The organism is Terasakiella sp., assembly GCF_048267425.1.
Lineage (GTDB): Bacteria > Pseudomonadota > Alphaproteobacteria > Rhodospirillales > Terasakiellaceae > Terasakiella.
This window is the reverse complement of sequence record NZ_JBLWXN010000013.1, coordinates 1-57,671: the sequence shown is the minus strand read 5'-3', so window position 1 is coordinate 57,671 and position 57,671 is coordinate 1. Positions and strand designations below refer to the sequence as shown.

The 57,671-nt window shown below is 48.9% G+C and carries 52 protein-coding genes (1 of these 52 running past the window's edge); 15 read left to right on the top strand and 37 right to left on the bottom strand.

The genetic code is table 11. The annotated features are described in order from the left end of the window. Positions 1-1,391 carry the final stretch of an FAD-binding and (Fe-S)-binding domain-containing protein gene (locus ACN0VA_RS16165; protein ID WP_417822161.1) on the top strand. Its footprint begins 1,612 nt before the window's first position, so 1,391 of the gene's 3,003 nt are visible here — the last part of the coding sequence; the start codon falls outside the window, past its left edge; its stop codon occupies positions 1,389-1,391. Here the strand turns inward: ACN0VA_RS16165 and ACN0VA_RS16160 are convergent. Further along, on the bottom strand, positions 1,388-2,413 hold the full coding sequence (locus ACN0VA_RS16160) for a hypothetical protein (RefSeq protein WP_417822160.1): 1,026 nt from the start codon (positions 2,411-2,413) through the stop codon (positions 1,388-1,390). The genes ACN0VA_RS16165 and ACN0VA_RS16160 overlap by 4 nt on opposite strands. A gap of 160 nt (positions 2,414-2,573) precedes the next feature. Here ACN0VA_RS16160 and ACN0VA_RS16155 point away from each other — a divergent pair, with 160 nt between their 5' ends. Then, positions 2,574-3,716, top strand: a complete 1,143-nt coding sequence (locus ACN0VA_RS16155) for a substrate-binding domain-containing protein (protein WP_417822159.1) — start codon at positions 2,574-2,576, stop codon at positions 3,714-3,716. A 3-nt stretch (positions 3,717-3,719) separates the two neighbouring features. Beyond that, the gene (locus tag ACN0VA_RS16150; protein ID WP_417822158.1) at positions 3,720-6,836 is read left to right on the top strand and encodes a PAS domain S-box protein; all 3,117 of its coding nucleotides are present in this window, start codon (positions 3,720-3,722) and stop codon (positions 6,834-6,836) included. Here the strand turns inward: ACN0VA_RS16150 and ACN0VA_RS16145 are convergent. The 11 genes from ACN0VA_RS16145 to ACN0VA_RS16095 all read right to left on the bottom strand — a co-directional run bounded on the left by ACN0VA_RS16145 (position 6,808) and on the right by ACN0VA_RS16095 (position 19,424). Next, the gene (locus ACN0VA_RS16145; protein WP_417822157.1) at positions 6,808-8,142 is read right to left on the bottom strand and encodes an ATP-binding protein; all 1,335 of its coding nucleotides are present in this window, start codon (positions 8,140-8,142) and stop codon (positions 6,808-6,810) included. The genes ACN0VA_RS16150 and ACN0VA_RS16145 overlap by 29 nt on opposite strands. Positions 8,143-8,166: 24 nt before the next feature. Next, positions 8,167-9,807 carry a hydrogenase maturation protein gene (locus ACN0VA_RS16140; RefSeq protein WP_417822156.1) on the bottom strand — a complete coding sequence of 547 codons (1,641 nt, stop codon included), beginning with the start codon at positions 9,805-9,807 and terminating at the stop codon, positions 8,167-8,169. After that, a complete protein-coding gene (gene hypE / locus ACN0VA_RS16135) occupies positions 9,808-10,854 on the bottom strand; it encodes a hydrogenase expression/formation protein HypE (protein WP_417822155.1) in 1,047 nt (348 codons plus the stop codon). Between the two features lie 27 nt (positions 10,855-10,881). After that, complete coding sequence (gene hypD, locus ACN0VA_RS16130; RefSeq protein ID WP_417822154.1) at positions 10,882-12,009, bottom strand: hydrogenase formation protein HypD; 1,128 nt, start codon at positions 12,007-12,009, stop codon at positions 10,882-10,884. Further along, positions 12,006-12,239 (bottom strand): HypC/HybG/HupF family hydrogenase formation chaperone, encoded by a 234-nt coding sequence (locus ACN0VA_RS16125; RefSeq protein WP_417822153.1) that lies wholly within the window; start codon positions 12,237-12,239, stop codon positions 12,006-12,008. Before ACN0VA_RS16125 ends, hypD begins: the two co-directional genes overlap by 4 nt. A 4-nt stretch (positions 12,240-12,243) precedes the next feature. Next, positions 12,244-14,472 carry a carbamoyltransferase HypF gene (hypF, locus tag ACN0VA_RS16120; protein ID WP_417822152.1) on the bottom strand — a complete coding sequence of 743 codons (2,229 nt, stop codon included), beginning with the start codon at positions 14,470-14,472 and terminating at the stop codon, positions 12,244-12,246. After that, positions 14,432-15,289: a hydrogenase nickel incorporation protein HypB gene (hypB, locus tag ACN0VA_RS16115; protein WP_417822151.1), complete on the bottom strand. Its 858-nt coding sequence runs from the start codon at positions 15,287-15,289 to the stop codon at positions 14,432-14,434. Before hypB ends, hypF begins: the two co-directional genes overlap by 41 nt. Continuing rightward, positions 15,290-15,631, bottom strand: a complete 342-nt coding sequence (hypA, locus tag ACN0VA_RS16110; RefSeq protein WP_417822150.1) for a hydrogenase maturation nickel metallochaperone HypA — start codon at positions 15,629-15,631, stop codon at positions 15,290-15,292. It lies immediately after the preceding gene. A gap of 1 nt (position 15,632) precedes the next feature. Next, positions 15,633-16,811: a nickel-dependent hydrogenase large subunit gene (locus ACN0VA_RS16105; RefSeq protein WP_417822149.1), complete on the bottom strand. Its 1,179-nt coding sequence runs from the start codon at positions 16,809-16,811 to the stop codon at positions 15,633-15,635. Positions 16,812-16,968: 157 nt separating this feature from the next. Beyond that, positions 16,969-18,405: a nickel-dependent hydrogenase large subunit gene (locus ACN0VA_RS16100; RefSeq protein WP_417822148.1), complete on the bottom strand. Its 1,437-nt coding sequence runs from the start codon at positions 18,403-18,405 to the stop codon at positions 16,969-16,971. Between the two features lie 17 nt (positions 18,406-18,422). Then, complete coding sequence (locus ACN0VA_RS16095; protein WP_417822147.1) at positions 18,423-19,424, bottom strand: HupU protein; 1,002 nt, start codon at positions 19,422-19,424, stop codon at positions 18,423-18,425. Positions 19,425-19,519: 95 nt separating this feature from the next. On the opposite strand from ACN0VA_RS16095, the gene ACN0VA_RS16090 reads away from it, so the two are divergent. Then, complete coding sequence (locus ACN0VA_RS16090) at positions 19,520-19,930, top strand: DUF3775 domain-containing protein (RefSeq protein ID WP_417822146.1); 411 nt, start codon at positions 19,520-19,522, stop codon at positions 19,928-19,930. 33 nt (positions 19,931-19,963) lie between these two features. Here ACN0VA_RS16090 and ACN0VA_RS16085 read toward each other — a convergent pair whose 3' ends face one another. The 4 genes from ACN0VA_RS16085 to ACN0VA_RS16070 all read right to left on the bottom strand — a co-directional run bounded on the left by ACN0VA_RS16085 (position 19,964) and on the right by ACN0VA_RS16070 (position 26,706). Beyond that, complete coding sequence (locus tag ACN0VA_RS16085) at positions 19,964-21,649, bottom strand: methyl-accepting chemotaxis protein (RefSeq protein WP_417822145.1); 1,686 nt, start codon at positions 21,647-21,649, stop codon at positions 19,964-19,966. Positions 21,650-21,827: 178 nt separating this feature from the next. Then, a complete protein-coding gene (locus ACN0VA_RS16080) occupies positions 21,828-23,636 on the bottom strand; it encodes a TolC family protein (protein WP_417822144.1) in 1,809 nt (602 codons plus the stop codon). A 74-nt stretch (positions 23,637-23,710) separates the two neighbouring features. Then, positions 23,711-25,006: an HlyD family type I secretion periplasmic adaptor subunit gene (locus tag ACN0VA_RS16075; protein ID WP_417822143.1), complete on the bottom strand. Its 1,296-nt coding sequence runs from the start codon at positions 25,004-25,006 to the stop codon at positions 23,711-23,713. Next, positions 25,003-26,706 (bottom strand): peptidase domain-containing ABC transporter, encoded by a 1,704-nt coding sequence (locus ACN0VA_RS16070; protein ID WP_417822142.1) that lies wholly within the window; start codon positions 26,704-26,706, stop codon positions 25,003-25,005. Before ACN0VA_RS16070 ends, ACN0VA_RS16075 begins: the two co-directional genes overlap by 4 nt. A gap of 212 nt (positions 26,707-26,918) precedes the next feature. Here ACN0VA_RS16070 and ACN0VA_RS16065 point away from each other — a divergent pair, with 212 nt between their 5' ends. Then, positions 26,919-29,810: a hypothetical protein gene (locus tag ACN0VA_RS16065; RefSeq protein WP_417822141.1), complete on the top strand. Its 2,892-nt coding sequence runs from the start codon at positions 26,919-26,921 to the stop codon at positions 29,808-29,810. Between the two features lies 1 nt (position 29,811). Here ACN0VA_RS16065 and ACN0VA_RS16060 read toward each other — a convergent pair whose 3' ends face one another. Both ACN0VA_RS16060 and ACN0VA_RS16055 read right to left on the bottom strand, forming a co-directional pair. Next, on the bottom strand, positions 29,812-31,083 hold the full coding sequence (locus tag ACN0VA_RS16060) for an adenosylmethionine--8-amino-7-oxononanoate transaminase (protein ID WP_417822140.1): 1,272 nt from the start codon (positions 31,081-31,083) through the stop codon (positions 29,812-29,814). A gap of 153 nt (positions 31,084-31,236) precedes the next feature. Further along, on the bottom strand, positions 31,237-31,602 hold the full coding sequence (locus ACN0VA_RS16055) for a DUF1476 domain-containing protein (protein ID WP_417822139.1): 366 nt from the start codon (positions 31,600-31,602) through the stop codon (positions 31,237-31,239). Between the two features lie 117 nt (positions 31,603-31,719). Between ACN0VA_RS16055 and ACN0VA_RS16050 the strand changes: the two genes are divergently transcribed. Next, positions 31,720-32,469, top strand: coding sequence for an NRDE family protein (locus ACN0VA_RS16050; protein ID WP_417822138.1), 750 nt, complete (start codon positions 31,720-31,722; stop codon positions 32,467-32,469). 4 nt (positions 32,470-32,473) lie between these two features. On the opposite strand, the gene ACN0VA_RS16045 is transcribed toward ACN0VA_RS16050, so the two are convergent. Beyond that, positions 32,474-32,764 (bottom strand): YciI family protein, encoded by a 291-nt coding sequence (locus ACN0VA_RS16045; protein ID WP_417822137.1) that lies wholly within the window; start codon positions 32,762-32,764, stop codon positions 32,474-32,476. 60 nt (positions 32,765-32,824) lie between these two features. Here ACN0VA_RS16045 and ACN0VA_RS16040 point away from each other — a divergent pair, with 60 nt between their 5' ends. Then, positions 32,825-33,718: a DMT family transporter gene (locus ACN0VA_RS16040; RefSeq protein ID WP_417822136.1), complete on the top strand. Its 894-nt coding sequence runs from the start codon at positions 32,825-32,827 to the stop codon at positions 33,716-33,718. Here the strand turns inward: ACN0VA_RS16040 and ACN0VA_RS16035 are convergent. Further along, complete coding sequence (locus tag ACN0VA_RS16035) at positions 33,715-35,682, bottom strand: sodium:solute symporter family protein (RefSeq protein WP_417822135.1); 1,968 nt, start codon at positions 35,680-35,682, stop codon at positions 33,715-33,717. The two genes, ACN0VA_RS16040 and ACN0VA_RS16035, sit on opposite strands and share 4 nt — an antisense overlap. A gap of 243 nt (positions 35,683-35,925) precedes the next feature. On the opposite strand from ACN0VA_RS16035, the gene ACN0VA_RS16030 reads away from it, so the two are divergent. Beyond that, positions 35,926-37,341: a DUF294 nucleotidyltransferase-like domain-containing protein gene (locus tag ACN0VA_RS16030; RefSeq protein ID WP_417822134.1), complete on the top strand. Its 1,416-nt coding sequence runs from the start codon at positions 35,926-35,928 to the stop codon at positions 37,339-37,341. Here the strand turns inward: ACN0VA_RS16030 and ACN0VA_RS16025 are convergent. The 6 genes from ACN0VA_RS16025 to ACN0VA_RS16000 all read right to left on the bottom strand — a co-directional run bounded on the left by ACN0VA_RS16025 (position 37,338) and on the right by ACN0VA_RS16000 (position 43,722). Beyond that, positions 37,338-37,910 (bottom strand): hypothetical protein, encoded by a 573-nt coding sequence (locus ACN0VA_RS16025; protein WP_417822133.1) that lies wholly within the window; start codon positions 37,908-37,910, stop codon positions 37,338-37,340. The genes ACN0VA_RS16030 and ACN0VA_RS16025 overlap by 4 nt on opposite strands. 127 nt (positions 37,911-38,037) lie before the next feature. Next, on the bottom strand, positions 38,038-39,393 hold the full coding sequence (locus ACN0VA_RS16020; protein ID WP_417822132.1) for a class II 3-deoxy-7-phosphoheptulonate synthase: 1,356 nt from the start codon (positions 39,391-39,393) through the stop codon (positions 38,038-38,040). A 471-nt stretch (positions 39,394-39,864) separates the two neighbouring features. Next, entirely contained in the window at positions 39,865-41,229 is a 1,365-nt protein-coding gene (gor, locus tag ACN0VA_RS16015; RefSeq protein WP_417822131.1) for a glutathione-disulfide reductase, read from the bottom strand. A gap of 98 nt (positions 41,230-41,327) precedes the next feature. Then, complete coding sequence (locus ACN0VA_RS16010; RefSeq protein ID WP_417822130.1) at positions 41,328-41,588, bottom strand: glutaredoxin family protein; 261 nt, start codon at positions 41,586-41,588, stop codon at positions 41,328-41,330. A gap of 28 nt (positions 41,589-41,616) precedes the next feature. Beyond that, entirely contained in the window at positions 41,617-43,053 is a 1,437-nt protein-coding gene (locus ACN0VA_RS16005) for a dihydrolipoyl dehydrogenase (protein ID WP_417822129.1), read from the bottom strand. Between the two features lie 144 nt (positions 43,054-43,197). Beyond that, positions 43,198-43,722: a peroxiredoxin gene (locus ACN0VA_RS16000; RefSeq protein ID WP_417822128.1), complete on the bottom strand. Its 525-nt coding sequence runs from the start codon at positions 43,720-43,722 to the stop codon at positions 43,198-43,200. 214 nt (positions 43,723-43,936) lie between these two features. Here ACN0VA_RS16000 and ACN0VA_RS15995 point away from each other — a divergent pair, with 214 nt between their 5' ends. Next, positions 43,937-45,310 carry a deoxyguanosinetriphosphate triphosphohydrolase gene (locus ACN0VA_RS15995; RefSeq protein WP_417822127.1) on the top strand — a complete coding sequence of 458 codons (1,374 nt, stop codon included), beginning with the start codon at positions 43,937-43,939 and terminating at the stop codon, positions 45,308-45,310. Positions 45,311-45,334: 24 nt separating this feature from the next. Then, positions 45,335-45,796 carry a c-type cytochrome gene (locus tag ACN0VA_RS15990; RefSeq protein WP_417822125.1) on the top strand — a complete coding sequence of 154 codons (462 nt, stop codon included), beginning with the start codon at positions 45,335-45,337 and terminating at the stop codon, positions 45,794-45,796. 4 nt (positions 45,797-45,800) lie between these two features. On the opposite strand, the gene ACN0VA_RS15985 is transcribed toward ACN0VA_RS15990, so the two are convergent. Continuing rightward, on the bottom strand, positions 45,801-46,076 hold the full coding sequence (locus ACN0VA_RS15985) for a hypothetical protein (RefSeq protein WP_417822124.1): 276 nt from the start codon (positions 46,074-46,076) through the stop codon (positions 45,801-45,803). 102 nt (positions 46,077-46,178) lie between these two features. Then, positions 46,179-46,502: a hypothetical protein gene (locus ACN0VA_RS15980; RefSeq protein ID WP_417822123.1), complete on the bottom strand. Its 324-nt coding sequence runs from the start codon at positions 46,500-46,502 to the stop codon at positions 46,179-46,181. A gap of 123 nt (positions 46,503-46,625) precedes the next feature. Between ACN0VA_RS15980 and ACN0VA_RS15975 the strand changes: the two genes are divergently transcribed. Further along, the gene (locus ACN0VA_RS15975; protein ID WP_417822122.1) at positions 46,626-46,916 is read left to right on the top strand and encodes a cupin; all 291 of its coding nucleotides are present in this window, start codon (positions 46,626-46,628) and stop codon (positions 46,914-46,916) included. Between the two features lie 55 nt (positions 46,917-46,971). Here ACN0VA_RS15975 and ACN0VA_RS15970 read toward each other — a convergent pair whose 3' ends face one another. Beyond that, positions 46,972-47,865 (bottom strand): DMT family transporter, encoded by an 894-nt coding sequence (locus ACN0VA_RS15970; RefSeq protein ID WP_417822121.1) that lies wholly within the window; start codon positions 47,863-47,865, stop codon positions 46,972-46,974. Continuing rightward, a complete protein-coding gene (locus ACN0VA_RS15965) occupies positions 47,858-48,454 on the bottom strand; it encodes a nitroreductase family protein (protein ID WP_417822120.1) in 597 nt (198 codons plus the stop codon). Before ACN0VA_RS15965 ends, ACN0VA_RS15970 begins: the two co-directional genes overlap by 8 nt. Before the next feature lie 114 nt (positions 48,455-48,568). On the opposite strand from ACN0VA_RS15965, the gene ACN0VA_RS15960 reads away from it, so the two are divergent. Next, a complete protein-coding gene (locus ACN0VA_RS15960; RefSeq protein ID WP_417822119.1) occupies positions 48,569-49,087 on the top strand; it encodes a MarR family winged helix-turn-helix transcriptional regulator in 519 nt (172 codons plus the stop codon). A gap of 2 nt (positions 49,088-49,089) precedes the next feature. Here the strand turns inward: ACN0VA_RS15960 and ACN0VA_RS15955 are convergent, their stop codons facing one another. Then, positions 49,090-49,338 carry a hypothetical protein gene (locus ACN0VA_RS15955; protein WP_417822118.1) on the bottom strand — a complete coding sequence of 83 codons (249 nt, stop codon included), beginning with the start codon at positions 49,336-49,338 and terminating at the stop codon, positions 49,090-49,092. Continuing rightward, positions 49,319-49,468 (bottom strand): hypothetical protein, encoded by a 150-nt coding sequence (locus ACN0VA_RS15950; protein WP_417822117.1) that lies wholly within the window; start codon positions 49,466-49,468, stop codon positions 49,319-49,321. The genes ACN0VA_RS15955 and ACN0VA_RS15950 overlap by 20 nt, the downstream gene beginning before the upstream one ends. 387 nt (positions 49,469-49,855) lie before the next feature. Between ACN0VA_RS15950 and ACN0VA_RS15945 the strand changes: the two genes are divergently transcribed. Continuing rightward, on the top strand, positions 49,856-50,467 hold the full coding sequence (locus ACN0VA_RS15945; RefSeq protein ID WP_417822116.1) for a DJ-1/PfpI family protein: 612 nt from the start codon (positions 49,856-49,858) through the stop codon (positions 50,465-50,467). A 9-nt stretch (positions 50,468-50,476) separates the two neighbouring features. On the opposite strand, the gene ACN0VA_RS15940 is transcribed toward ACN0VA_RS15945, so the two are convergent. Beyond that, positions 50,477-52,633: a methyl-accepting chemotaxis protein gene (locus ACN0VA_RS15940; protein ID WP_417822115.1), complete on the bottom strand. Its 2,157-nt coding sequence runs from the start codon at positions 52,631-52,633 to the stop codon at positions 50,477-50,479. A 252-nt stretch (positions 52,634-52,885) separates the two neighbouring features. On the opposite strand from ACN0VA_RS15940, the gene ACN0VA_RS15935 reads away from it, so the two are divergent. Continuing rightward, positions 52,886-53,686 (top strand): HesA/MoeB/ThiF family protein, encoded by an 801-nt coding sequence (locus tag ACN0VA_RS15935; protein WP_417822114.1) that lies wholly within the window; start codon positions 52,886-52,888, stop codon positions 53,684-53,686. Between the two features lie 4 nt (positions 53,687-53,690). Next, positions 53,691-54,563: a trypsin-like serine peptidase gene (locus ACN0VA_RS15930; protein WP_417822113.1), complete on the top strand. Its 873-nt coding sequence runs from the start codon at positions 53,691-53,693 to the stop codon at positions 54,561-54,563. Here the strand turns inward: ACN0VA_RS15930 and ACN0VA_RS15925 are convergent. The 4 genes from ACN0VA_RS15925 to ACN0VA_RS15910 all read right to left on the bottom strand — a co-directional run bounded on the left by ACN0VA_RS15925 (position 54,493) and on the right by ACN0VA_RS15910 (position 57,393). Beyond that, positions 54,493-55,677 (bottom strand): Bcr/CflA family multidrug efflux MFS transporter, encoded by a 1,185-nt coding sequence (locus tag ACN0VA_RS15925; RefSeq protein ID WP_417822112.1) that lies wholly within the window; start codon positions 55,675-55,677, stop codon positions 54,493-54,495. The genes ACN0VA_RS15930 and ACN0VA_RS15925 overlap by 71 nt on opposite strands. Positions 55,678-55,740: 63 nt before the next feature. Then, positions 55,741-56,076 (bottom strand): hypothetical protein, encoded by a 336-nt coding sequence (locus tag ACN0VA_RS15920; protein ID WP_417822110.1) that lies wholly within the window; start codon positions 56,074-56,076, stop codon positions 55,741-55,743. A 76-nt stretch (positions 56,077-56,152) separates the two neighbouring features. Continuing rightward, the gene (locus ACN0VA_RS15915; RefSeq protein WP_417822109.1) at positions 56,153-57,031 is read right to left on the bottom strand and encodes a radical SAM protein; all 879 of its coding nucleotides are present in this window, start codon (positions 57,029-57,031) and stop codon (positions 56,153-56,155) included. A 20-nt stretch (positions 57,032-57,051) separates the two neighbouring features. Continuing rightward, positions 57,052-57,393: a hypothetical protein gene (locus tag ACN0VA_RS15910; protein ID WP_417822108.1), complete on the bottom strand. Its 342-nt coding sequence runs from the start codon at positions 57,391-57,393 to the stop codon at positions 57,052-57,054. Positions 57,394-57,671 lie beyond the last annotated feature (278 nt).

Below are 57,671 nucleotides of genomic sequence, written 5' to 3'. Positions count from 1 at the left end.
AAATCGCGACACCTTACACAATGGCGGATGTGGAACTGACGGCGATTGACAAGGCGGTCTTGCGTGGTCAAATCGACCGCACATTGGATGAAAAACTGAAAGAAGCTTATCCAAAAGCAACGTTATGTAATGGGAACGGGGCCTGTTTTACATGGGATGCCTTTGACCCAATGTGTCCAAGCTACAAGGCAACGCGCGATCGTGTCCAATCGCCGAAAGGGCGGGCCGGGTTGTTGCGTGAATGGTTGCGTTTACGCACAGAAGCAGACAAGTCAGATGCCCCCAATGCGTTGGCAGAAGGCAAAGATTTCAATATTGATGTCTATGAGGCCATGAAAACATGCCTGTCGTGTAAGACATGCGCGACCCAATGTCCGGTCAAAGTGGATATCCCGGAAATGAAGGCTCAGTTCCTGCAAGCCTACCATGAACGTTACAGCCGCCCAAAACGAGATTGGCTGGTGGCCCGACTTGAAAAACTTGCGCCCCTTACCCAGAAATTTGCAACCTTGACCAATCTGGGGCAATCCCTGCCACCGGTAAAAGCCTTTATGCGTCATGGGTTTGGCTTGATTGATTTACCGAAAGTCTGTCGCAATACTGTACAGGCAGGCCTTAAACAACGAGGTGCACCTGCCTTTGATCTGGATGCCATGCGCACCTTATCGACAGAAGAAAAGGCCCGTTCGGTTGTTTTATTACAGGATACGTTTACCACGCATTATGATGTGGATGTTGTGCTGGCGCATTATGATTTGTTGGCAAATCTTGGATATACGGTCTATGTGGCGCCTTATCGTCCCAACGGTAAACCGTTGCATGTCAAAGGGTTCCTGAAGGAATTTGACCAACTGGCGGCAGATAATGATATGTATTACCTGCATATTGCCACTTGCGGGATTGATATGGTCGGGATTGAAGCCGCCGTCACCCTGATGTTCCGCCAAGAATATAATCAACGCCTTGCCAATCGACCGGATTATACGGTCTTTCAGTTCCATGAATGGCTGCATGCACAAATGATTGCGGGCCATTGGCAGGTGCCTGCACATGTGCAAGAAGGGGAATTTGCCCTGTTTGCACATTGTACGGAAAAGACCTCCTTGCCAGAGACACCGAAGCAATGGAGCGAGATCTTTAAAACGTTCAATCAGTCTTTGCGGATTGAAAAGACAGGCTGTTGCGGGATGTCAGGCATGTTTGGCCATGAAGCCGATAATGAAGAAATATCAAAAAAGCTTTATGATATGAGCTGGAAAGAAAAGGCAGCGAAAGCCGGACCGGGTCAAATGCTTGCCACCGGTTTTTCCTGTCGATGTCAGACCAAACGTTATGGGGACTTCAAACCGAAACACCCGGTTGAGGCCTTGGTTCAGTTGTTAAAGGGTTAAATATCGTCATCCATATGGCGTTTGGCTTCCCCGTACAGGTTGACATATCCGGCATCCAGTACGGGAACTGCACGAAATGTGATGATATGGTCTTTGTTGCGGATATCGCCGAACACCTCTTTGGACTCGTAAAACGCCTTGCGCACTAACTCAGACAGGGCCGGGGCGATAAATTCCTTACTGTCATCGCCAAACAGAGCCTGTTGTGCGCGTGCGGCACTGTTGGCATAGAGAACTTTACGATTAACCGAACACCGCAGGAGTGCATAAGGTGTTTCGTGTAGAAAGCGCGCCTGAAAATCCGATTTTGCCTTTGCGTCGCTGACTTCAACGCGCATGGCTTCAATCTGGCGAGCCAATAAGGCGGTATGGTCTTTGCCTTTTGTTAATTCTTGTGGCAGTGGGGTGCTGGCCAGTTTGCCGCTATGTTCTTGTAAATGGTTTTGAATAGCCTGCATCGGGCGCAGGTGCATTTTACCCCACAGCCATAAATTCAAGACAGCCAGCAGGCCAGCGATAAGGGGGGCCGCGACCCAGTTTACAAGAGTTCCCCAATGTGGAGCAGGGCTCAGGCGGGTGCCGTCCAGTCTAAGGATAAGCCAGTCATAAGGCAGGTTTTCATCTAAACGTAAGGCGACATCGGCTTTTTCAAACAGATCGTCCCATTGTACCAAAACGTTTTGGGTGGTGTTGTGTGCGGGAAAATCATTTTGGGTTTCGCCAACACTTAAGGGGCTATCACCACCTTGTAACAATTTAACGCCTAAAACACTGTCGACATTCAACAAGTCGTTGACACGAAGCAAAATATCGTCGCTTTCCCCTCCGGTACTGAGAACAGTTGAGGCAAGCATCCGCGTATTTTGTATGATGTTCGTTTGTCGAAAGTCCTGTTCCTGAAGGCGCAGGTAGCTGCCCAAACAGAGTAAAAGGGCATAGGCACAAAGTGCCAGAGCCCATGTTCCTTGGCGTGCACGCTTTGAGTGCCAAGCCTGTCTGATCGTGCCTGCATTTTCTGTCATTTGAACATCCGGCGTTACGGCTTCAACAAGTTATTCTAACATTTTAATAAAAAAGTGCCTGCCTGCAATGATATTTACAGTTATACTGGGTTCCAGATTATAAAATTCCAAGGGGAAGGAATGACGCAACTCGTATTCGCATTGTGAGGGGAGCGGAGAAATGAGGCGTGTTTTATGGTTGGTTGCCATTCTGTTTTTCAGTGGCAACCTATCTGCACAGACGGAAGGCACCGGTTACTGGACCTATAAAGAATATATGTCCTTACATCCGGAACAGCGTCAAAAGGCGGCTACGTTTTCTGCAATGGTGCGGGCAGACGCTGTGCCTGAGCAAGGTTTAAAAAAAACGGTTAAAGTCGCGGTTGTTTATCCCGGTAAACAGGTCAGCGATTATTGGTGGCGCAGTGTGTCTTCGTTGGAAGCGCGCTTGCGCGAACATAATTTACCTTATGAAATCTACCCCAATTTTACCGAACCTGGGGTCGATCTTCGTTTACAGGAAAAACAAATCGCGCAAGCTTTGGAAACAGATCCCGATTATCTGATTTTTACATTGGATGCTTTTCGCCATCGTTCCATCATTGAACGTATTATGGCCCGTGGACGTCCTAAACTGATTTTGCAAAATATCACAACTCCGGTTCGGGCGTGGGGGGATCAACAACCGTTCCTGTATGTCGGATTTGATCATGCATTGGGCAGCAGCTTGTTAAGCGCCAAATTTGTGAAAATATTTCCACCTAAGACGCAATACGCGATGTTTTATGGCACCCAAGGGTATGTGAGCGCGATGCGGGGTGGCACATTTCAGATGGAAAGCGAAATGTACGGACAAGCGCAGGTCGTTGATTCCTTCTATTTGGGTTTCAACCGGGAAAAGTCGAAACAGGCAGCCCTGAAGACCTTGCAAAAACATAAAAAGCTTCCGTATATTTTTGCCTGCTCTACCGATATTGCCCTTGGCATCATTGATGCAGCCAAAGAATTGGGACGATTGGATGACTTGGTTGTCAACGGCTGGGGTGGCGGTGAAGCTGAATTACAGGCAATTTTAAAAGGAGAACTGGAGTTCACTGTCATGCGTATGAATGATGATAACGGGGTTGCTATGGCAGACGCGATTTCTTTGGACCAAAATGGAAAATCAGCTCTGGTGCCGACAATTTATTCCGGGGATATGATTTTGATTGAGAAAGGGATGGAGGCGCACTATCTGCAAGAACTGAGAAACCGCGCTTTTCGATATTCGGATCATTGGCGTACCAAAACCGATCAAGTGGTTACCTTCGACGGGCAAAAATAAAGAATGAATAATAATAAAGGCTTTCGGTTGAGTACATTTATCCTTGCCCTCTCTTTTGGCGGGGTGTTGAGTGTTTCGGCCTTATTTGGCATTTCAAGTTATTTGTCGGCACAGCGTCTGATTGACCATGAGATTCGCCAGTCGTTTGATTATCGCCATCGTATTGTCCAGTTGAATCTGAATGAGACGCTCTCTCAAATTGCGGCGCGTGTCTCGCTTTTGTCAGATTTGCAGCCTCTTATTCAGGCGGTTGAAAATGGTGGAAAGCCGGATGTTGAAAATTTCCTGTTCGATGTGATGCAATCGGATGAAATGCGCGATCTGGATATTCTGATTGTCACCAATCAACAAGGCAAGATTGTTGGTGATGCGAGTTCCCTTCTCAGCCCTCTCAGCAAATTCACACATAAAATCTATCCAAGTACACCGCGTGTTTTTCAAAAATGGTCATTGGTGGAATTGGATGCGGCGTCACAGACAATGGCACTGGTTTACAGTGTCCCCTTGATTGAGGGGCAATATGGGCAGGTAATCGGGTCCGCGTTTGTGGCTTTGGCTCTGACAGAGAATATTCAGTTTTCAAAACGTTTGATGGATGCTGCGGATGTCGCCCGGCTGTACCTGACAAATGGGGAACGCCTTCTGGTAAAGGCTGGTAACGATTCCTTTGGTCAACATATGGCAGATGCAGAGGTTCTGGCCCTCACGCAAAAGGCGAATAAAGATATTCTGAAAGTTAACGATTATGTTGGGGCATCTCAGGATATTCAGGTCGGTGTAAATGGCGGTGTGAAACTGAACGTTATTACGTTCATGCGCCGCGATACGGCAATTGACTTGATGCAGGAATACCGCATGAGCGGTATTTTGCTGGTCGTCGGGGCGTTGATTACGGCCTTATGCATTGCCTATATGATCCGTCGCTTGATGCGCAATAGCACCTTGCGATTAACGGCTTATGCTGATCAGGTCAACAAAGGGGATCGGACGGCGCTATTTCAGGCGGGACCGGTGCTGGAATTTAACCGTTTGGGCGACGTCGTTGGCAACATGGTTACGACCATCCATGAAAATGAACGTTATTTGACCAATTTAATCGACTTGGCCCCCTCTCCGATTATCGTGTGGGATGAGCAGGGCAGAATGACCAAATTTAATCGTGCAGCCGAACGGATGATGGGTTTTGTCGTGGATGGGGACCAAAAACCGGATATTCAGGATATTATGGGGGCGATTTCGCAAGCTGATGAGTCTGAACGTAAGATAAGCGTTCTTGAACGTTCCTTGAACGGAGAGGTGATCGACGGTTGGGAAATGGCACATCGCAATTTCAAAACAGGCCAAATAAATTATATCACTTGGAGTATTTCACCGGTTGCCTTTCATCAGGATGGATCTGTTGCGACCGTATTGGCGCAAGGTCTGGATATTACACAACGCAAACATGCGGAAAAAGAATTACACCGCATTAACGAGGAACTGGAACGTCGCGTTGCCAATCGCACACGAGCCTTGGAAGACGAAATTGTCGAGCGTCGTCAGATCGAAGCTGAGTTACGCAACAGCGAGGAACGTTTCCGTGATATTGCGGAAGCTTCCTCCGATTGGTTCTGGGAAATGGGCCCGGATTTGCGATTCAGCTATATGTCGGATAAAGCGATGATGGTTTCGGGTTTTCTCGAAGAAGAAATCATGGGGAAAACACGTGAAGAACTGATCGGGTTGACGCCGGAAGACTGCCTGCAACCAAAATGGCGGGCGCATTTAGAAGCGTTGGAGAGGCGCGAACCCTTTCGGGCATTTGAATATACATTGAAAAACCGTCATGGGGATAAACGTGTCTTTCGGATCAGTGGTAAACCGGTTTTCAATTCATTGGCAGGTGATTTTCTGGGGTATCGTGGATCCGGTCGCGATGTGACGGAAGATTATCTGCGTGCGCAAGAATTGCAAACCGCCAAGGAAGAAGCGGAAAATGCAAGTCAGGCGAAAACGGAATTCCTATCCTCTATGAGCCACGAACTCCGTACCCCGTTAAATGGTATTCTTGGGTTTGCGCAGCTTCTTTTGATGCCGAAAGGCAACCAACTACAGGACAGTCAGAAAGAGTTTATCAACCAAATTCTGAAAGCGGGTAATCACTTACTTAATCTGATTAATGAAATTTTGGATTTAGCAAAGATTGAAGCCCGCAAAGTTGAAATCTCACTTGAGCCGGTTAATCCATATAATGTGATGGAAGATGTCATTGATCTGTTGGATGGGCTGGCCCGTGATCGTGGTATTCAATTGATAAATGAAATAACCGAAGACAATACCACGATGATTTATGCGGATTTCACCCGTTTAAAACAGGTGTTGGTCAATTTGGGTGGGAATGCCATCAAATATAATAAAGACCAAGGTCTTGTTCGCTTTACATGCGCATATGATGCAGATCTGGATATGGTACAGTTCAATGTTATCGACACCGGACCGGGGATTGACCCGAAGAAAAAGGAAGAACTGTTTGTTCCTTTTAATCGGTTGAATGCAGAATTTAGTGAGATTGAGGGAACCGGGATCGGTTTGGCGATTACGGATAAACTTGTCGGTCTGATGGGGGGCGAGTTGGGTGTGGACAGTAGCCCCGGTGAAGGAAGTTGTTTTTGGTTCCGTCTGCCCGTTTATAAACAGGCGTTGATTGACAGGCGCAAGGGATTCACAGCGTTCCATGGAATAGAAACCGTCAATCCGGTTTTAAAACGCACACTGAGTATCCTATATGTCGAAGACAATCCCAGCAACAGTACCCTCATGCAGGATGCATTGGCCCAATCCCCGAATATTGAATTGATTATCAAGCGCACAGCAGAAGAGGGGTTGGCTTATATTGAAACACATGATGTGGATTTGTTGTTTTTAGATATCAACCTGCCGAGGATGAGCGGTTGGGATATGATGGAAATCTTACGCCAGAAACAACAAATTGGTGATTTCCCCATTATTGCGGTGACGGCGCAGGCGATGCGTGCCGATATTGCCCGTGCGCAGACTGTCGGGTTTGCAGATTATCTGTCCAAGCCCATTCATTTGAAGGATGTTTTCGATCTTATTCGCAAGCATACACAGGTAAGCTGACTTTAAATTCTGCCCCGCCGTTTGTGTGGTTGTGGACAGAAATATGCCCCTTATGGTCCTGCACAATTTCATATGAAATCCAAAGACCCAATCCCGTCCCCTGACCGACCGGCTTGGTGGTGAAAAACGGGTCAAAGATGCGGTGAAGGTCGTCATCTGAAACACCGTTTCCGCAATCCCGTACGTAAATATTTACGTTTGCGTTATGTTTTTCAGCACGGACGATAATCGGGGTGTCTGGTTGTGCGCTGGAGGCATCAAGGGCATTTTCAACTAAGTTCAGAATGACCTGATGCAGTCTGTTTGCTGATCCTTCGACATATAAATCATTACTGAGGTCAAGCTCGATCGGATGGTTGCTTGCACGCCCCTTGCTGGCAAAAAGAACCGCCGTTTTAATGACATCACAGATATCGACGCAGTCCTTCGTTTTGCCCTCGCGAAACGATAGGCGGCGCAGGTTATTAACAATTTCGCTGACCCGCTCGGCCCCTTCACGCGTGCCTGCCAACAAATTGGGCAGGTCATCCAGCAGGCGTTTGATTTTTAAGTCTTCATCCAGTTTTTGACGGACCGAAACAGGTAGTTCTTCGCGTAATGTTTCAATATAGGTCCGCATTTTTTGGCTGTAACGTTCCATGCTGTGTACATTGCCATACAGAAAACTGATCGGATTGTTCAGTTCATGGGCGACACCGGCAACCAGACGACCAATAGAGGCCATTTTTTCAGATTGCAAAAGATGATGTTGTGCGGTTTTCAGTTCGACATGCGCCTTGTTTAAATCGTCATAGGCTTGGCGCAATTCCCCGATGGGGCGCCCGACAATGACCAGACCGTCAACTTGCCCTCTGGCGGTTTTGTGCAAACTGCAATTCACCGATACATATTCAGAAATATCAGGGTTTTTATGTTGAAGTTTGGTTTCATAATCCTGCAGGTTTTTGCTTTTGGTCGGCGGGATCAACTTGCGAAAACGTTCTTCAAATTGTTGCCCCAGAAGAACGGAAATTGGCCGTCCAAACAGTTCGGCTTCCTCAAAGCCTGTGCGTTCCAGCAAGGGGCCGTTGACTTTGACGACCCGCCCGACCCGGTCACAGACAATGACGACATCGGACATGGCCTCTAAAATACTATCGATGAAATCATGGGCTTCTTCGAGTTCCGCATTTTTGTTTTCCAGATCGACTTCGCGTTCCAGCAGGTCAGAATAGACTTCGTCCATTTTCTGAATGACTTCGACCCAAGCATGTTCCTGCCCGTCGTTCAATTCCAGTGGATTATGCGGCGGCTGGTTTTGTCCCATGATTTTTCCGTTTATGACACTGCGCTACATCCTATTCTTGACCCGTTGGCGATGTTTGGCAAGATAAAGTGGAGTGTGGGATTTGGGTTCGCGCAAAACGAACTTATATCGGGCCACATGATAACTGGGGTCAAAGCCGAAAAAATTCAGCTTCATATGCTCCAGTTCTTCGCGGCGATACTCATTCAAGGGCTTTTTTGCTTCGTCTTTTTCTCGCACAACAGGCTTGTCGGCAAGAATGGCGTGATGGTCCAGTTCGTGTACTTTCTTGCGCAAAATCTCTCTGAACTGGGCAACCGTTTCGCCAAAACAACTGGTGAGAAGCCCCATCTCCACGCCGTTAATAGCAGAGATCGGCAGGCGATGTTCCATGACGAGGGCTTCATTGCCAGCGCCGATGCGTTTGGGTAACAGATAGGTCCAGTATTCAGATCCGAACAGATTGCCCATATTTTTATAATGTGGGTTTAAGACAACACCGTTGCGGGCATAAATTTTATCGCAAGTCAGTGCAAAGAACACACCGCCGGCACCTGCATTGCCACTGAGGGCAGCAACGGTGACTTTATCCGTGGTGCGGATGATGGTTTCGCATAGATCATCCATCGCGTTGATGTTATTCCAGCTTTCTTCGGCAGGACGCGGTGCGGCTTCAATCGCATTCAAGTGAATACCGTTTGAAAAGAAATCTTCCCCGCCCATCAAGACAATGGTGTGAATGTCTTTGTCCGTACGTGCGTTTTCATACGCATGCAACAGGCGTTGGCACTGGTCTGTGTTCATGGCCCCGTTATGAAAAGGAAAATGCAGGTAACCGATTTCACCTTCCTTTTCGAAGATGATATCGCGTTCTCCCTCCCCATAAGGTAGGCCCAGAATTTCGGTTGCAGGTAGTTTGAAGGTGTCTTTGCCTTTTTTGCGTAAATGTCCGATCCAGATAGCCCCATCGGTTGTGGCCCGGCAAATGGCCCCGTTTCGGGTTGCCAGAATGTCACCGGGCGTTCCCTTTAAGCTTGGTTCAAGACAGGCGTTATGCAGATAAACTTCTCTATCATTAATGATATCTAAAACGCCGGGATTACCATCTCCGCATTGAATTTTACGCAAGATGGTTGCGCTGTCATCAGTGCCCCAATCAATGTGTCGATCGGCTTGTTTCATCAGATCGTTCCAGTTTCCATCGCCTTGCAAGGGTTCGGGGATGAAATTCGGATCTTGAAATTTAGCCAAGGCTTCCAGAACACATTCCACCGCCCCGTCTGAAACTTCGTTGCGATAAATACTGCTTTTCGGGGCGGTGCGCATGGCAAAACGACGGCTCGCCCAAATGGGGCCGGCATCCATGTCGGCAACGGCTTGCAACAAGGTAACACCCCATTGTTTTTCCCCCCGCAAAATAGCCCAGTCCAACGAGGAGGGCCCGCGGTCCCCTTTCGGACCGGGATGGACGATTAAACAGGTTAGCTTGGACCAGATTGATTCAGGAATAGCGCGTTTTAAAAAAGGCGCGATCAGGATATCGGGTTGAAAAAGGTGAACGGCTTCTTCGGTGACATGATCGTTAATGTCAAATTCAACGCTGACCTCATGGCCGAGGCGTTCAATTTCCACATATAAACGCTGGGTCAAGCTGTTGAAGCTATGGGTAAGCAGCAGGACTTTCATTTAACAAATCCTCGGTAATTGTTCACCGGCAATCCAATCGACAACGCGCGTGCCACCAAATCCGGTTTTAAGCTGGACAAAACTGTTGGCATCTTCAATGATCGTACCGATGATAGCAGCCCGTTTGCCGAGTGGATGGGCTTGCATGGCGTGTAACAAGGTTTCTGCCTGATCTTCAGGACAAATGGCAAGAAGTTTACCTTCGTTGGCAACATACAGGGGATCAAGGCCGAGGATTTCGCAAGCCCCGCGCACTTGGTCACGAATGGGGATATCGGGTTCGTTTAACATCATGCCAACCCCGCTTTGACGTGCAATTTCGTTTAAGGTAGCAGCCAAGCCCCCACGTGTCGGGTCGCGCATGACATGGATATCGGGAATGGCCTTGACCATATCGCCAATCAGACCGTTCAGGTTGGCACAATCAGATTGCACGGAAGCTTCAAACCCCAATCCTTCGCGCAAGGACATGATGGCTACCCCGTGATCACCGACATATCCGTTTATCAGAATTTTATCGCCCGGTTGGGCGCGTTCACCAGAAATATGAATATCATCTGTGATAACGCCAATGCCCGTTGTGTTGATATAGACCCCGTCGCCGTGACCGCGTTCCACAACCTTGGTATCGCCGGTGACGATATAGACTCCGGCCTCATGGGCGGCATGAGCCATGCTATCGACAATGGTTTTTAAATCTTTTAAGGGAAAGCCTTCTTCCAGAATAAATCCGGCAGTGAGGTAAAGCGGTTGACCACCGGACAAAGCCACATCGTTGACGGTGCCGTGAACGGCAAGGTTGCCGATATTGCCACCGGGGAAAAACAGTGGGGAAATAACGAAACTGTCTGTGCTCATAACCACTTTACCGCGCGGCAGTTCAAAAGCAGCCTGATCGTTGCCTTGGGCAAGGATATCATTGGCAAATGCGTCCCCGAACAATTGTTCGATCAGTTGTGACATGGCACGACCGCCGCCGCCGTGGCTCATTTCAACGACACCGTTTTTTAAATCAAGGTTACGGGTATAGGCTGTACGAGTGGACATTGATTTGTTCTCTTTTTATGTAAGACGTTAAACGGCTTCGCGGAAACGACCGTAGGAATAATAAGCCGCGCACGCCCCTTCGGCGGAAACCATGCAAGACCCCATCGGGTTTTCCGGTGTGCAATGGGTGCCAAACAGTTTGCAATCGGTCGGTTTTTTCATGCCGCGCAGGATAGCAGGGCATTCACAGGCTTTGTTTTCGCGCGCTGGCGGTGTTTCCACCGGGATTTGAACTTCAGCGTCAAAGGCAGCGTATTCTTCCTTAATGCGCAGGCCGGAATAGGGCACCTCGCCTAATCCACGCCATTCAAAGACACGGCGTAGTTCGAAAATTTCCGCAACCAGTTTCTTGGCTTTGGTATTGCCCATGTGGGTGACGGCGCGCAGATATTGGTTTTCGACTTCGGCGCGGCCTTCGTTTAATTGGCGAACCAGCATCAGGATGGACTGCATCACGTCCAGTGGTTCAAACCCGGAAATAACGACGGGGCGCTGAAACTCTTCCACAAAATATTCATAAGGTTGCGAACCGATAACCACACTGACATGGGCCGGGCCGAGAAATCCGTCCAACGGCACACTGCCCAAGGCACGCACATCCGGGCTTTCCAGAATGTTTTGAATGGCGGATGGGGTCAGAACGTGGTTGGACAGAATAAAGAAATTTTTAAGCCCCATCGTCTGGGCCTGCTTAATCGCCATCGCAGTCGGCGGTGTTGTGGTTTCAAACCCGATAGCAAAGAAAACGATCTTTTTATCGGGATTATTTTGTGCCAGTTCCAAGGCATCCAATGTGGAATAGACCATACGCACATCGCAACCTTCGGCCTTGGCCTTCATCAGACTGGTGAATTTGGATCCCGGGACACGCAGCATGTCGCCATAAGAACATAAAATAACATCCGAACGACGCGCATAAGCAATCGCCTGATCAATGCGTGATATGGGTAAGACGCAGACCGGACAGCCCGGCCCGTGGATCATTTTGACGTTACCGGGCAAAAGATCCTGTACACCGTAACGAAAAATGGCGTGGGTATGCCCGCCACAAAATTCCATCAGGCGGTAATCACGTGTCGGATCTACTTCGCGTGCAAGGGTCGCGGCCAGTTTTTGTGCGGTGTCCCCGTTGCGATATTCATCCACATGTTTCATGGGGCGACACTTTCGTTTTTGGTCATTTCTTCAAACAAGGCGATGGTTTTCAGGGCTTCGTCCTCGTCGATTTTGGACAGGGCATAACCGACATGAACGATGACGTAATCCCCGGGGGTGACGTCTTCCACCAAACCAAGAGAGATGGTTTTCTTTACCCCACCCAGTTCGATGATGGCCATATCGTCGTCCAATACGTCAACGACTTTGGATGGCATGGCAAGACACATTAGATTAGCTCCCGTCCCGTAGTAATTTTTGTTGTCCCAGCCATGCTTGGCCCAATGATAGGCCCGCATCGCTTAAGGGGACATGTTGATTAAGATAAACCTTTAGACCGGCTTGTTGCAATTTACGCTTTAAGCCTTGGCTGAGAATTTCGTTCAGGAAACATCCCCCCGATAAGGCAACGCAGGAAATGTTATGTTTTGTGCAGGCCTGTTCCACCCAGTCGGCAAGGGCGAAAACCAAGGTGCCATGAAATAAATTGGCTCCACTTTGTGCGGTGCGCTCACACAATGTATTCAGTAATGCCAGCAGGTTTAACTCGCCATTTTTATCCAGCTGCCAGCCTTGTGAATCAACCTCAATCCGGCTGACAAGGCTTTCCAGCATCATCGGCGCATGACCTTCATATTGTGCGATTTCACAAACACCTAATAGGCCGCAAGCCGCATCAAACAAACGGCCCATTGAGGATGTGTGTGGGGAATTCAGGCCTTTATCCAGCATCAATTTTAAGGTTTGCGTGTCATGGCCTGCAAAACGGCTGCCGATTTCATCACGGCGACCCAAGGCATGCAGGGCGCTGGCCCCCATGCGCCACGGTTCAACAGCCGCTTTGTCGCCCCCCGGTTGGGCCAAGGGGCGTAGATGCCCGATACGGGTACAGTTTAATCCATCTACCTTGAATAATTCACCCCCCCAACTTTCACCATTGTCTCCCAGGCCAAATCCGTCAAGGGCAAGACCGATCACTGGACCATCAATCTGATGTTCTGCCAGAACCGAGGCAATATGGGCATGATGATGTTGGGCGGCAAAGGTCTCAATTCCCAGACGATGAGCAAAGCGTGTGCTGGCAAAATCGGGATGCAGATCATGCACGGCAAGGATGGGATCGACTTGCAGAATTTTGCGCAAATGATCGAACGTTTCTTCCTGAAAGCGCAAGGTTGCCACGTTGTCCAAGTCCCCTATGTGTTGGGAGAGATAGGCATGGTTTGCCCGTGTCAAACAGATGGTGTTTTTCAGAAAGGCCCCCAATCCCAATATGCTGGGGGTATCCTGTGTTAAGTCGATGGGGTGCGGTGTAAATCCACGGGCCGAACGCAGGACGGTCGGACCGCTGAGGTCATGGCGCACCACGCTGTCATCCACACGGATTAGGATATCCCGGTTATGGGTGACAATAGCATCTGCGATGTTTGATAAACGGTTTTCGGCCTCGTCATTTGCAATGACCAAAGGTTCCCCACCGGGGTTTGCACTGGTCATAACAAGGGGCCGTCCCCGCAAGGCATCCATAATCAGGTAATGCAAAGGGGTGTAAGGTAGCATAACCCCGATGCGGTTTAAGTTTGGGGCAATCGTGTCTGGTAGATTACTCTTTTTTTTGCGCAATAAAACGATGGGACGTTCAGGGCTTTCCAGCAGAATTTGTTCGTTCTGATCCAGCTTGGCAAAATCGCAAATGGCCTGACAGTCTGCGACCATGATGGCAAAGGGTTTGGCGTCGCGGTTTTTGCGTTTGCGCAACTTTTCAATGGCTGTTTCGTTATGGGCATCACAAACCAGATGGAACCCACCTAATCCCTTAATGGCGAGGATTTGACCTTGGCGGATACGGTTGGCAATTTCACTGATATCCATAGAAAGACGAGGGCCGCAGTTGGGACAGCAAGTTGGCTGTGCATGAAAACGCCGATTGGTTGGATCACGGTATTCAGCTTCGCAGGCCGGGCACATTTCAAATGCAGCCATCGACGTTTGCGCCCGATCATAAGGCAGGCTGTGGGTGATGGTATAGCGTGGTCCGCAATGGGTGCAGTTTAAAAAAGGATAGCCATAACGCCGATCATTTGGATCGCGCATTTCCGACAGACAATCCGGGCAAATGGCGGCATCAGGAATGATATCTGTTTGAACGTCCCCACATTCACTTTCGCGGATCAGAAAAACGGCTTCATTTTCCTTTTTCTCAATTTCCTTTTCTTCGATGCTTTGAATGCGTGACAGGGCAGGCGCCTGTTTATGTAACGCATTGAGGAAAGCGTTTGTGGTGCTGCCTTGAACCTCAATCAACACACCTTCTTGGTCATTTAAGACCCAACCGGTCAGGCCTAAATCCCAGGCGAGTTGATAGACAAAGGGGCGAAAGCCGACCCCTTGTACCTGACCGCGCACGCGATATTGAATTCGTTTAAGATTGGGCTGCATCAACACCGGCTTTGATCCAGTCATACCATTGATCCAGCCCATCCCCGTTTTTGGAGGATAATTGGAAAATTTTCAGGTCGGGGTTGACGCGTCGCGCGTACTCAAGGCAGGCCGCTACATCAAAATCAAGATAAGGCAGCAGGTCGGTTTTGGTCAGGATCATAATATCGGCGGCGGCAAACATATCGGGATATTTGATCGGTTTATCTTCGCCTTCTGTCACTGACAGGATGGCTATTTTATGGGCTTCTCCCAAATCAAAACCGGCAGGACAAACAAGATTGCCGACATTTTCAATAAACAAGACACCTTTTTTCGGCATATCCAGACGGGATCTGGCTTGGGCAACCATGTCAGCATCCAGATGGCAACCTTTGCCCGTATTGACCTGTAAGGCTGGAACGCCGGTTTCACGGATACGATCAGCATCATTTGCGGTTTGCTGATCTCCTTCAATGACGGCAATGGGCAATTGATCTTTTAAATCCGTCAAGGTACGGGTCAACAGGGTGGTTTTACCCGATCCCGGTGAGGAAACGAGATTAAGAACGAAAATACCATCTTCCTTGAAATGGACGCGGTTGTGGGCAGCGATATGGTCGTTTTTACTCAGGATATCCTGCTCAATAGAAATCAGGCGTTTGGTTTCCATACCGGGGACAGATACGCCTGCTTCGTTTTCGCCGAAATGCATATCGTGGGGGTGATGGTGGTGGTCATGGTCATGTGAATGATCGTGATGGTGATGGTCGCACCCACATCCTTCGTCATGGCTGTGGCTGTGATCGTGTTTATGAGCGCCTTCGATTTTGGCGGTGCCGCATCCGCAAACTGTACACATTTATTCGACCTCCAGTTCTTTGACCCGCATTTCATCTCCCCCCGATATATGGAGCTTATAACTGCCACATTTGGGACATTGGGCAATGCGCGAGGCAATTTCCAATTCTTCGGCGCAGTCCACACAAATGGCTTGGCCCGGTGTTTCAACGATTTCAAGTTTGGCCCCGTCAGCGATCGTGCCTTTCATAACGGCATCAAAGCAAAAGGCCATAGCCTCAGGCTCCACATGGGAAAGCTGCCCGATTTCCAACCAGACTGTCTTGACTTTGGCAAACCCGTTTGTTTTTGCATAGTCTTCCAGAATATTCAGCACACCCTGTGTCAGCGACATTTCATGCATGTTAATTTTGTTCCTCAATCTCTACCCGGCAGGCAACACAGGGGTCCAATGCAAGGACGCTGATTTGTGCGATTTGTTTGAGCTTGTCTTCACTTGCGGCCTTTATCCCGATCAAGGCTTGTTTTAAAATTCCATTGGGGTGGAAATTCCATTCGGTCGGGGCAAGGATACGGTAGCGTGCAATTGTGTCATTTTGCGGATTAATCCAGACCCGGTGGCTAAGTTGTCCGCGTACGGCTTCGATTTGTGCATATCCTTTATAGGTGGCCTTGGTATGATAAAGGTCATTGCCCTGTTTCAACCCGCTGATATTTTTTTCAAAGTCTTCGATCATAACGGCAAGGTCGATTAATTTCGCACAAAAATAGGAAAGCGCACGATGGTCAAACTGACGCAAAAACGGGTGGCTGAGGTGGCGCATCAAGGCTCCGGTCTGACAGGGCTGTCCATCCCAAGTGGGGTAGGTGATGAATTGATCGGCATTTTCTGCGTCCATATGCAGGGCGATTTCTTCGGGGGCGAAATCCATCAATCCTTGGGTGATGGGCCAGATGATGTCGGATAAACCTTCTTGTTGCCAGTGTTTTAAACAACGTGCCGGCAGGCTGTCGGTTGTGCTAATCCAGTTCTCCAAAGCTTCCTTGTTTGGCATGTCTGCAAATTCACGTGGCGTGATTTGGAAGATTTCTGACTGCATAATTGTTTGTAAGCGGGAAAACTCACTGCTGAGTTTTGTCATGTCAGGGGCCAGTGTGCCGCCGCCGATTTTGTCATGCCCACTTTCTGTAAAAATCAGGTTTTTAAAAGAGGCGAGGGTTTGGCGGATATCGCGGATTTGTTCAATGTTTTTATCCTGTCCGGCCAATTCGGCCCAATCGATTAAAAGGCGGGTGGTATGTTCCGCGATCCCTTCCGCCAATAGCAGGAGGTGGCGTGCCGTTTTATGTGCGGGACTGGGGATATAACCCAAGGCCTGTTCCATCGCGTTGAGGGCAGCTTGATGCTGTGCGGTGCCACATAGGCTGAACAGCAAGGGAACGAAAGCGCAAGCTTCTTGCGGAGATTTCCCTTCCAGTATCCGGGCCGCCATTGTGGTCCGATTGGAGGCAATGTGAACATCCTCAACCCGGTTTTGCTGTGTGATCAGTTTCAGAACAATATGGTCTGCACCCACATTCATTTGCTTCTTTACCCCTTGTCATGCCTTCAGTCATAGACAGCAAAAGGCGTGCCATCTTTATTTCATACTTAAGTCTAGGCTTTGCAAGGTTTTGATCGGGGTGTTGAAGATGTATGTGGAAGGGAAGAGTCCGGTATATGGAAACCATTCTTCCACTTTAATGGACGGTACAGGCCATGCAAGGGTCGAACGAACGCACAATATGTTGCACGGAAACCGGATCGTCTTCCCCGGATAGGATGGGTGCACCTTCCAAGGCGCTTTCCAGTGGACCGGGTTGCCCGGCTTGATCACGGGGGGAGAAGTTCCATGTGGTTGGGGCAATGATTTGATAGTTGGTGATCTTGTTATTTTCAACGCTGATCCAGTGGCCCAATGTCCCGCGTGCCGCTTCGATAAAGGCGAAAGCATGTCCGTTCTGTGCCGGGGTAAAGGGCGTATAGAAGGGGGCGGTTGGATCGATTTGATCAATCCAGTTTTCCATCGCATCAACCAAAAAGGCCATTTCCCATGCGCGGGCAAAAATGCGGCTTTTTACCGTACTGCCTTCCTGCACATAAAGATCACAAAACAGAGGATGGCCATTGATGACGTGACGGGCCAAAGCACCGACCTCGCAGCGGTCTGACCCTAAACGCGGGGCTTTGCACCAGCTATAGGCGTTGTTTTGATCAAGGTCCGGGTCATTTTTGGCATTTTGCGGGAATTGCACGGTCGCGCCTGCCATAAAACTGTGGGAAATATCTTCATTGATTTTATCGACGGGCAAGGGGGCGAAATGTTGGTCTTTGAAAATTCCCTGTTTAAACAATTCTTTGTTTTCAAGAGGCAACCCACCACCTGCCAACAAGACCGATTGGCTTTTGCCCATTTCATGAAAGGATAAGGCTTCAGATAAATGTATGAAAAAGCCAAGGTCGCCCCGACCTTCTTTGGCCCAGGTGTGAAGGTCTGATTTGGATTTCAGGGCAAGCATGTCGTTGAGGGGGCAACCAAACAAGGTTGTTTCCAGAAAACGACGCATGCCAGTCAGGATGGTTTTAAGTTTTCGTTTTTGCGCGGCATGGACGGTCGATGTGGTGCCGCTGGGGCGCAAGGCAAGGGTATGGGGCCATTTGCCGGCCAATTCGCCCATCATGTGCAAAAAACGGTTCCGTGCGTCCAAGACTTCTGCTTGTGCGTTTCCGCGTTGTGCCTGAAACCGCAGCGCATTGTTGTGCCAGCGGCGGTTTGCATAAATATCGCGGGCAAAATCGGGCATAAAAAACAAATAAAAGTGCGTCAGATGATTGGATAGCATTTCACAGGCCAAGACCAGATTGGTGACCAGTTGCCCGTTTTTAGGGGGGCTAACGTCTGATAATTTCGCCAATGCTTGCGCAGCAGCAACGGATTGAGACACCGAACAAATACCGCAAATACGCGGTACTATCGTCAGGGCATCCATCGGGACACGATCCAGCAGGATGGTTTCCATGCCACGATACATCGGTGAATTGACCTGTGCGTCCACAACGCTGGGTCCGTTGCGGTTCAGGTCGATTTCCAAATGGCCTTCGACGCGGGAAAAAGGGCCGATGATCTTGCGTGACATAAGTATGCTCTTTGGTTTTAATTCGTGGCTTTTTTTCGGGTCGGTTGATGGACGATTTTATCGGAATGGGCATTTTCACGTACCCGTTGCGGTGTTGCGGATTTCGAAAGGGCTGCCAGTGCGACAAACCATGCCTTTGGCATATCACTGGGCAAGCCAACCGGAATACCGGCAATTTTGGCGGTTTCCAAAAAGGGTGAACCCGGATCTTCAAACCCCGGCATGGTGCAGGCAATACAGGAATATCCCCCTTGCAGACAGGACCCGGACCCGTTCCACGGTCGGATATTACAATCGCCAAGGGCTTGGGTGCCTTTGCAGCCTAAATTTTCCATCAAGCATCCTTGATCGGAATCTTCTGCGGCGCTGGCTTTGAATTCATAATATTCGTTGCGCGGACAGCCGTGGTGGGCAAGGTGACCAAAATAAGCCAGTGGCCGTCCTTCCGGGTCAAAATCCTGCGCCGATAAGCTTTCATCGGCAAGACAGGATAAGGTTTCGACAATCCAGTCGGGGTGAGGGGCGCAACCGGGAATGTTAATCACCGGCAGACCGGAACCGGATCGATAATCTTCCCCCAAAAGTCCGCCGACCTGGTTGGATTGATATTGCAGGCCGGTGGCTTCCAGCCGTTCGTCCCCCGCCATTGGGATACCGCCGTATGCCGCACAGCTGCCAACTGCCACACAGTATTTTGCCTTGTGGGCCAATTCGATCAACCAGGTGATCATGGGTTTTTCCGACCCGCCCATCATTTGATAACGACCGGTTCCGTTGGGGCCAAGCAAGGGCGTGCCTTCCACAATCAACAAATCCAGTTTGGTTTTGCCGGAAACAATGTCAATCATCAGGTCAATGACGGGGCGCCCGGAGGTTTCGCTCAGTGTCGGATGCCATAAAAAATGAAGGCCCGCGCTGTCGAATGCGTCCAGCAGGTTGGTTCCTTCATAGCCCAGTAAGGACATGGAACACCCCCCGCAAGCACCGCATTGAAGCCAGAGCGCATTTGTGTGTGACATGGTGACCTAAATCAACTTTGTTACCCGATAGTCGTGGTATCTTACTTCAGACATAGAGAAAATGTCTATGTGTCTCTTCAAACGGGGAGGACGTGATGAGGTATCTCAGTGCAGACAGCGTCTTTTATATCATTATGAAAGCACGCGAATTCGATGTGAAGGTTGAACCGGAAGGCCGTGATCGGGAGTCCGATGCAGTTGATGACGGTTGTGTGGAAATCTTGCAAGATTATGCTGATGATGCAACCGAGGCCGAACTGCATGAAGCCTTGGCAAATCTGAATGCCGATCAGTTACATGAACTGGTCGCACTCACATGGTTGGGGCGGGGCAGTTATTCCAAGGATGAATTTGGGGAGGCTTACGCGCAAGCTGTTGAAGCTGACCCGAGCGCCAAAAGCACGCCGCAATATTTAATGGGGACGCCTTTGTTATCGGACTATTTGGAAGAAGGTCTGTCCGAAATGGGTGTCTCTATCGAAGAATTTGAAATCGGGCGATTATAGCCCCCTACGATTAAGCAGGGGACTATATCGTTCTTATGCAGATTTCACGCCTTTTAGGAAGTCTTCAACGATTGAACGTAGGGATGTGGACTGGTCGTTCAATTGTGAGGAGGCATGCAAGACTTCTTTGGACGCGGCCCCCGTATCGTTAGCGGCATCATTAACATGCAAAATGTTTTGATTGACTTCCTGCGTACCGTGGGAGGCTTGTTCGATATTGCGCGCAATCTCGGATGTCGCGGCATCCTGTTCTTCAACAGCGGCGGCAACGGCGGCAGCAATTTCATTCATCTCGGTGATGATATGGTTGATTTCTGAAATGGCTTCAACCGTATCGCGGCTGACTTTTTGGATGGCACTGACGTGTGCGGCGATTTCTTCGGTTGCTCGTCCTGTTTGGGTTGCAAGGGTTTTGACTTCAGAAGCGACAACCGCAAACCCTTTGCCCGCTTCACCGGCGCGGGCGGCTTCGATGGTTGCGTTTAAGGCCAGCATATTGGTTTGATCTGCAATATCGCCAATCAGTTGGGAGGCCTCTGAAATGCGGTTGGCTGTTTCTGACAAGGTGCGAACAGTGCCTTGGCTTTCCGTTACTTTATGGGCGGCCTGTTGTGCAATCTGTGAAGATTGTGCAACTTGTTTGCCGACTTCGTGAATGGAGGCTGTCAGTTCTTCAGAAGCGGCTGCGACGGTTTCCACATTGGTTGCCGTTTGTTGAGAGGCACTAGCAACAGCGGAGGCTTGTGTGCTGGTTTGTGTGGCCGTGGCACTCATACCATTGGCGGTCATATCAAGTTGCTGTGCAGCGGATGCGACTTGCTGAAGGGCGATATTGACGCCCATGTCAAATTCGCTGGCAAGTTTTTGGATTGTACGTGCGCGTTGGCGTTGGGCCTCTTCTTCTTCACGTTGATGAGCGGCGAGTTGTTCATTCTCAATCATTTGGGCGCGGAAATATTCAACATTGTGAGCCATCTCCCCGACTTCATCGCGACGCCCCTGTAGAGGAGTAACTTCTTCCGTATGACCTTCTGCCAAGCGTTTCATTGCCAGAGATAATTGATCTACACTGTTGCTAATGTCTCTGGAAACCATAAAAGCACCCAGTGCAATGACGAGTGTTGCAACAAGAAAGATAAGGGCCTCTTGGGTGGCTTCTGCCCAGAAGGTTGCTTGAACTTCATCTAGATAAACACCCGTTCCGATCACCCATCCCCAAGGTTCAAACAGTTTGACGTAGGAGATTTTATCCACGGGGTCTTTAAATCCGGGTTTGGCCCAACGATATTCGACGCTGCCTTCCTTGGATGATTTCGCAACCTTCACAATATCCTGAAACAGCATTTTCCCATCAGGGTCTTTAAAGCCACTGACGTCCTGCCCGTTTAATTTTGGATCGGTTGGATGGACGACCATGACATGCTGTAAATCGTTGATCCAGATGTAATCTTCTTCCCCATAACGAATGGCGTTGATGGCATGGGTGGCTTCATCTTTAGCTGTCTCCAACGAAATCTCATTGGCGTTGACGCGTTTTTGTAACCCCTCAAGCAAGGTGTAAGTTGCTTCGACCATACTTTTGGCCTGTCGTTCGCGTTCTGCCAAAAGATTACCGTTTAGGGCTGTCAGGCCAAAGACGGTGATTAAGATTAAGCCGGATAAGGATATAGCCATTATCACGCCCAGCTTGCGGCCTAAGCGAATATTTCCAAGTTTCATAGCTTGGCACCTCTGCAACTGATTAAATTTAGGGGGTAGGTTATTTTTTCTTTTTTCAGTCTTAAATTGTAGGCAGGAAAGATTGATTTTTCAATCTCTCAGAGTGAAAAAAATAATAAAAACAAAGATTTATATAAATGTTTAGGATAAGTTTGAGCTGACAATAAACGTAGTTGGTTTATTGGCGTAAAATCCAGCTATCCGGGATGCCGCGCGACTTGGCTTGATCTCGTGCAGTTTCGGCCTCAAGTTGGCTCATGGGGCCGGCCAGCACACGTTGATATGTTGATCCGTTGATATCAATGGCTTTCATAAAGGCGTTATCCATGCCTGCCAGCGCAATTCGGTCTTGTGCATAAACAGGTTCCGAAAAACTACCTAAAACCACATAATATCCCGTTGCATCATTGGCTGCCGGTCCCAGCTCAATCGGGCCTGTGGGACCCGTTTCCGGGGCCAGTTCCGGGCTGTAAGGGGCACCGTGTGCGGCTTCAAAGGCCGCCATGTCATTATAAGCTGAGCTATCGTTTGCCAATTGCATCGGGGCCATATCATCGTATGAGGCTTGCAATAGGTCGGGTGAGGAGGGGCTTAGCGTATCCTGTGGGGCGGGAATAGCTTCCCCATCCAGCAGTTTTTGCAAGAGGTGTGTGTCATCCGCGACAGCAGGCTGCAATTTACCTTCCACAACCAATTGCGCAATGGAGGTCTGGTTTAACTGTCCTGTTGCCAATAATAACTGATAGTTTGCCAAACGGTGTGTATAGTCTGACGAGGTGACGGCAATGCGGACATTCAGCAATTCCAGTGCTGTATCCAAGACGGTAATAATGGTTTCTTTGCCGCTGGCCATCATGTCATAACGCGCCTGAAAGGCTTCGTGTGCGATGGCCTCTGCATCCTGAAGGGTGCGAAAGCGTTGGCGCTGGGTTTCAATGGTGGAAAAGGCGTTGCGGACCTGTTCCTCGATTTCCATATGTTTGCTGCGCAAATCCATCATCGCGGCATTATGGCGCAGGGCCGCGGCATGGGTTTGAGATTTCACCCGTCCGCCATCAAATAAGTTCCAGTTCAGTTTTAGAAGCAAGGTTGCTTCATTTTCAGAACCATCGACACCATCCACATTATATTTTGCATCGCCTGCGGCCTCAAGGTCTACACGGGGATAAAGCGCAGATTCAACCGACCCCACCCGTGCAGAAGAGGCTTCCGTCAACAAAGCGGCACTTTGCAGAACCGGATTGTGTTTACGTGCGAGGCGAATGGCTTCTTCAAGGCTTTCCGGCACCACTTCGGATGGGGTCAAAGGATCCAGCATTTTTTCCGCAGGTGGGACACGTTGAAACAGGTGATAATATCGGTTTTGGCCTTGGCGTTGTGCCCCCTGATAGGCAGCTAGGGCTTCATGTGCCTGTGCGAGACGGGCGCGTGCCTGTAACAAATCGGCATGTGACATACGCCCGACATTGGATTCAGACTCGATAAATGTTTTGATCTGTTCAACCAACTTCACGTTGGTTTGTGAAATTTCAACCAGCTTGTTTTGCAAAACCAAATTCAGGTATGCCTGTATCCCCTGAAATAAGATGCGTTGGCGGGTGTTGTCCAAGTCGACTGTGTTGCTTTTATGGTTGATTTCGGCAGACTGTTGTTCAAAGGCGCTATATTGTCCATCAAACAAGTTATAGGTTGCCGTCACGTTGGCACGGGTGCGAAAATCGTCATTGCCCGGTTGGTCGGTATGTTGATATCCGGCATCGCCACTGACAGCCAGGACAGGGGCAGACAGGGCATAGGCCGCTTTGATGTCTTCGCGTGCGGCATCAGTGAGAGAGGCTTTGGACTGAATGGCAGGATAGTTTTCCAGCAGATATTGCAGCTCACTCGCCAACGGGTTTGCCTGTAGTTCGGTACTGAACCCGATTGCGCTTAACATGACCAATGCACTGGTGGTGTTGCGCCAAAACTTTTTAAGACCCGGTCCCATATTTTGCCCTTATGGATGATTCAGATTCCCAATTGAACCCAAATTAAACCACAAGGTTTAAAATACCCTTAACATCAACGTTCACGAAAGGCCTCATCTTTCAACCGTAATAAGGGTCGGAGGAAGAAATCCAAAACACTACGTTTGCCGGTCACAATATCAACCTGTGTTTCCATGCCGGTTGTAATGGGCAGGTATAATTTTTGACCATCGCCCAAATGCGTGCGTTCGGTTGCGATAATCACACGATAAAAGGGAAGACCGTTTTCGGTTTTATCTGTATCCGGGGCAATCTGGATCACCCGACCGGGCAAAGCCCCATAACGCACAAAATCATAGGCAGATACTTTTATGTTGGCGGGCAGGCCGACTTGGACGTACCCCCGGTCTGTTGGACTGAGGCGGGCTTCAATCACAAGGCTGTCGCGCAAGGGAACCAGTTCCATGATGGGTTCGCCGGGGCGCACAACTGCACCCGTATTGGTGTATTTCAGGTTCTTGACGGTGCCGTCGATGGGGGCGCGAATGATCGTGCGTTTTTCTTGTTCTGTCGCTTCGCCAAGGACTTTTTCAATCAGGGAAATTTCGCGCGAAACTTTGCTGAGTTCTTCGGAAGCCTTGCGTCGGTATTTCAGGCGGGTTTCGCTTAAACGCGCGCGGGCTTCTTCGATATCGGCACGGGCCGCGGGGATTTCAGCATCAATGGTGCGGATTTCACCCAACAGGCTTTCAACTTGGGAACTGAGGCTCAGATACTCCGCGCGCATGCCCATCCCTTTGTTCATGGCATCTTCGGCGAGACTTTGACTTTCCCGTGTGATGGCCAGTTTATTGGTTGCAGCGGCCCGTTTGGTGCGAAAGGATTCAATCGCCAGTTCTTTTTGTTTGATTTGTTTGCGAATAACGCTGAGTTGACCGGAAAGTTCAGATCGTTTGGCCTCAAAAGTGTTTTGTTCACGCCGCACGGTTTGCGGGCGCCGCTCAGCAAGTTCAGCCGGAAAGGAAATTGCATTTTCATCTGCACTTTCCGCCATGAGACGGGCTTCCAGAAGGCGTAAACCTTCCAGCTCTGTCAATAATTCCTGCCGGTTCAGTTTCCCAACACCAAGGGTCAGTACCATCAAGGGAGCACCTTTTTTAACGGCGCTGCCTTCACGGATATTCAATTCCTTGATAATGCCACCTTCCAGATGTTGTACGGTCTTGACTTTGCTTTGCGGGACGACCTTGCCCGGTGCGATAGCCACTTCGTCGATAATGGTCGTGTTCATCCAGTACCCAAGGCCAATCAGCAAGATCAGGATGAAACGGGACGGATACAACCAAGGTGATTTTTTACGTTTGGTGATGATATCGTTCAGACGGCTCATGGGCGTGCTCCTCTCAGGCGGGAGAGAACGTCGCGGGCCTTGCCGCCAGCGCGAATTTGCCCACGTTCCAGAACCATGATGCTGTCGGCGGCTTCTAACAATGTCATGCTATGGGTTACCATAATAACGGTGCGCGATTTAGACAATTCTTTCAAAAGGCGGGCCAGTGTCATTTCCGCATTGGTGTCCAGATTATTTGAGGGTTCATCCAGCAATAGAACAACCGGGTCATTGACCAATGTGCGTGCCAGGGCAAGGCGTTGTCGCAAACCACCAGACAGATTTTCCCCATGTTCGCCGACCTGCGTGGAATAGCCGTTTTTCATGGCCATGATCTCATCATGCAAGCCAATGGTTTTTGTGGCTTTCGCGATGGTTTCGTCACTGGGGACTGTAATTCCCATCGATAGGTTGTCTTTGATCGTGCCGCTGAGCAGGCGGGTATCCTGTGGCAGATAGCCAAACCAGTTGAGTTTTTCGGCTTCGCTAAACTGGACCATATCGCCTTCGTCCAGCAAAATACGACCAGCTTGCGGGGCATATAAACCACGCATCAGTTTTAACAACGTGCTTTTCCCACTGCCGTTTGGGCCGACAATCGCGTGTAATCCGCTGGCACCAAGGCTGGCCGTAACCCCTTTCAGAACCGGGGCATTTTCCTGATCGCCAAAACTGTAGGAAACGCCTTCCAGTATCATTTTCCCTTGCGGACGTGGCAGGTCTAATGTGGCGTTTTGGCTATCTTCGGGGTAATCCAGTACTTTTTTAACACGTTGAAAAGATTGCCGCGCCGCGCTGAGTGCCTTCCATTGCAAGACGAGTTGATTAAGGGGTTGCAAGATGCGTGAAACCAGCATATTGGCGGCAATCAAGGCCCCGACGGTTAGTTCTTGATTGATAATGGCAATGGCCCCAAACCCGGTTAAGGTCACGGTAGAAGACAGCAGTAATGTTTTAGCCAGATTATGATAACGATCAGCCCGTGCGGCCTTTTGAATGGAGCTGTCAATGGTACGGGCTTGTCGCTCTTCCCAGATGGTCCCCAGATAAGACCCAAGCCCAAGAGCCTTGACCGTGGTACGATTGGCAATCATTTCAGAGACAAGAGCATCCCGGCGCATGGTTGCGCTGCGTTCTTCAGTCGTGGAACTGCGCGCTGAGAGGCTGGAAATAAAGGCCAGCAGAATGAACAGAGGAACAATAATGAATAAGGCCCATGCCAATGGCTTGGCAAGGGCGACAATCAGGATAATCCCGATCACGCTGAAAGGTAAATCAGCCAGCAGAATTGCGGCAATACCGGACAGGGCCGTTCGTATATTGTCGACATCGTGAAAAAGCGATTGCCAAAAGGCGCTGGGGCGATGTTCCAGAATACGCAAAGGAATACGGGTGAATTTTTCAAACAGGCGTTTGGCAAGGGTGGCATCAATACGCATGGCCGCATGTTGCAACAAGCCGGAACGGGCTTGGCGCAAGACAAAATCAAAAATGATGACCCCAGCCATCCCGATGACGAGGCCTTGCAAGGTGGAAAGGCCCGCTTGGGCAATCACACGGTCATAGACCTGCAATACAAAAACGGGAATGGCAAAGGCCAATATATTGATGACGAGGGTTGCGGCGAAGGTCTCGCCTAACAAGGGGAAAAGGGGGGCGAAGATACTGCGAAACAGCCCTTTTTCACCGTCTTGTTCCATGTGCTTTTATCCTTGATGTTCACTTGTTGCAACTTGCAATAACTGGCAGAAAAGAATTTAAAATCGGTTAATCAGGAGGTGCGGCGTTCCAATAAGGTGATAATTGGCAATCTTCACATAACCGATAATTGATAGATGTGGAGGGAAAGGATATACTTGCCGTCTATTGCTTGTGAAAAAAATCCACGGGCAACACCGAGATAGGATAGGCCATGCCTGAAGAGATATTATTTGATCTGAATGCATTTGGGGAAAAAGGCGTGCAACTGGCGCAGCTTGCCGGGGCCAGTGAGCCCGCGGGACAAATAGAAACCCTGAACGGCAGCCTGAGTGTACGTCGCATGGACGGGGAAATCGTCAGCTTGTCGGAAGGCGACAGTGTTTTTATGGGCGATACGCTGGAAGTTTCCGATGGTGGTAGTGTTGGTCTTATTTTTGCCGATGATACCACTGTTGCCTTGGGCGGTGGCGCCCAATTGATAATTGACGAAATGGTCTATGATCCGGTCGGGGAAAGCGGTTCAATGGCCCTGAGTATCGCCGATGGGGTTTTCTCGTTTGTCAGTGGTCAAATCGCCAAAACACAGGATGACGCGATGGTTTTAAACACACCTGTGGCGACTATTGGTATTCGAGGGACCAAAGGCGCAGGCGTGGCCGCACCTGAAGGGCAGGAAAACCAGATTACCCTGATGCCCGAGGCAGATGGTCAAATTGGCGAAATTGTGGTGCGTAATGAAGGGGGCGTTCAGGTGTTGAACCAACCCGGTCAGTCCATTGCGATGACCAGTGGGTTTGCCCCGCCACCGCCACCGATTGTGTTGAATATGGCACAAATTGAACGGATGTATGGTACGGCCTTGTCCGTTATGCCGCCCCCGCCGCATAGAGGGCGTGAAGGAAAAGGCGACAAAGACACTGGCGAGGACGCTGACGGCGAAGAGGTCAAAGCAGACGGAGACCCCCAACAAGACGGTGGCGAAGACCCCGGTGAGCAAGAGGATGGAAATGGCGAAGACCTTGCCCCGCAGGACGACAAGGTTGATGTTTTTTCCAATATGGATGAACTGATTGTGGGTGAAGAGGGCGACTTTGACCTGATCGGTGGTGATGAGGGGGATATCTTTGGACCTGCGGATAATACAGGTGATATTGGTGTTGAACCGACAGATCCTTTCAATATTCTAAGCGCGTCCCTTGATCCGGTTGTGCCGCAAACAACGACAGATACAACCAATCCTAAAACAACGACCACACCCACAAATACAACATCATTAAATGAGGTTTCCGGCACCAGTGCGCCAGAACAGGTTGTCGGCACGGACAGTGCGGATTCAATACTGGCCGGGGACGGTAACGATTGGATCGTCGGGGAACAAGGGAATGATACCATTTTGGGGGAAGGCGGCGACGATATCATTTATGGCGATGGTCCCATTATCGGGCGGGTTTCCACAAATGATCAAGGTCAGGAAATAACCAGCGGCGGTGATATGGATATCGGAAATTACCGGATCACCAGTAATAATGAAGACCAGATTGCCTATACGACGATTGAAGCACTGGATGCAAACGACACCAATGGATATGGCGATGTCTATGTACGCGATTTGAATAAAGTCGGTGATGCCGGTGGTTCGTACACATTGGTGTCCAAAAAAGCAGACGGGACGACCTCAACCACAGGCGGGTCATATAATGCGCAAATGTCCGGGGACGGGCGCTATGTGTTTTTTACCAGCAATGCAACCGATTTGGTGGTTTCATCCAGTGACACCAACGCACAGATTTATCGTTACGAGATTGCCACCGAAACATTGGTGAAAGTGTCGGTTGATGAGGATGGTGTAACCGAAGCAAGTAGTTGGGTGGACCAATATTCTGTTTCCGACGACGGCAATCTGGTTGCTTTTTCGACAGCGGCGACAAACCTTGACCCCAATGATGCAACTGGCGGTATCGACGTCTATTTAAAGAACCTGACGACGGGGACCTTGACCCTTGTTAGTAAGGAAACAGGCGGCAGTGCAGATGGCACCCTTGATTCTTTTCAGCCGACAATTACCGGGGACGGACAATATGTGATTTATTCCAGCTGGGCCGATGAACTGGTCGCCAGTGACGGGAATGGCAATCAAGATATCTTTATTTATAAAATTTCAGATGGTACCACGACGCGCGCCTCGCTCAGTACAGGCGGTGGCGAGGCCACAGGCGGGAATTCCTATGAACCGGGAGTGTCTTCTGATGGGCGTTTTATTGTTTTCCAAAGTGATGCGACAAATCTGGACGGGGGCGCGGATAGCGGCGCGTTCAGCGATGTATTTTTACGTGATACATTGAGCGATACAACGGTGAAAGTGACCGAAAAAGCAGGCGGTGGTGAGTCCGACAATGGCAGTTATTCCCCATCGGTATCCGATGATGGTCGCTATGTTGTCTTTCATTCCAACGCAACGGACCTGTTAGGCTTTAGTGATCCGGACGGGATAAATGGCGATATCTTTATTAAGGACATGCTGACAGGGGATGTGCGTTCAGTTAGCAAAGCTTTGGGCAGTGATCCAACGGGGGTTGATACGCATAATGCGCATATTTCTGGGGATGGGAAAATGATTATGTTTATCTCTGGCGACACAGGGTTACTGAATACTAAGACGAGTTCAATGCATGATGTCTTTATTGCGTCCAATCCGTTTTTAACAGACAGCAATGGCGGGGCGGATTTGATTGATGGCGGGGCCGGAAACGATACCATTTGGGGTGGTGCGGGTGCAGATACCCTGACAGGCGGGGCTGGCAACGATATTTTCTATTTCCGTTTTGGGGATGGAGATGATGTCATTACTGATTTTACCAGTGGAGAGGACAGAATCGCCTTGGATACCGCAACATTTCAGATTGCTCCGGGTACCATGACTTTTGAACAAATTACAGGCACCTATGACGGGACAAATGCGGCCAGCGGTGCCAATGTGGTGGTTGATGACACAGGTAATCTGTATGTTGACACCAATGGCACCGCCAGTGGCGGCTATTCTGTTGTTGCCAATATCGGTGCCGGGACAGCCATCAACGCCAGCGATATTGACGAGGCAAATTAGTTTAAAGTTTGGACCATTGGGTCAAGACGCGTGCCATTGCCCCGGTCAGTTTATCCAGTTCATCATCACTGATGGTAAAGGCGGGTGTCATATAGATGATGTCACGAAACGGGCGTAACCATACGCCTTCTTCGATGAAGCGTTCTTTCAACCAATTGCTATCCTTGATATCCCAGACTTGAACAACCCCGATTGCACCCAGAATGCGAATGTCACGTACCCCCTTGATAGACTGCATGGGGGTAAGGGCATTGCGCAGTTTGCGATTGATATGTTGCACCTGTTCGAGACGGGGTTCCTGATCGAACAAGTCCAAACTTGCATTGGCGGCGGCACAGGCCAGCGGATTGGCCATATAGGTGGGACCGTGTTGTAAAGCATCATCAAAGCTGTCACTGAGGAAAGCTTCGAAAATATGATCGCGGGCAACCGCACAAGCCAGTGGTAACATACCGGCGCTTAAGGCTTTGGACAGGCAAATGATATCGGGCACAATGTCAGCCTGATCGATGGCAAACATGGTGCCAGTGCGTCCGAACCCTGTAAAAATTTCATCAACGATAAACAAAATGTCGTGCTTTCGCGCTGTTTCGCACATGTTTTTCAAGACATCCGGGCTGAACATTTTCATACCACCTGCACCTTGAACCAATGGTTCGGTGATGACAGCGGCAATCTCGCCTTTGTGTTTGGCAAGAAAGGCATCGAATTCTTGAAGCTGATTTTGGCTGCGCGGTACATCGACGACAAACTGGTCGAATAAAACATCGTTAAAGACGTGATGCATACCTTCTTCCGGGTCGGCAATGGACATGCAACCCAATGTGTCTCCGTGATATCCGTCTTTGAAAGAGACGAACTTGGAGCGTCCCTTTTGCCCTTTATTAATCCAGTATTGAATGGACATTTTCATGGCGACTTCAACCGAAACAGAACCGGAGTCGACATAAAAGACACGGTTTAAATCACCGGGTAGCATATCGGACAGACGTTTTGCCAGTTTTAACGCCGGTTCGTGGTTGAGGCCGCCAAACATCACATGGGGCATGACATCAACCTGATCCTTGATCGCTTGTGACACATGGGGATGGTTATACCCATGACAAGCCGTCCACCACGAGGCGATACCGTCCACCAGTTCACGCCCGTCTTCAAGGGTAATGGTGCAGCCTTGTGTGGATTTTGCCGCCAAGGGGGGCAAGGCCGTTTTCATTTGACTGTATGGAAGCCAAATGTGAGGAAAACCGTCGGTGAACCATTTGGGCTGTGTCATTTTAATGCGCGTCCTGTTTTCGAAGGAATGTGAAAAGCCTATGATGTTGGTAACGTAAACAAGTGGTGTGATGCAAGGTCTGTGTTTTTACAGAAGAAACCCCGCGCAGACAGGCGGGGTTTTGATTTGCAAAAGATATTTACGATCCATTTGTTATAGGTGGTGATCTTGATCCAGTGCTTCGGGATACTCATTGGCGAAGGATTTTTGTGCATCGTTTAAGGCTGTGGTCAGGGCTGTTAGAATTTCGTCACTGGAAACATTTCGTCCGGCAAGAGATAGATCGGAAATGACTTTTTCGATTAAGTTACCATCACCGGCTTCTTCCAAATCAAGTTGTGCGGCTTCAATGGCATAGTTTTGAGCTTCTTCGCCTTGCAGGCCTAATTTTTCGGCAACCCATGTGCCAAAAAGGCGGTCACGTCTTGCACGGATTTTAAAATTTTGTTCTTCATCCAATTTATACTGGGCTTCAAATGCCTGTTCACGTTCCCGGATTGTGCGTGCAATGTCACTCATTGATATTCCCCATTTCATATTGTGATTATAGTCTTATAAAAAATATATGCATTTCGCTGGTCAAGACAAGGGACTATGCGATAATGAAAGGCAAATTAAACGAAAAGATTGAATGACATGTGTACTGTTGTCCTGTTACGCCGCCCCGACCATGACTGGCCCCTTTTATTGGGGGCAAACCGGGATGAAATGAAAGATCGTCCGTGGTCGCCACCGGATCGTCATTGGCCGGAATATCCCCACGTCATTGCGGGGTGTGATGAACTGGCGGGCGGAACCTGGATGGGCATCAACGATGATGGGGTCGTGGCCTGTGTCTTGAACCGGGTGGGGACATTGGGCGCCCATCCTGATTTTCGATCCCGTGGGGAATTGCCGTTGGAAGCCCTGGATCATGCCGAAGCCGATTTAGCGGCAGAATCACTGGAAGATTTAAACCCCGAAGCCTATCGCCCATTCAATATGCTTATTGCGGACCATGAAAGCGCATGGTGGATTAAAAATGATGGTTTGCAAATTCAGACCGATCAAATCCCGGATGGTTTGTCGATGTTGTCGGCACATGATTTAAACGATACCAAACATTCAGACCGTTTGAAGCTGCATCTGCCACGGTTTCGAAGCGCCCCGGCCCCTGAGCCGGAAAATGATGACTGGATGGCGTGGCAAGCCCTGTTAGGCAGCCGTAAAAGTTTGGAAAATCCGCGCAGCGCGATGCAAATTGAAACGGATTTTGGTTTTCAAACCGTTTCGTCTTCTTTGCTTGCTTTACCAAAACCGTGGCAGAAAGATCGTAAGCCCATTTGGAAGTTTTGCAGCGGCAAGCCATCGGAGATGGAGTTTATGACCGTGGATTTGGAAAAATAGCGTCTTAATCCAGATCCGCAATGCGCATGACATGAATTTCAAATGTTTGCCAAACATTGCCTTTGGTATAAGGGTCATCTGCCAGCCATTGATCAAGGGCTTCGCGGCTGTCAATTTCAACGTAAAGGCTGGAGCCGATCATTTGATCATGTTCATCCAGTATGGCCCCGCCGATTAACAGGGTGCCGTCGGCTTTTGCCTTGCGTGCACGTTCAAAATGGGCAGGACGGGCGGCAAGTCGACGATCCATTGCATCAGGGTCGGTGCCATCGTGTGCGATAATAAGAAATTGCATTAAGGGAATCCTTTTAAAGAAAATCTGGTTTTTATGATCATATACGATTAAATAGTTTCAATGGAAAGTTTTTCACCGACAACACGTGCCGCCTTTTGGATGGTCTTTTTTTGTTTCACGATGGCCTGCCTGTCCGGCATGATCCGCCATCTATCCGGTACGATACCTGCGTTGGAGATGGTTTTTTTCCGTAATTTTTTCGGTTGGCTGTTTATGTTGCCGTTGGTGGCACGTGCTGGTTTTTCCATTTTAAAGACAAAACGGATCAAGCTGCATGGTGTTCGTGCCTTATTGGGTACCGCAGCCATGTCGTGTTGGTTTATCGGCGTAACCCTGATCCCGTTATCGGAAGCCACGGCCCTTGGGTTTACCGTTCCTTTATTTACAACATTGGGGGCGGCGTTGATTTTGGGTGAAACGGTGCGTATCCATCGTTGGGTTGCGTTGATGATCGGCTTTTTGGGCGCCCTTGTGATTATTCGCCCGGGAATTGAACAAATTGAAATTGGGACGTTAATCGTTCTGGCCTCGGCTGTTTTTATTTCGTCTGCGGTTTTGATGGTCAAACATCTATCGTCTTCTGAACATCCTATGACCATTGTGTTTTATATGGGATTATTTATGTCGCCCTTGTCCCTGATCGGGGCTGTTGGCGTGTGGGTCTGGCCCGAACCGGAACATTACATATGGCTGGTTGGCATGGGGGTGTTTGCTTCAAGCGGGCAAATCGGTATGGCAAAGGCCATGAAGCTGGTAGATGCATCGGTTTCCATGCCCTTTAATTTCAGCCATATGATCTTTGCGTCTTTTATCGGCTTCTTCTTTTTTAATGAGGCCATAGATGTATGGGCATGGGTGGGCGCGGTGATTATTTTCACCTCAACCCTTTATATTGTGCGCAGGGAAGCCAAGTTGGCGAAACAGAAATCCCAACAGGTTTTGCCTGAAGTTTAGTTTGCTTCATCCAGTCCCGGGTCACCAATGTCATCGCTGAGGGCTTCGATGTCCTGTTCGGGGACGGTGGACATTTCCATGAAGTAAGCGAGGAACCACAGCAAGGCAACGCCCAGCAACCAAAAGAGAATTTGCCATGCCCAGATGGAAGGGATGCCGAAGGCCCAACCGTCCCGTCCCGCGTTTGGGGCACCGAAGATATCGTTCCCGACGACAACGCCGGGACCAATGGCAAAGAAAACCCAGATAAGTGTCAGCCCCCATGCCAGTGGGATCAAACGGCGTTTGTTTGGGGTCAAGGTGGCGTGCTCTTTTAAAAAACGGTGATAACTGGCCTTATGGCTATCTTCTGCTTCGTCTTGTGATCGAAGGGAAAGTGTGACACAGACAATCAGGTTTAAGGCAATGCCCCATCCCCCGCTGTGGATGGTCAGGGGCCAGCGTCCCCAGAAATCCAGACCAATGGCATGAAGTAGGGAGACACCGAGGTTATCGGTAAAGAAAACGCCGAGAAGACCCGCAATCAGCCCTGCGCTAATGCCGCGTGCGCTAAACCATTTAAACCAGCAAATCCCCAGCAATGCGGGCCACATTTGCAACCCGAAGGCCACCGCCATCCCGCCCAGCAAGACAAGGGTGTCTTTGTTCATTAAGGCGACAACGAGGGCGGCCAGCAAGATCAGAAGGACGCAGACGCGGGCAACAAATTTTTGGATACTGTGTCCGGCTTGGGGTTGAAGGCGATGTTTGTACACATCACGGGTGAGCATGGCCCCGGCGGTTGACATATAGGCCGCCCCGGCAGATTGCATCCCGGCAAGGGCACAGACACCAAGGAAGGCGACCAGCCAAGGCATCTGGTCCTGTACCATTGTCAGCAGATAAGGGACCAGGGTATCGGGAATATCCGAAATTTCCGGTGTTAAAATCCAGTCAATCGGCACGCCACTTCCGGCGAGTGACGGGGTTGCCCCCAGTAAATGCGTACTCATGCCCTGTGCGGTGGAGACAATAAACAGGATACCGCCCAAGATCAGGCCGGAAACCCAGACTTGTTGGGGGGCAAAAGGTTTGGGCGTATTGTTGCCAAAGCTCCACATCGAAAAGGCAGGGGAGGCCTGAACGCCAAGCATGGCCATCAAGAAGGTCAGGATCATCATTCCAGTCCAGGGACCACCGGTATCGGCGGTTTCAGAAACGCCGCTGACAGGTTGCATCATGCCGGGTACAGCAAGGTAGGAGTTATAATCACCGCCACCGGCCCCTTTGGTCGTTCCCCACAGGCCAAATTCGGAATTTCCCATACGTTCGAGGCTGGTGAGCAGATTATCCACCCCGCCAATGGCATAGATGGCAATGGCTCCGGTTAAGATGACGCCAACAGCCAACAAGATACATTGAATGCTGTCTGCATAAGCGACCGCGCGCATTCCCCCATAGACGACATAAAGAAAGACCGCAACAGCGAGTAATAACGTGCCAGCGGTCGTGCTGATCAAGCCATCGGATAAAACGTTGAACAGATATCCGGCAGCGCCCAATTGCACACCCATGAAAGGGACGGTGAACAGAACGGCAACCACAACGGTGAGAAAACGGATGCGATCACATTGATAATAATCGCTGAGCATTTCCCCCGGTGTGACATAGCCAAAACGTTTCCCCAACATCCATTGGCGTTTTAGAAAGACAATACCTGTCAGGGGAATGACGATGGTGAAAAATGAAATATAGGCATAGGGAAAACCGTCGCGATAAATCATCGCGGGATGACCAAGAAAGGTCCAGCCGGAAAAAGATATGGCGGTGGCTGCCAGTACAAAAACCCAAACCGGCAAACTGCGTCCGGCCAGAAAATAATCGCTTGCGGTGCGGGCCATGCGTGCGCCTCGGATCCCCAGATAGACGCAATAAGCCCAATATAATGCAACAAACGCAAGCAACCAAAGTAGCTTCTCGTTCAAACCCTTAATCTCCCTAGTCAAAGGGGCTTCATTCGTTTTTTATATAAGCCCCCAAGCGTGTGCCATTCGTTTTTTTATGATAAGGCACGCCCTGCGTGGCTTGATTGTTGCGCAATGTAAGACGGATTGCAACAAATCATATATAATGGGATGATACGCCCGCAATTTTATCCTATAAGGGGGCCGGGTAGGGAAGAAATGCGATCACAAAGCAAGATATTTGCCAGACGGGTGGAGGGGTTTATGCATCCCGCCAAGGTTTGCGTGCCGTTTGGTACAACGTGCGCCGATGCCATTGCACGTATGACGGAAGAAAAACAACCTTGTTGCATTGTCATTGATGGATACGGCAAAATTGCGGGTCTGGTGCGCACACAGGATATCCTTGAGAAAATTCTGTTTAAGCTTGGTCCGCAAACCTTGATCGAAGACGTGATGGACGATAAGGCCCTGACGGTTTTTGAAGGGGAATATCTGTATCACGCCATTGCGCGGATGCGCCGATGCCAAGTTGATGAAATTATTGTGGTTGATCAGGCCAAGCAACCGTTGGGCGTTATCGCCTATCGGGAAGCTGTTGAGGCAGCGGCCAGTCGTTTGATCCAACATATTGACCGTCTCGGTGGAGAAGGAAATTTAGATAGCCTGCGTGGTGTGAAGGCGGCGCAGGTGGAAATTGCACGGGATTTATTTGAAGATAATGTCTCAGCCGCCTATATCCAGCACCTGTTGTCCCATGTAAATAACGATATTGTTGCGCGTATTATCTCCATGAACCTCGCGCATATGGAGGCCGAAGGCTGGGGCACGCCACCCGTCGCGTTTTGCGTCATTGTTATGGGCTCCGGTGGACGGGGGGAAAACTATCTGTCACCGGATCAGGATAATGGTTTTATTCTGGATGATTACCCCGACGAAGACCACGGGCGGGTTGATCAGTTCTTTCGCGAACTGGCGGCTCGCATGTGCCACGATTTAAATGAAATCGGCTTTCCCTATTGCAAAGGGCATGTTATGGCGAGCAATCCGCTGTGGCGCAAAAGTTTGTCACAATGGGTGGAACAAGTACGGCTGTGGGGGCGTAAACGCAACGCTGCGGCCTTGCGTCTGGCAGATATTTTCTTTGATTTTCAGCCGGTTTGGGGGCGTGTGGAGCTGGCCCATGATCTGCGCCAGAATGTGTTGAAAATGGTTCGGGAAAATAATTTCTTTTTACAGGAAATGCATCGCGCTCAAGCTGACCATAGCGTTGGCCTCGGCCTGTTTGGGCGTTTGGCACCTGATCCGGATGTGCAAGGTTCGCATAAGATGATTGATTTGAAATACCGGGGCACCTTGCCTTTGGTGGAAGGCATTCGTTTATTATCCCTTCGCCATGCCCTTGAGGTAACTTCGACAGAAGAACGCATTGAAAAACTTCATCACGCCGGGGTTTTAAGCGATACAGAAGCTGATTATCTGGGCAGTGCCTTTTCGTTTCTGGTTCATATCTTACTCTATCGGCAAGTCATGGATTATCGTGACGGGGTTCTTGCTTCACGCTTTGTCCGGTTCAAGGATCTAAGCAAGCGTGAGCGTGAAAACCTACGCAATGCCTTGCGCCATATCGAGGCTTTCCGCAAACGCCTGAAGGCTGAGTTTACGGGTGATGTGTTTTAATCTTTGAGTTTTATGTTTGCCATAAAGTTAATGAAATTACTCTGCGCTTCTTCTGGTTTGATTGTATTTGGTTGACATAAATAGCCGCGTAATGTGGCTTCACGACCATTCCCATTTGTCAGTTCGCGCATTTGCCCAAGGAATGTACGTCCGACAAAACATTGAAGGTCTTTCATTTTATAAGGGGCAAAATAAATATTTCGGGCGCTTTGGAAGTTGAGATGCTGAGGATTGATATTGTCATTGATTGCAGGCCAACTTGTTAAGACACGTTTAAATCCATTTTCATTAAAGCGTTCGGCAAATCCGCCGAGGTAGTATTTTTCTAATACAAGGCCAGCGTTAGGTAGGATTATGTTTTCTTGATAGTGACTGGAGAATGATCGCCCTCGATGTATGAAAACTTTTTCACGCCATTTTTCAGGTAAATAAATTTTCCCTTCTTCGTATGATATTTTCTTGAATGCGCTGGTGCCAAGACAATGCCCCGTAGATGTTTTAACGCCACATTGATCCGTGGCACATCCTGATAAGAATAAACCTGTAATTAAAATTATAATAATGCGCATCACTTTTCCCAATACTTACAGCTAAGGGTGCCTGTATTATTTTTAGTTGTATTGTACAGAGGTAGTCAAATAAAAAAAGGGCTTCTTTCAGGAAGCCCTTTTAAAGAGAAAATGCCCGTTTATGTGATTAACGTTCGCCCTTCAGCGCATCGGCCAAAAGGAAAGACATTTCCAAGGCCTGATTGGCGTTAAGGCGCGGGTCGCAATGGGTGTGGTAACGATCACCCAGTTCGCTTTCGGTGACTTCGTAAGTTCCGCCCACACATTCGGTTACATTCTGACCGGTCATTTCAAAATGAACGCCGCCTGCATGTGTACCGGCAGCTTTATGTGCGGCAAAGAATCCTTTGACTTCACCCAAAATCGCGTCGAAGTGACGGGTTTTATATCCACCTTCGGCGGAAACCGTGTTGCCATGCATCGGGTCACAGGACCAGACGATGTGACGACCTTCGGATTTGACGCGTTCCAGCAACGGGATCAGGCCATCTTCAATTTTGCCATCGCCCATGCGGGTAATCAGGGTCAGCTTACCGGCTTCGTTTTGCGGGTTCAGGGTGTCGATCAGTTCAATCAGGCCGTCCGGTGTCATAGTCGGGCCGACTTTACAGCCGATCGGGTTTGAAATACCGCGCATATATTCAATATGGGCTTCGTCCAGCAAACGGGTACGTTCACCGATCCAGACCAGATGGGCAGAGGTATCATACCATTGTTCATCGTCGCTTGTGCTGTCCAGACGGGTCATGGCCTGTTCGTAGTTGAGCAGCAAGGCTTCGTGTGAAGTATAAAATTCTGTTTCGCGCAAAGACGCAACCGTGTCGCCACTGACGCCACAAGCATCCATGAAGGACAAGGCATCGGAAATACGATCAGACAAATCCTGATAACGGTTGCCTTCCTCAGTACCGGAAACGAAATCCAAGTTCCATTTATGCACTTTGTTCAGGTTGGCATAACCGCCTTGCGCAAGGGCGCGGATCAGGTTCAAAGTCGCAGCAGACTGATTGTACATACGGATCAGGCGTTCCGGGTCCGGGATACGGGCTTCTTCGGTGAACTCCATTCCGTTGACCGCATCGCCACGGTAGCTCGGCAAGGTGACACCATTGATGGTCTCGTTATCGGAAGAACGCGGCTTGGCAAATTGTCCGGCCATACGTCCGACTTTTACGATGGGACAGGAGGCCCCGAAAGTTAAAACCACAGCCATTTGCAACAAAACACGGAAGGTATCGCGAATTTTATTGGGGTGGAATTCGGCAAAAGATTCCGCGCAATCGCCGCCTTGGAGTAAAAAACCTTTGCCCATTGCAACATCGGCGAGTTCAGCTTTCAGGCGACGTGCTTCGCCCGCAAAGACCAGCGGGGGATAAGCTGACAGGGTATCTTCAACCTGTTTTACTTTTTCCGCATCCGTATAAGTCGGCACCTGACGGATCGGTTTGCTGCGCCAACTATCTGGGGTCCATTTTTGGGCCATTGTCTGGAATCCTTAAAATCTGAAATGTGTCTTAAAATAAAATCTGTACATCTCGTATAAAAGGGAATCGATGGGATTTCCAGCAGAAAACGTCGCTTTCTTATGAAAACTCTATGAAAGCTTGACGTAACGGCAAGCTGGTTGCGTTTGTAAGTAATTTTATGTCGTGGAAAGAAGGAAGCGGGAGGGTGGAACAAAAGGAGGGCCGTTCGTTCCACCCTCGCTTAAATCGCACATATGTCGCTGCGGGAGGGGGGCTGCATTGACATATGTTATCGCGATTATTTCCAGTGTGGCTCCTAAAAATAAATGACTGTACTAGTATATTACTAAAATAGTCAGTTATAGGGGCGAAGCCAAAAATCAAGAATCACAAGAGCTTCATCGACTGCCCCTTTTATATCCAACTAAAATGCTCGGGTAATTGACGTTCGTCAATTACCCGACTTTAATGGTCGGACAAAGGAGGTGCTATTCCTCCTCAGGTCGTTTGTCGCGCATGGTGACAAATTCTTCTGCGGCGCTGGGGTGAATGCCGATGGTGGCATCAAACTGGGCTTTGGTTGCCCCACATTTCATAGCGATGCCAAGACCTTGCATGATCTCTGCGGCATCCGGTCCCATCATGTGTGCTCCGACGACACGGTCCGTTTTTGGGTCCACAATCAGTTTCATAAAGGTGCGTTCATCCCGCCCGGACAAGGTATGTTTCATAGCACGGAAACCAGATGTATAGACATCAACCTTGCCGTAACGTTCACGGGCTTGGGCTTCTGTTAAGCCAACGGTACCCAAAGGCGGTTGTGAAAAGACGGCAGAAGGGATGTTTTCATAATCCACACCCGCACTTTCTCCGCCAAACAGGTGGTTGACCAATGCCATACCTTCGGCCAAGGCAACCGGGGTCAGGCAAACCCGGTCGGTGGCATCACCAATGGCGTAGATGCTTTCAACATTGGTGCGGTAATTGTCATCGACTTTAATCGCCCCTTTGTCGGAAATGGTAACGCCAACGCCTTCAAGACCAAGGCCGTCAATTTTGGGTTTGCGGCCTGTGGCGTACATCACGGCATCTGTTTCAATGCTTTCGCCATCACCGAGGACCAGTTCAAAATGATTGGCTTTTTTGTTGATGCATTCAACGGTGGTGGAGGACAGGATTTTGATCCCGCGTTTGGTCATTTCACGTTCCAGTTCGGATCGTAAATCATCGTCAAAGCCACGCAGGATGCGATCAGCGCGGATAATTTCGGTGACTTCTGCACCCATTCCAGCGAAAATACCGGCAAATTCAACCGCGATATAACCGCCCCCGACAATGGTGATGCGGCGTGGTAATTCCGGTAAATCCAGGGCTTCATTAGATGTAATGGCATGTTCGATGCCGGGGATTGCGGGCATCGTCGGCCAGCCGCCGACAGCAATGAGAATCTTTTCTGCAGTGTAGCGTTTTCCGGCGACTTCGACGGTGTGGGCATCAATGATCGTGCCACGACCTTGCAGGGTTTCAACACCGTTACTGGACAAGATGTTGTTGTAAATCCCGTTCAAACGATCGAGTTCTTTATTTTTTGTGGCGATTAGTCGAGGCCAGTCAATAGCGGTTTGTCCGACATGCCAGCCAAATCCACTGGCATCCTGAAAATGACCGGAAAATTCAGACGCATAGACCAGCAGCTTTTTGGGGACACAGCCGCGCAAAACGCATGTCCCACCCACCCGGTCTTCTTCGCAGACGGCGACACGTGCGCCTTTTTGTGCAGCCATGCGGCTGGCGCGTACACCGCCCGATCCTGCACCGATGGTGAGGAGGTCGTAATCATATTGTTTGGACATGTCTGGCCCCTTTCAATCAAAAGTCTGGTTTTGAAGATAGAGCCGATAAAAAAAGCGTCAAGGCTTATTGCCTCAACGCTTTTCAACATTTTGTGAATTTATTTTTCTGCCAAGGCTTTTTTAAGTTTGGCAAAAATCGCCTCTTTGTGGGCGTCCAAGACCTCAAACCCACCAATCAAATGCCCGTCGATGATAATTTGCGGGACGGTTTTCGCATTGGCAATACGGTCTTGCATGGTTTTGAATTTTGCGACTGTACTGACATCATGTTCTTGATAGGGAATACCGTTTTCCTGAAACATTTCCTTGGCCTTTTTACAGAACATGCAGCTGTCTTTGGTATAAATTTCAACACCCATGTGCTTTCTCCTTTTTATTTCGCTCAGTTTACGCGCCGGGCCCACAATCGATGCAGCGTGCCGGTGATACGGGACCGAGTTCCAAAGCATTGTTCAAATCGCGAAGGGCGGTGCGAACCCCTTCTTCGACGACAGGGTGATAGAAGGGACGATCCAGCATTTCACTGACGGTCAATTCAGACTGATGTGCCCAAGCCAGCAAATGTGCGATATGTTCAGCGCGTGGCCCGACCATTTCTGCACCGAGGAAACGCCCGGTTCCTTTTTCGCCATAAACCCGTAAAATACCGTTATTCACCAGCATGACACGCGAACGCCCTTGACCTTTAAAATCAACTGATCCAACGGCAAAGTTGGCGTTACGTTTTTCCAAAGCCTTGTAACTTTCGCCAACCATCATAATTTGCGGATCGCTGAACATGACGGCGATGGGACTGGATTTGGTGAAGGCGCGAATTTCAGGATAACGTGCGGCGTTATAGCCAACGATTTTTCCTTCGTCTGCGGCTTCGTGCAGCAACGGGATGTTATTTCCGGCATCCCCGGCGATAAAGATATGGCTGGCACTGGTTTGTCCGGTTGCAAGAACAAAGTGCGGAACGCCGCGTTCATCCAGTTTAATCGAGGTATTTTCCAATCCCAGTTTATCAACATTGGGACGACGGCCTGTGGCAATCAGGGCGTATTCAAAACGGTCTGTTTTTGTTTCCCCGTCTTCAACAAAATCAATTTCCACATGATCGCCGACATTTTCCATGCGGGTGACCTCACCATGCGGATAGAAAGGGAATTCCTCCATAAAGGTTTCGCGCGCTTTGAATTTAACGACATCGTCTGTCAATGGACCGACCAGATAATCACGACCAAACAGGGAAACACGCACACCAAGGCGGTGTAAGGCTTGACCCAATTCCAGACCGATGACGCCTGCACCAAAGATCACGACGGATTCGGGTAAATCGTCCCAGTCAAAAACATCGTCATTGACGATCAGACGATCCTCAAATGCTTTGAAGGGAGGCGGTACAAAGGTGCTGGATCCGGTGGCGATGACGACCCGGTCTGCTTCAATGATCTGACCATCACTTAATTCCAGATGATGATCATCGATGAATTTGGCATAGGCGCGGATGCGGTTGACCTCGTCCCAGCCTTCAACGTCTTCTTTGACAAAACCGACAAAACGATCACGTTCCGATTTTACCCGTGCCATGACGGCTTTGCCATCAATCTTGGGCGCTTGGTAGGTGACGCCAAACGGTTGGGTATGCCCGCCGAAATGGGCAGCTTCTGCCGCAGCGATTAAAAGTTTGGAAGGCATGCAGCCGACGCGGGCGCATGTGGTGCCATACTCGCCGCCTTCTATTAAGACGACATTGTCTGTGACTTTTGTGGCTTCGCGGTATGCGCCCATACCGGCTGTACCGGCGCCGATAATGGCGATATCTACTTTGCGTGCGGGCATGTTTCTGCCTTTCAAACGGAAGGAAGTTTAAAGAAAACGAGTGTGGCAAATAAAGGGGGGGGGGAAGAAGGCAGGAAAGAGGAAGGGCGGCTTCGTGAAGGGGCAGGGGGGCGCGGCCCTTCCTCATTTCCTTAGTGAAAAACCTTAGCGGTTTTTCAGGTAGTTCAGCATTGTGTCGGCGTCAGAAACTTCGAACGGGTCCGTCGGGCAATTGTCACCGTAACCGTCTTCGGCAAACAGGACTTTGATTTCGCCGTCTTCAACGTACATGGAGTAACGCCAGCTGCGCATTCCGAAGCCGAGGTTGGATTTATCAACCAACATACCCATTTTGCGGGTGAATTCGGCGTTACCGTCCGGCAACATGAAGACATTTTTACGACCCAGTTTCAGGCCCCACTGGTACATAACGAAGGCATCGTTGACAGACAGGCAGATGACTTCATCAACGCCTTGAGCTTTCAAATCGTCATAGAGTTCTTCGTAACGCGGCAGGTGTGTGGAAGAACAGGTCGGGGTGAAAGCGCCGGGCAAAGAGAATACAACGACGTTTTTACCAGCGAAGATCTCTTCAGTTGTCAGATCTTTCCATTCGAACGGGTTGTCACCTTCGATGGCATCGTTACGAACGCGGGTTTTGAAAGTTACGTCGGGTACACGTTTTTGCATGTTTTTAATCTCCAAATATGTAGTTAGTCAGTTGATGTGTTTGTTTGCTGAAACTGAATGTAGAAGAAATGTTTCTATTAGTAAAATGAGTTATTTTTATAACTTCGATAGATTTTTTCTATCGTGAAAAATAGTCGTTCACCAAGTCTGTGCAATCGGCTAGTGTTTTTGTGCAGACCCTTGGATTTTCAAGTGTATAAGAGGATGAAAAGAGATGATGAATTGGGCCGATCTTTTATCGACAAGCCGGATCGGAATGGATGAAGATGCCCCGGCAGGCCGGGAAGAAAGCCCTTTTTTGCTGGATCTAGACCGGATTACCTTTTCTTCTTTTTTTCGCCGTTTGCAGGATAAAACGCAGGTTCATCCTTTGTCTGTCGGGGGGCGTGTGCGTTCACGTCTCACCCATTCCGTTGAAGTGGCCTCGGTCGGGCGGTCGTTGGGTTTTGGTGTCGGGCGACAGTTAATCGAAGGGGGGCGCAATATTCCGACGCATATTTCGGCCCATGATTTCGGTTATATCGTTCAGGTTGCCTGTTTGTCCCATGATATCGGGAATCCACCGTTTGGTCATGCCGGTGAATCTGCGATTGGTCAATGGTTTCAAGAAAACAGGGATGTGGTGTTTCGTGCAGACATGAGTGATGCACAAAAACGCGATCTTTTGGCGTTTGAAGGTAATGCGCAGGGCTTTCGCATTCTGAACAAGCTGGATTATTTTCGTGAAAATGGCGGCTTTCGCATGTCTTATGCGGCCTTGGGTGCATTTACCAAATATCCCGGTGATGCGTCGATCCCAAACAGGCCGGGGATTGAGGCCAAAAAGGCAGGTTTCTGCCAATCGGAAAAAGAGATTTTTGAAAAAGTTGCCCGCCGTTTGGGACTTATTCGCAGAGGGGAAGATCATTTATGGTGTCGTCATCCGCTTGCCTATTTGATGGAAGCCGCGGACGATATTTGTTACCGGGTCGCCGATCTTGAAGATGGGGTAACGATGGAATGTGTGTCGTTTAACGAGGTCGAACATCACCTGGCCCCGCTTGCGTGGTCGCACAAACATGGCGACACGATCGCGGCGCGCAGGGCACATTTGTTGTCACAGGGCTGGTATGGCGACATGGATCAGTCCGAAAAACTGGGTTTCTTGCGATCAAAAGCGATCAGCAATTTGATAAAAGCCACGGTGGATGCTTTTATCGAACATGAAGAGGCGGTGTTGAAAGGTGAGTTTGATCAGGAACTTCTTGCTGCGACGCCTTTTGCACAAGAGGCCCAAGCCTGTAAAACATTTGCCGGACGTTCTATCTTTGGCACACGGCGCAAGCTGGAAATTGAAACAGCCAGTTATGAGGTTTTAGGCTTTTTGCTGGATGTCTTCTGCCGTGCCATGCTGGATTTTGAAAAATGCGGTGGGGATATTAAGCGCATGTCGGCGAAACATAAACATGTGATCCAGCTGCTTCAATACCCATTTGTGTTCAAGGATGATCGTTACGAACATTTGATGCAAGTCAGTGATTTCGTCTCTGGACTGAGTGATCGAGCTGCCGTAAATATGTTTAAGGTCTTAAAAGGTATTTCGCTTTAATAACGCAAAGGCAACACTACAAAAATGTCGAATAAAGGGGTCATTTATATTGCTATTAGCCTCATGGCAATCGCGGGGGCTTATGCGTTTATTCAGCTGTCAGGATCATATGCGAAGATTGATCCGCAGGATGAAAAGATGGTTGCACATGGAAAACAGGTTTATGGGCTTTATTGTGCGCAATGTCATGGCATCAAGCTGGAAGGTGAAACGCCCGATTGGCGCACAACAAAGGCTGATGGAACACTACCTGCCCCGCCCCATGATGAAACCGGCCATACATGGCACCATGATGACCAGTTGTTATTTGATTATACGAAACGTGGCGGTGCCGCTTTGGGACCGGAAGGTTTTAAAAGCGGGATGCCACCTTTTGGGAAAGTTCTGAGTGACAAGGAAATCCGCTCGGTTCTGGCTTTTATTAAAAGCCGTTGGCCCCGTGAAATTCAGGAACGCCAGCAACGTTTGAGTGATGCGTTGAAATAAGGAATTAATGAGCGGATTGTTCGGGGGTGACACCGAGATTGGCAAGATCATTCATGATATGATTGTAAATATCATGGATTTTTTGGCTATCGGAAAGCCGGTTCTCGCCCTCAATGGAAGAGACGATGATGCTGTGGAAATCGCTTGCATTGGTTGCGCCGCTATCATGTAAACGGCACAATAGGCCATGCAGATTGACACCATACATGTAATCATCTTCGTTATAGGGGCAGGTAATAAGTTTGCCGCCGATTTCCATATATTCTTGTGACTGATACATAAGCGAACCTGTTGCACATTCAAGCTACTGTAATGTTAACTTTAGCGTGCTGTCGCTCGGGCTTCATCACTCAAATGAGTGAGGCTTTATGATAATCAGAACTCAGGTCTCAGATTGATTTTCAAACTCGGGTGTGGGCTCGTCCTGTGGCAGGATATCACCGAAGAAATCTTCTAGAAGCTGTTCAAGTTGTTCGGTCTTTTTACGGATGAAAGGTTTGGTGCTTTCCAGTCCGATTTCGCCCGCACATGTGGCTTCTGCGCCCGCACATTGGGCCATGCAACTTGCTTTGCTGCCTTCACTGTCCAGTTCGAAACAAGCTGCAACACATTGATTGTGCTGGGCAAAACATTCTTTCAAAGTGGTTTGTCCATAAGCAAAAATGGGGAAAAGAAAGCTTGCGATAAAGACGGCGGCGAGTTTCATGGGACGGCTCAATGTGAAATAGCTTGAAATTGGAATAAAAGAATAGCCTATATGGCAGGAACTTGTCCAATATACTGTTTTTGTGCAAATGTGCAAAAAAGTAAAAGCCTTGAAGGATATCGCATGACGCAATTAAGCTTGTTTACGCTGACCAATCAGATTGAGAATGACAAAGTCAGTGTTAATCATCTGTTTTTTCCGGCGCATTCTCAAACCCAATGGCATCGCCATGAACGCGATTATGTCATTGTACCGATGGAAGATGCGGTCTTGAGGATGGAGAGTGATAAAGGCGTGCAGGATGCGGTGTTAAAACGCGGACAATGTTATTATCGGGATGCGGGTGTTGAACATAATGTGATTAACGACAATGATTTTGATGTCACGTTGATTGAAATCGAGATCAAGAAGTAATCACCTGATCCTAGGTTCGAAAAGGGGGAGGCTAAGGCCCCTCCCTTTTTTTAATTTAAGCTGTTTTTTGACGTTGGGCCTGTATGCTAAGGGCAATGCCAAAGGCAATGATACCGGCACCGATCCATGTCGTGAGATCGTAACGTTCCCCGAGAAAGAGAACGGCGCAAACCAAGCCAACAGCGGCTGATACATATCCGATCTGACTAAGTAAAACAGGGCCACCAACTTTTTGTAGTCTGAAAAAAGCGGGGAAGATCAGGCCGGAGACCAAGAGTTGCAGGAGAACAACAACCGGTGTGTTGGTGATTTCACCGAAGCTGGCATCCGTTTGATAAAAGAAAATCAGAGCGCTGTAAAAAAGGACGGCGATGGTATGGCTCCAGAACGCAAGGCTGTCGGGCTCGCCTTTATCGGGCCAATCCAGTGTGCGATAGATGTTGCCAAGGGCAAGGCAAAGAGGAACGCAAAGCGCCAGAACAATCAGTTCCCAAGGCGGTGCATCCGGCAAACTGCCTTTACTGATGCTGACAACAGCAGTGCCGATCAGACCGAAAAGGATACCGATCAAACCAATGCGGTTTGGAATGTTCATGCGTAGATTAAGAGCAAAAAACAAGGTAAAAACTGGTGATAGCGCAAACATTAGTCCCATATATCCCGCACCCATGCGTAACATTACGCTGAAAAGCAATAAATTGGGAATGATATAAGACAAAATTGCAGATAAAATGATATAACGCAGTGTTGATTTCCTTGGAAAAATAAGTTTTTTCTGCGAAACCAAAACGGGAAACAACAATAAACACGCACCCAATGAGAAGACAAAAGCCCAGACTGTTGGCGATATCGCAGCCTCAGCCGCCAATTTTCCCAAAGGAAAGTTAAACCCGATCAAAAGGCCGGTGATTAAGAGCAAGGCAATGGGGTTTTCGCTGATTTTATTCATGTTGAAAAACTCCACCAAATGCAATTTCGTCTAATGTAAAGCGATCGCTAGGGTGTTCACGCAGGCGCAGGTCTTCGTTCAGTTTATCAGGATGGTCATTTTTACCCAGAGCTACGGCAATTTGAACCTGATAGCGTTCCGGAAAACCTAAATATTCAGCGGCTTTGTCTTTGAAAATGCCAGCCATTGCATGTGCGCTATAGCCCATGATCGTGGCTTGCAATGCCAATTGCGCCCATGCCGCGCCGCTGTCAAAGTGATGATAATGGGAAGGGAGCAACCCTTTGCCATTTTGTCCTTCGACCAGACTGTCGGAAGCCAAAAAGACAAGGGCACTGGCATTTTTGGCCCATCCGGCATTGAAAGGGTCGAGAAGGTCAAGGTAATTGGCCCAATGGCTATCGTTTCGCATGCTGTAGGTGAAGCGCCACGGCTGAATATTATAGGCAGAAGGCGCCCAGCGTGCGGCATCTAATATGGTCAGTAAATCGTTTTTCGGCAAATCAGCCTGTGCATCAAAAGAACGGGGCGACCAACGTTGCAGAAATGCGGGATGAATGGGATGAGCGGACTGTCGGGGGGATGTCATCGTTTGAAAACCTTTACTTTGTTGCGGGGGGCAGGTAGTCTGCTTTGGTAATTTGATGTAATATAGTTTGACGTCAAATTACTTTACATGAAGCTATATAGGATATCTTGTACGATGAGTCAAGACAGAGTGATCAATGTCTGTTCCAATAGGGAAGCGGGTGGAAAAAACACGGATGATATTTTGACTCAATGGCGACGTGAACGTCCGGATATTGATCCGACATCAATGGCGATCTGTGGTGATGTATGGCGCGCCAGCGACGTGCTGCGCCGGGGTGTTATGGCGAATTTGGCCCGATATGATCTGGATTTTCCGCAGTTCGATGTGGTGATGACATTGCGCCGCCAAGGAAAGGGCGAAACCTTATCGCCATCTGTTTTGGCAAAAGAGATGATGTTGTCGACTTCTGCAATGACGAACAGGTTGGATAGGCTAGAGAAACGTGATTTGATCAAGCGGATTGTGGACCCGAATGATCGTCGGGGGCTCAAAATCATGTTGACCGAGGCCGGTTTTGCCTTGGCTGATGAAATGGTAGTTTCTCATGTACAGGCAGAAGACAAAATGCTTGAGAAACTGAGCGCCGAAGAAGGCGCCCAGTTACGCGATTTATTGTCCAGAATTGGTTGATTTTAAGAAGATGTAAATTCCGGGATTGGGCGATGGGAAATAAGTTGCCATACCAAGGCATGCCAGCCATCTGTGCCATATCCATCAACCAGATTGTTTTTGATGGAATGCCAATATCCAGCGCACTGGTCTGTTAAACCAAGGACCGCAACGACGTTTTTATCTGCCAGATATTGTTTGGCTTCTTCATAACTGGCGAACCAGTTATTAAGATGTGCGTTACAGGCGTTCTCATACCAGATCTTTCCCATATCCTGACCGATAACGGTGCTGCGTGTCGGGTTTTACATTCAGAAAAGCAAGGGCTTGTGGGTCAAACCGTTGGGCAGCCTGTTGCAGCTTTTTTGCACGGATTTTCAGTTCTTCGATCGATCTGTTCATCGTCAAATACTCCTAAGTCAAATCGACATGCCCGCTTTGCCAACTTAAAAGTAAAAATAAGACAATGATCACTTTGAAAAGGATCGTCTGTATATGAAGGGGTGACACCGTCTTTTGCGGGGAGGCAGCCCTATCTGCCTGACGCGTTGGGTAGTACTATCAGCAAAAGAAAGCAAGATATCCGGTTAGAAGATGTCGAAATATGCCACGAGGTTATGAAACATTTGATAAATGCTTTTGCTCGGCAAGAGGTCGGCGCGTTTTTTTGACGACCGCCACATTTCTCATCTATATATAAGCGGATTGGATGGTGTTTATTGTGTCAATAGCATGGCCCACGGCGCCCTGAAGCATAACTATGCTGTAACCTTGATTGAGAGATAAGATATGAAAGTTGCCATTATCACATTGGATGCGTTTAACGAGTTAGACAGCTTTATCGCCTCTGCAATCCTCAATCGGGTGGTACATGCGGATTGGACGGTACAAATATGTTGCCCGGACACACAGGTGACATCAATGAATGGCCTGAAAATTCAGGCGCAACAACCGATTGAGTATGCAAATGAGGCCGATATCGTTTTATTCGGCAGTGGGATGAAAACGGCGGAATATGCCAATGACCCTGTGTTTTTAAAACGTTTGCAACTGGACCCCGTGCGCCAAGTGATCGGTTCCCAATGTTCCGGGGCTTTGTTTCTAAATCGTTTGGGCTTGTTGAAAAAGACGATTTCCACGGACACCATGACAGCCCCCCACCTGCAAAAAGAAGGAATGCACATCAGCGAAAGTCCGCTTTACGCCGAAGGTAATATTGCCTCTGCAGGGGGATGTCTGGCGTCTTATTATTTGGCGACATGGGCCATTACCAAAACATTGGATTGGCAAACGGCGGCGGACATCATCTATTATGTCGCTCCTGTTGGTCAGAAAGATGAGTACGTCCAACTGGCAAAGGGTGTTGTGTTGGGCGCAATGGGGAACCGGTCCCATTTATGAATTTGCGGCCTAGCTATTTTGGGCTTCGTGCACATCGTGCAAGAATTTCACGACATGTTGCTGCAATTCGTCACTTTCGTGCAAAAGGACACTGGCAGAATCAAAGACCATTTGTGACATGGTTCCGGTTTCACCTGCCGCTTGGGCCACGCCCTGAATATTGCGCGACACTTCCTGCGTTCCTTGCGCGGCCTCTTCCACATTGCGTGAAATTTCAGCCGTGGATGCATTTTGTTCCTCAACCGCGCCTGCAATTGCTGTTGAGAGTTCATTTACGCGTGCGATCACATTGGAAATTGCACGAATGGCCCCAACGGCATCGCTGGTCTCGCCTTGCACCTGACTGATTTGATTGCGAATTTGTTCGGTTGCCTCGCCTGTCTGACTTGCCAGCATCTTGACTTCGGATGCAACAACGGCAAAGCCTTTACCTGCATCCCCCGCACGTGCCGCTTCAATGGTGGCATTTAAGGCCAGCATGTTGGTCTGGTCTGCAATATCATTAATCAAGTTGATCACATTCCCAATTTCATCTGCAGCCCCGGCCAGTCTTTCAATTTTCTGATTGGCTTCTTCCGTTTGACGAACGGCATCGGTCAAAATGGAACTGGACTCGGAAATTTGTCGGGAAATTTCCTCAATTGAGGCGGTTAATTCCGTGCTTGCGGCTGAAACGGTCTGGACATTTGCCGTTGCTTCTTCCGTCGCGGCCGAAACAGCCGTGCTTTGTTTTTGGGTCTGTTCGGCATTGGCAGATAAGGTGTTTGCCGCACCGTGCATTTCTTCGACCGAGCCTTTTACGGTGGTTAGCATATCTGTAATAACCTGATCAAAGTTCTTGGTCAGTACATCAATTTTCTTCTGTCGATTCTCACGTCGTATGACCTGTTCTTTTTCTTCCTCTTCCAGTCGGACACGCTCAATCGCATTATCTTTAAAGACCTTGACGGCCTGTGCCATATCGCCAATTTCATCGCCACGATCATGGTAAGGGATCTCAACCGTATTATCCCCTTTCGCCAGCACATTCATCGATTCTGTAATACTGGTAATTGGCAAGGTAATTGTTCTGGAAAACAGAAGCGCGACAATCGCACCGATCACTGAAACAGCCAAAACCACACCAATACTGGTGTTGCGTACTAAAGTTGCCGTTTGCATGGCTTCTTCGACATCAACTTCAGCAATAATAGCCCATTTGGTATTTAAAAAATCTACGGGTGTATAGGCTGACAAGGCATCTATATTGCGATAGTCTTGAATTTCATGGACCCCGGTTTCACCTTGCAAGGCTTCTTTTACCGTCTGGCTTTCCACTTTCTTTTTTAAAATTGTACTTTCTTTGGAAAAACGCGAATCACTGCGCATCAGATAATCTGAACCCACAATATAGGTTTCGCCGCTTTCTCCCATCCCTTCAGCCGATTGCATAATGCGGTTAATCTCGCCGATTGGCATCTGATAGACCAACACGCCAGCGAGATCGGAATTTTCATTGAAAACTGGCATGCCAATAAAACTGGCGGGCGCATCGGCACTGGGGGCGTAAGGACGGAAATCTTTAAAAATGGCGCCGTTATCTTGTGGGTTCTTTATGATATCGCGGAAAAGAACACCAAGGTCGCTTTCAGCCCAATCCCCATTATTAAGATTTGTTGCAAAATCCGGTTCTTTAAACACGCTGTAAACGACATTCCCTGCCGGGTCGATCAAAAATACATCATAATAACTGCGTGCTTCCAGCAATGTACGGAAGTAAGGATGAAATTCTCCATGAACCTCATCATAAGACGTCCCTGTCGCAGCTTTTACCAATTTGTGTTTTTCGCCTAATGGATTCGGGTTATCGGTAATATAAGCCGTTTGCAAGCGCTGCTTTTGTTCTGCGCCAAGGGAAACCCAGCTTTCTTCAAACCGACTTAACGCTTGTGCCACAACGGGATTGTGAGCCTGAATTTTCAAGTCACTGGAAATGATATCCAAATAGTTGGAAAGCTCTGATTCACGGGCTGCGACCAATGATACAAGCTTATTTCCTTCTGATTTTTCAAAACCGTCAGAAACTTCGGTTAATATGATTGTGCTCAGCAATACGCCTGTCATAATCATAAGAAGGACCGTAAAGACAGGTAGCTTCTTCGAAATTTGAATATCTGATAATGTCATTCTATTTCTCGACCTAATTTATTTTCTTATGATAGTTCTTACTCGAACTTTTATGGGATTAGCGTCAAACGGACATATTGTTATAAGTTTATTATTTTTATATTTATCAATTGTTAGTTAATATATTGATGTTTTTTGGATTAATTTCAATACGTATGAATATCTATATTGTCCTTTATTTTCTGGTGAATTGACACTTGCAAGCCTACTGCGTCTGTGTGACAACAAAATGAACAAAGAAAAGAGTGTTTCATGGACTTTACAGACGAACAATTGCAACGCTACGCACGTCACATCCTGTTGCCCGAAGTTGGTGGGGAAGGTCAGGCCAAGTTGTTGAACGCCAAGGTTCTGGTTGTCGGGGCCGGTGGGTTAGGTGCGCCAGTTCTGATGTACCTGGCAGCCGCAGGCGTCGGCACCATCGGCATTATTGACGATGATGTTGTCGATTTATCCAACTTACAGCGCCAAATTATTCATGCCACCTCGACCCTTGACTTGCCCAAAGTCGAAAGTGCCAAAGAACGGATGCTGGCGATTAATCCGGGGCTGAATATTCAGGTCTACCGCAAACGGCTGACACCGGATAATATTTTATCTATCATTGCTGATTATGATATTGTCGCAGATGGAACGGATAATTTTGAAACACGCTTTCTCATTAACGATGCGTGCTATTTTGCCAACAAGACGTTGGTTTCTGCCGCGATTTTGCGGTTTGATGGGCAACTTTCCACATTCAAGGCCCATGAAGAGGGCGAAGACAAACCTTGTTATCGTTGCATCTTTCGCGAACCGCCACCGCCCGGACAGGTGCCGACCTGTTCGCAAGCCGGGGTGCTGGGGGCCATATGCGGAACGATGGGGTCTTTGCAAGCAACGGAAGTCTTGAAAGAAATTATGCAAATCGGTCAATCCATGTCTGGTCGATTGATGATTTATGATGCGCTTTATACCGATTTTCGTACAGTCAAAGTCAAACGCGACAAAGGATGTTTGCTGTGTGGGGATCACCCGGAAATTGTCGACTTATCCATTCATAAGAAGGAATAATCGGTTGCGCATTTGGTTTCTTTTCGCTTTGCTGATTTTATTTAGCACCCAAAACGTTCAGGCAGCGGACAAGATCCATTTGCGCGGCATTAAAGGCCATGATGACCGTGTTTTAATCGAAAAATATCAATACCCCTGGAGTGCTATTGGACGGCTCAATTCCGAAATCGGTGGGTTTTGCAGCGCCACCCTGATTGCGCCCAAACTCATTTTAACGGCGGCCCATTGCCTGTGGAACAAAAAACGCAAAGTCTGGTTCAAACCACATACGTTGCATTTTCTCCCCGGTTATCGACGCGGCAGCTACAATGCCCATGCCAAAGGCAAGAAATTTCATATTGCCCCCGGTTATGATCCAAAAAAAATCAATAACTTACCCAAATCGGCAAATGATTGGGCCTTGGTGGAACTGGCAACCGATATCAGCCCCGTCGTCGGCACCTTTGCCTTGGCTGAAACCAGCCCGCAAGCCTATAACCGCTTAAAGCAGCGCAATATTCATTACGTTCAGGCCGGATACAGTCAGGACAAAGCCCATATCCTGAGTATCGACAACAAATGCCAGCTTAAAAAATATGAAGCTAAACTCGATGTGGTTTTTCACAATTGCGATGCGGTTAATGGGGATTCGGGTTCGCCGATTTTTTATCTGGAAAACGGTCTGCCGACACTGGCTTATATTCATGTTGCCACCACGCGCCAAGGCGAGTCCCAAGGCGTTGCGGTCAGTCTGAAACGCATTGTAAGCTATTTAAAAAAGAACGGGATGTGGACGCAGACGCAAGGCGCGAGTAAGCCGAGCGTGCCTAAATCTTCGAACGAACAAAAACAAAGTAAGTCACAAAGCTCAGCACTCCCATCACCGCTATGGCGCTGACCATTGGCAAATGCGTCCCGTTATGTAACAGGCCGACCGAACCACCGACACAGGCGGCAATGGTCATTTGCAAAAAGCCCATCAGGGCAGAGGCAGACCCCGCCATTTTTGGAAACGGGCCGATGGCGCCTGCCATTGAATTGGGCATCACCAAACCGACGGCGACCATAAACAAAACCATCGGGGCGACCACACTGGTTGCCGTATGGCCACCCATATAGGCAATCCCTGCCAATAACAACCCCGCAACCATTGCAAGACTGCTGCCGTAACGCAACATGCGGGGGCCACCCAATTTGCGCGAAAAACGACCGGCCAGTAAGGTCCCGGTGATATAGCCGCACACAACGACCCCGAAACAAATCCCGTAGATGTTTGGTTCCAAACCGAAAATATCGATAAAGACAAAGGAGGATCCCGAAATAAACGCAAATAGCCCTGAGAACACAAAACTATTAAGCAAAACATAGCCCAGAAACTCACGATGTTTGAGCAATTGCGCGTAGTTGCCGACAATACGGGCGGGTTTTAGCGCTTCGGGGTTTTGATGTGCGTTTGTTTCCCGGATCAGGAAGAAAACCAGACCGATTAATACAAAAGCAAAAATACTAATCGCAACAAAGTTTGCCTGCCAGCCAAACCAGACTTGTAAATATCCGCCGAACATCGGTGCGACAGCCGGGGCCAAAGCCATGGCAGATCCCATATAGGCCAACACCTGTGCTGCGCGTTCTTGTCCATAGACATCGCGCACAACCGCACGCCCCAACACCGGCCCGCTACAGGCACCAAAAGCCTGAAAAAATCGGGCTAAGATCAAGCCTTCAATCGTGGTTGATAAAAAACATGCGACACTTGCCGCCCCATAAACCGCAATACCAAATAAAAGAACCGGACGGCGCCCGAACCTGTCTGATAAGGGGCCATAAAATAATTGTGAAACCGCAAATCCGGCTAAAAATACGCTTAATGTTAACTGAACTTGAGAGACCGTTGCGCCAAAATCCGTCTTCATCGCAGGTAAAGACGGTAAATACATATCGGTTGAAAGCGGGCCAAAGGCAACGAGTGCCGTCAAGATAGCTGCAAACAAAAATGATTCAGGGCGAAGCATTGAAAAGACCATTTAGTTACATTTGCAACTTTTATAGCCCTTTCTCTATATCAAGTAAAGCGGCTAAATTACCTTACTCCCGCCAAATGCCTCTAGGGCTTCATCCAGACTGCCGCGTAATTCCCGACGGTGTTCCAGCTTGTTGCGTGCAGCTTCGGGCAACTCATCCATTGATAATGCGCCTTTGAGCATCAATATCTCAATTAAATCTTCCAAAACGCGCACCATTGCAAGATCACTTTGGGTTAAATCAAGTAAAGCTTCATGCGCGTTGCCTGAAGCATGCAAAAATGTGAGAACATCCGGGTGGTTCATCGCCAGTTCTTCTTCAAAGCCGATCTGTGCTGTTTTGACCAAGCCCGTAATCTGGCCGTTTGTGTTACGTTGAACAAATGGCATGTGCGCCTCCCTTACCAGATTTTTCTTATAGTCTGTCTGATATCGCGAAAAAAAACAACGATAATCGCGCAGTGGTTTAAAGTCCGCGTAGGAAAGCTGGGCGAATGCCTTGTTGGGTTTGTAAAGATGCCCGCACCTGCGCCACCAAGCGGTCTTGATCTTTTGGCAAGTTGCCCGCCAATGGCAAAGCGTTCGAGGCATGATTGGATCGGAAAATCACCGGTGCAGGTGGTTTGATGTTCGTCAGAAGGCGTTCCAACTCCAACAAAACAGCGATATCACTTTGCGGCTCAAACGGTTCGCCAAACTTGGTCATAAATTCGTCATAGGCAATCTCTTCGAGATAGAGCTGCAAAGTTGACAAATAGTTCACTGGCGCTTGAGACAATAATTCAACTGTTCCGTCGATATGTTCTTCCCAATATTTCTGACCGCCTAGCCCCAAAATAACCGTTGCGGAGATTTTTAAGCCAGCTTCTCGCGCCTTGATCAAGGCTTCTGCAATTCCTTTTTGCGAGGCTCCTTTGGTGATTTTTTTCAACATCACCGGCGCACCGGACTCGATACCGACATAAAACAACGGCATTTTACGTGCTGCCAGTTCGGATAATTCCTCAGGTGTCTTTTTTAGAATATTACCCGGTGTGGCATAGGCTGAAACCCGATTAAGGTTGGGAAAACATGACGCCAACTTATCCAATATCGCGCGCAAACTATCCATTGGCAGCGTCAAGGCATCTCCATCCGCCAGAAAGATACGATGAGCCTCAGGCCAAACGCGGGCTGCTTGCTCGATATCAGTAAAGACATCCTGCAACGCACGGGCGCGATATTCTTTCGTCTTGTACATAGAACAAAAAGAACACTGATTAAAACTACAGCCCAACGTCGCCTGAATAATCAAATTATTCCCTTCAGACGGCGGGCGATAAAGTGGCATGTCGTAATGGAGCATGTGTTTTGTCCGATTTTGTCTCAATGATCTGATGGCGCGATGAATTTTTCACCGAGACCGGTGTCGTAGGCGAGGCCTTCGGCGCTTAGCGTCACGCCGAAATCGCCGTCTATGACCAGACCTTTACGCTTCAACGCCACCCAAACGGCCGGGTTGGAAAAACCACTGGCATCTTTGGCCGACACCACAAATGGGCCGACATGCATATGATCACCGTGGGCGTGGGGCAGGTGTCTGATGGTAACAGCACCACTCTCTTCGTTCCGGACAGATAAATCAGGTTCGTTCGCCAGCACCTGAGTCAGGGCAAGGGTGCGTAATTGCAGCTTATTCAGTTTGAGCGGGTTTTTCTTCGCGGCCATGGGATTTTCCTTCATCTGGTTCTTTGAAGCTAAAGATAATGAAGGACATGCTTTGAGCGCAATCACATTCTTTAGTTTTAGAGTGGACCCGTTTCTTAAAAGCTGGTGAACGCCTTCTGTTAGAGTGAGGTTTACAGGAGGAACGGGAGATATTAAGAAAGCCCGATTATCGCTTCATCTGCTATGCAAAGCTATCCACAGGCGGCTATGCTGTCTCCCGTCATCCTCAGTGGGACAAATTAAGAGAGTTGCATAACAGAGGGTTTTGAGTTCATCGT

Coding starts and splice junctions, on each gene's coding strand:
- ACN0VA_RS16160 (WP_417822160.1), bottom strand. CDS start 2,413: ATGACAGAAAATGCAGGCACGATCAGACAGGCTTGGCACTCAAAGCGT.
- ACN0VA_RS16155 (WP_417822159.1), top strand. CDS start 2,574: ATGAGGCGTGTTTTATGGTTGGTTGCCATTCTGTTTTTCAGTGGCAAC.
- ACN0VA_RS16150 (WP_417822158.1), top strand. CDS start 3,720: ATGAATAATAATAAAGGCTTTCGGTTGAGTACATTTATCCTTGCCCTC.
- ACN0VA_RS16145 (WP_417822157.1), bottom strand. CDS start 8,142: ATGGGACAAAACCAGCCGCCGCATAATCCACTGGAATTGAACGACGGG.
- ACN0VA_RS16140 (WP_417822156.1), bottom strand. CDS start 9,807: ATGAAAGTCCTGCTGCTTACCCATAGCTTCAACAGCTTGACCCAGCGT.
- hypE (WP_417822155.1), bottom strand. CDS start 10,854: ATGTCCACTCGTACAGCCTATACCCGTAACCTTGATTTAAAAAACGGT.
- hypD (WP_417822154.1), bottom strand. CDS start 12,009: ATGAAACATGTGGATGAATATCGCAACGGGGACACCGCACAAAAACTG.
- ACN0VA_RS16125 (WP_417822153.1), bottom strand. CDS start 12,239: ATGTGTCTTGCCATGCCATCCAAAGTCGTTGACGTATTGGACGACGAT.
- hypF (WP_417822152.1), bottom strand. CDS start 14,472: ATGACTGGATCAAAGCCGGTGTTGATGCAGCCCAATCTTAAACGAATT.
- hypB (WP_417822151.1), bottom strand. CDS start 15,289: ATGTGTACAGTTTGCGGATGCGGCACCGCCAAAATCGAAGGCGCTCAT.
- hypA (WP_417822150.1), bottom strand. CDS start 15,631: ATGCATGAAATGTCGCTGACACAGGGTGTGCTGAATATTCTGGAAGAC.
- ACN0VA_RS16105 (WP_417822149.1), bottom strand. CDS start 16,811: ATGAATGTGGGTGCAGACCATATTGTTCTGAAACTGATCACACAGCAA.
- ACN0VA_RS16100 (WP_417822148.1), bottom strand. CDS start 18,405: ATGTCACGCAAGATCATCGGCCCTTTTTCCCGCGTCGAAGGCCATTTG.
- ACN0VA_RS16095 (WP_417822147.1), bottom strand. CDS start 19,424: ATGTCACACACAAATGCGCTCTGGCTTCAATGCGGTGCTTGCGGGGGG.
- ACN0VA_RS16090 (WP_417822146.1), top strand. CDS start 19,520: ATGAGGTATCTCAGTGCAGACAGCGTCTTTTATATCATTATGAAAGCA.
- ACN0VA_RS16085 (WP_417822145.1), bottom strand. CDS start 21,649: ATGAAACTTGGAAATATTCGCTTAGGCCGCAAGCTGGGCGTGATAATG.
- ACN0VA_RS16080 (WP_417822144.1), bottom strand. CDS start 23,636: ATGGGACCGGGTCTTAAAAAGTTTTGGCGCAACACCACCAGTGCATTG.
- ACN0VA_RS16075 (WP_417822143.1), bottom strand. CDS start 25,006: ATGAGCCGTCTGAACGATATCATCACCAAACGTAAAAAATCACCTTGG.
- ACN0VA_RS16070 (WP_417822142.1), bottom strand. CDS start 26,706: ATGGAACAAGACGGTGAAAAAGGGCTGTTTCGCAGTATCTTCGCCCCC.
- ACN0VA_RS16065 (WP_417822141.1), top strand. CDS start 26,919: ATGCCTGAAGAGATATTATTTGATCTGAATGCATTTGGGGAAAAAGGC.
- ACN0VA_RS16060 (WP_417822140.1), bottom strand. CDS start 31,083: ATGACACAGCCCAAATGGTTCACCGACGGTTTTCCTCACATTTGGCTT.
- ACN0VA_RS16055 (WP_417822139.1), bottom strand. CDS start 31,602: ATGAGTGACATTGCACGCACAATCCGGGAACGTGAACAGGCATTTGAA.
- ACN0VA_RS16050 (WP_417822138.1), top strand. CDS start 31,720: ATGTGTACTGTTGTCCTGTTACGCCGCCCCGACCATGACTGGCCCCTT.
- ACN0VA_RS16045 (WP_417822137.1), bottom strand. CDS start 32,764: ATGCAATTTCTTATTATCGCACACGATGGCACCGACCCTGATGCAATG.
- ACN0VA_RS16040 (WP_417822136.1), top strand. CDS start 32,825: ATGGAAAGTTTTTCACCGACAACACGTGCCGCCTTTTGGATGGTCTTT.
- ACN0VA_RS16030 (WP_417822134.1), top strand. CDS start 35,926: ATGCATCCCGCCAAGGTTTGCGTGCCGTTTGGTACAACGTGCGCCGAT.
- ACN0VA_RS16025 (WP_417822133.1), bottom strand. CDS start 37,910: ATGCGCATTATTATAATTTTAATTACAGGTTTATTCTTATCAGGATGT.
- ACN0VA_RS16020 (WP_417822132.1), bottom strand. CDS start 39,393: ATGGCCCAAAAATGGACCCCAGATAGTTGGCGCAGCAAACCGATCCGT.
- gor (WP_417822131.1), bottom strand. CDS start 41,229: ATGTCCAAACAATATGATTACGACCTCCTCACCATCGGTGCAGGATCG.
- ACN0VA_RS16010 (WP_417822130.1), bottom strand. CDS start 41,588: ATGGGTGTTGAAATTTATACCAAAGACAGCTGCATGTTCTGTAAAAAG.
- ACN0VA_RS16005 (WP_417822129.1), bottom strand. CDS start 43,053: ATGCCCGCACGCAAAGTAGATATCGCCATTATCGGCGCCGGTACAGCC.
- ACN0VA_RS16000 (WP_417822128.1), bottom strand. CDS start 43,722: ATGCAAAAACGTGTACCCGACGTAACTTTCAAAACCCGCGTTCGTAAC.
- ACN0VA_RS15995 (WP_417822127.1), top strand. CDS start 43,937: ATGATGAATTGGGCCGATCTTTTATCGACAAGCCGGATCGGAATGGAT.
- ACN0VA_RS15990 (WP_417822125.1), top strand. CDS start 45,335: ATGTCGAATAAAGGGGTCATTTATATTGCTATTAGCCTCATGGCAATC.
- ACN0VA_RS15985 (WP_417822124.1), bottom strand. CDS start 46,076: ATGTATCAGTCACAAGAATATATGGAAATCGGCGGCAAACTTATTACC.
- ACN0VA_RS15980 (WP_417822123.1), bottom strand. CDS start 46,502: ATGAAACTCGCCGCCGTCTTTATCGCAAGCTTTCTTTTCCCCATTTTT.
- ACN0VA_RS15975 (WP_417822122.1), top strand. CDS start 46,626: ATGACGCAATTAAGCTTGTTTACGCTGACCAATCAGATTGAGAATGAC.
- ACN0VA_RS15970 (WP_417822121.1), bottom strand. CDS start 47,865: ATGAATAAAATCAGCGAAAACCCCATTGCCTTGCTCTTAATCACCGGC.
- ACN0VA_RS15965 (WP_417822120.1), bottom strand. CDS start 48,454: ATGACATCCCCCCGACAGTCCGCTCATCCCATTCATCCCGCATTTCTG.
- ACN0VA_RS15960 (WP_417822119.1), top strand. CDS start 48,569: ATGAGTCAAGACAGAGTGATCAATGTCTGTTCCAATAGGGAAGCGGGT.
- ACN0VA_RS15955 (WP_417822118.1), bottom strand. CDS start 49,338: ATGGGAAAGATCTGGTATGAGAACGCCTGTAACGCACATCTTAATAAC.
- ACN0VA_RS15950 (WP_417822117.1), bottom strand. CDS start 49,468: ATGAACAGATCGATCGAAGAACTGAAAATCCGTGCAAAAAAGCTGCAA.
- ACN0VA_RS15945 (WP_417822116.1), top strand. CDS start 49,856: ATGAAAGTTGCCATTATCACATTGGATGCGTTTAACGAGTTAGACAGC.
- ACN0VA_RS15940 (WP_417822115.1), bottom strand. CDS start 52,633: ATGACATTATCAGATATTCAAATTTCGAAGAAGCTACCTGTCTTTACG.
- ACN0VA_RS15935 (WP_417822114.1), top strand. CDS start 52,886: ATGGACTTTACAGACGAACAATTGCAACGCTACGCACGTCACATCCTG.
- ACN0VA_RS15925 (WP_417822112.1), bottom strand. CDS start 55,677: ATGCTTCGCCCTGAATCATTTTTGTTTGCAGCTATCTTGACGGCACTC.
- ACN0VA_RS15920 (WP_417822110.1), bottom strand. CDS start 56,076: ATGCCATTTGTTCAACGTAACACAAACGGCCAGATTACGGGCTTGGTC.
- ACN0VA_RS15915 (WP_417822109.1), bottom strand. CDS start 57,031: ATGCTCCATTACGACATGCCACTTTATCGCCCGCCGTCTGAAGGGAAT.
- ACN0VA_RS15910 (WP_417822108.1), bottom strand. CDS start 57,393: ATGGCCGCGAAGAAAAACCCGCTCAAACTGAATAAGCTGCAATTACGC.